The 57,671-nt window shown below is 61.6% G+C and carries 50 protein-coding genes and 2 pseudogenes (1 of these 52 running past the window's edge); 12 read left to right on the top strand and 40 right to left on the bottom strand.

The genetic code is table 11. From position 1 onward, the window contains the following. The 19 genes from FSO04_RS03360 to FSO04_RS03270 form a co-directional block, all read right to left on the bottom strand. Positions 1-1,721, bottom strand: the 5' portion of a protein-coding gene (locus FSO04_RS03360; protein ID WP_154558356.1) for an efflux RND transporter permease subunit. It extends 748 nt beyond the left edge of the window; the window shows 1,721 of its 2,469 coding nt (coding positions 1-1,721); the start codon lies at positions 1,719-1,721; the stop codon falls past the left edge of the window. Positions 1,722-1,742: 21 nt separating this feature from the next. Continuing rightward, the gene (locus FSO04_RS03355) at positions 1,743-2,819 is read right to left on the bottom strand and encodes a WD40/YVTN/BNR-like repeat-containing protein (protein WP_166618141.1); all 1,077 of its coding nucleotides are present in this window, start codon (positions 2,817-2,819) and stop codon (positions 1,743-1,745) included. Positions 2,820-2,917: 98 nt separating this feature from the next. Beyond that, complete coding sequence (locus FSO04_RS03350) at positions 2,918-4,279, bottom strand: DUF1329 domain-containing protein (protein ID WP_154558354.1); 1,362 nt, start codon at positions 4,277-4,279, stop codon at positions 2,918-2,920. 39 nt (positions 4,280-4,318) lie between these two features. After that, on the bottom strand, positions 4,319-5,962 hold the full coding sequence (locus FSO04_RS03345; protein ID WP_154558353.1) for a DUF1302 domain-containing protein: 1,644 nt from the start codon (positions 5,960-5,962) through the stop codon (positions 4,319-4,321). A gap of 379 nt (positions 5,963-6,341) precedes the next feature. Next, positions 6,342-7,568, bottom strand: coding sequence for a cytochrome P450 (locus FSO04_RS03340; RefSeq protein ID WP_154558352.1), 1,227 nt, complete (start codon positions 7,566-7,568; stop codon positions 6,342-6,344). Between the two features lie 147 nt (positions 7,569-7,715). After that, positions 7,716-8,819: an acyl-CoA dehydrogenase family protein gene (locus FSO04_RS03335; RefSeq protein WP_233464728.1), complete on the bottom strand. Its 1,104-nt coding sequence runs from the start codon at positions 8,817-8,819 to the stop codon at positions 7,716-7,718. Positions 8,820-8,858: 39 nt separating this feature from the next. Next, positions 8,859-10,076, bottom strand: a complete 1,218-nt coding sequence (locus tag FSO04_RS03330; RefSeq protein WP_154558350.1) for an acyl-CoA dehydrogenase family protein — start codon at positions 10,074-10,076, stop codon at positions 8,859-8,861. A gap of 53 nt (positions 10,077-10,129) precedes the next feature. Continuing rightward, positions 10,130-10,999 carry a MaoC/PaaZ C-terminal domain-containing protein gene (locus FSO04_RS03325; protein WP_154558349.1) on the bottom strand — a complete coding sequence of 290 codons (870 nt, stop codon included), beginning with the start codon at positions 10,997-10,999 and terminating at the stop codon, positions 10,130-10,132. Between the two features lie 30 nt (positions 11,000-11,029). After that, the gene (locus FSO04_RS03320) at positions 11,030-11,836 is read right to left on the bottom strand and encodes an enoyl-CoA hydratase (RefSeq protein WP_154558348.1); all 807 of its coding nucleotides are present in this window, start codon (positions 11,834-11,836) and stop codon (positions 11,030-11,032) included. A gap of 25 nt (positions 11,837-11,861) precedes the next feature. Beyond that, on the bottom strand, positions 11,862-13,028 hold the full coding sequence (locus tag FSO04_RS03315; protein WP_154558347.1) for an acyl-CoA dehydrogenase family protein: 1,167 nt from the start codon (positions 13,026-13,028) through the stop codon (positions 11,862-11,864). 35 nt (positions 13,029-13,063) lie between these two features. After that, a complete protein-coding gene (locus tag FSO04_RS03310) occupies positions 13,064-14,218 on the bottom strand; it encodes an acyl-CoA dehydrogenase family protein (protein WP_154558346.1) in 1,155 nt (384 codons plus the stop codon). A 30-nt stretch (positions 14,219-14,248) separates the two neighbouring features. Further along, on the bottom strand, positions 14,249-15,448 hold the full coding sequence (locus FSO04_RS03305) for an acyl-CoA dehydrogenase family protein (protein WP_154558345.1): 1,200 nt from the start codon (positions 15,446-15,448) through the stop codon (positions 14,249-14,251). Between the two features lie 71 nt (positions 15,449-15,519). Beyond that, complete coding sequence (locus FSO04_RS03300) at positions 15,520-16,662, bottom strand: CaiB/BaiF CoA transferase family protein (RefSeq protein WP_154558344.1); 1,143 nt, start codon at positions 16,660-16,662, stop codon at positions 15,520-15,522. Between the two features lie 2 nt (positions 16,663-16,664). Next, positions 16,665-17,519 (bottom strand): SDR family oxidoreductase, encoded by an 855-nt coding sequence (locus FSO04_RS03295; RefSeq protein WP_154558343.1) that lies wholly within the window; start codon positions 17,517-17,519, stop codon positions 16,665-16,667. A gap of 76 nt (positions 17,520-17,595) precedes the next feature. Next, entirely contained in the window at positions 17,596-18,438 is an 843-nt protein-coding gene (locus FSO04_RS03290) for an enoyl-CoA hydratase/isomerase family protein (RefSeq protein ID WP_233464727.1), read from the bottom strand. 17 nt (positions 18,439-18,455) lie between these two features. Beyond that, positions 18,456-19,262 (bottom strand): enoyl-CoA hydratase/isomerase family protein, encoded by an 807-nt coding sequence (locus tag FSO04_RS03285; protein ID WP_154558341.1) that lies wholly within the window; start codon positions 19,260-19,262, stop codon positions 18,456-18,458. Between the two features lie 12 nt (positions 19,263-19,274). Further along, positions 19,275-20,075: an enoyl-CoA hydratase/isomerase family protein gene (locus tag FSO04_RS03280; protein WP_154558340.1), complete on the bottom strand. Its 801-nt coding sequence runs from the start codon at positions 20,073-20,075 to the stop codon at positions 19,275-19,277. A gap of 46 nt (positions 20,076-20,121) precedes the next feature. Then, the gene (locus tag FSO04_RS03275) at positions 20,122-21,273 is read right to left on the bottom strand and encodes a thiolase (RefSeq protein ID WP_154558339.1); all 1,152 of its coding nucleotides are present in this window, start codon (positions 21,271-21,273) and stop codon (positions 20,122-20,124) included. Between the two features lie 59 nt (positions 21,274-21,332). Continuing rightward, positions 21,333-21,698, bottom strand: coding sequence for a Zn-ribbon domain-containing OB-fold protein (locus FSO04_RS03270; RefSeq protein ID WP_154558338.1), 366 nt, complete (start codon positions 21,696-21,698; stop codon positions 21,333-21,335). A 393-nt stretch (positions 21,699-22,091) separates the two neighbouring features. Here FSO04_RS03270 and FSO04_RS03265 point away from each other — a divergent pair, with 393 nt between their 5' ends. From FSO04_RS03265 to FSO04_RS03245, 5 genes are read left to right on the top strand one after another with little or no spacing between them, the layout of a single operon-like run. Continuing rightward, a complete protein-coding gene (locus FSO04_RS03265; RefSeq protein WP_168435550.1) occupies positions 22,092-23,255 on the top strand; it encodes an acyl-CoA dehydrogenase family protein in 1,164 nt (387 codons plus the stop codon). Positions 23,256-23,307: 52 nt separating this feature from the next. Further along, complete coding sequence (locus tag FSO04_RS03260; protein ID WP_154558337.1) at positions 23,308-23,784, top strand: MaoC family dehydratase; 477 nt, start codon at positions 23,308-23,310, stop codon at positions 23,782-23,784. 2 nt (positions 23,785-23,786) lie between these two features. After that, positions 23,787-25,040: a CaiB/BaiF CoA transferase family protein gene (locus FSO04_RS03255; RefSeq protein ID WP_154558336.1), complete on the top strand. Its 1,254-nt coding sequence runs from the start codon at positions 23,787-23,789 to the stop codon at positions 25,038-25,040. Between the two features lie 43 nt (positions 25,041-25,083). Then, a complete protein-coding gene (locus FSO04_RS03250; protein WP_154558335.1) occupies positions 25,084-25,848 on the top strand; it encodes an SDR family oxidoreductase in 765 nt (254 codons plus the stop codon). A gap of 42 nt (positions 25,849-25,890) precedes the next feature. Then, on the top strand, positions 25,891-26,667 hold the full coding sequence (locus FSO04_RS03245) for an enoyl-CoA hydratase-related protein (protein WP_154558334.1): 777 nt from the start codon (positions 25,891-25,893) through the stop codon (positions 26,665-26,667). A 17-nt stretch (positions 26,668-26,684) separates the two neighbouring features. On the opposite strand, the gene FSO04_RS03240 is transcribed toward FSO04_RS03245, so the two are convergent. From FSO04_RS03240 to FSO04_RS03230, 3 genes are all read right to left on the bottom strand, one after another. Continuing rightward, positions 26,685-27,845 (bottom strand): acyl-CoA dehydrogenase family protein, encoded by a 1,161-nt coding sequence (locus tag FSO04_RS03240; protein WP_154558333.1) that lies wholly within the window; start codon positions 27,843-27,845, stop codon positions 26,685-26,687. Between the two features lie 85 nt (positions 27,846-27,930). Then, on the bottom strand, positions 27,931-29,142 hold the full coding sequence (locus FSO04_RS03235) for an acyl-CoA dehydrogenase family protein (RefSeq protein ID WP_154558332.1): 1,212 nt from the start codon (positions 29,140-29,142) through the stop codon (positions 27,931-27,933). Between the two features lie 11 nt (positions 29,143-29,153). Next, positions 29,154-31,082: an AMP-binding protein gene (locus FSO04_RS03230; protein WP_154558331.1), complete on the bottom strand. Its 1,929-nt coding sequence runs from the start codon at positions 31,080-31,082 to the stop codon at positions 29,154-29,156. Between the two features lie 357 nt (positions 31,083-31,439). Between FSO04_RS03230 and bktB the strand changes: the two genes are divergently transcribed. Beyond that, positions 31,440-32,621, top strand: coding sequence for a beta-ketothiolase BktB (bktB, locus tag FSO04_RS03225; RefSeq protein ID WP_154558330.1), 1,182 nt, complete (start codon positions 31,440-31,442; stop codon positions 32,619-32,621). A gap of 82 nt (positions 32,622-32,703) precedes the next feature. Here the strand turns inward: bktB and FSO04_RS03220 are convergent, their stop codons facing one another. The 5 genes from FSO04_RS03220 to FSO04_RS03200 all read right to left on the bottom strand — a co-directional run bounded on the left by FSO04_RS03220 (position 32,704) and on the right by FSO04_RS03200 (position 37,328). Then, a complete protein-coding gene (locus tag FSO04_RS03220; protein WP_233464726.1) occupies positions 32,704-33,141 on the bottom strand; it encodes a carboxymuconolactone decarboxylase family protein in 438 nt (145 codons plus the stop codon). Then, positions 33,142-34,143, bottom strand: coding sequence for an NAD(P)H-dependent flavin oxidoreductase (locus FSO04_RS03215; protein WP_154558329.1), 1,002 nt, complete (start codon positions 34,141-34,143; stop codon positions 33,142-33,144). It lies immediately after the preceding gene. A gap of 424 nt (positions 34,144-34,567) precedes the next feature. Then, a complete protein-coding gene (locus FSO04_RS03210) occupies positions 34,568-34,873 on the bottom strand; it encodes a hypothetical protein (RefSeq protein WP_154558328.1) in 306 nt (101 codons plus the stop codon). A gap of 586 nt (positions 34,874-35,459) precedes the next feature. After that, positions 35,460-36,248, bottom strand: coding sequence for an SDR family NAD(P)-dependent oxidoreductase (locus tag FSO04_RS03205; RefSeq protein ID WP_233464725.1), 789 nt, complete (start codon positions 36,246-36,248; stop codon positions 35,460-35,462). A 180-nt stretch (positions 36,249-36,428) separates the two neighbouring features. Then, entirely contained in the window at positions 36,429-37,328 is a 900-nt protein-coding gene (locus tag FSO04_RS03200; RefSeq protein ID WP_154558326.1) for a LysR family transcriptional regulator, read from the bottom strand. 277 nt (positions 37,329-37,605) lie between these two features. Between FSO04_RS03200 and FSO04_RS03195 the strand changes: the two are divergent. After that, positions 37,606-37,848 (top strand): annotated as a pseudogene (locus FSO04_RS03195) (fatty acid desaturase); the annotation flags it as partial. Positions 37,849-37,879: 31 nt separating this feature from the next. Here the strand turns inward: FSO04_RS03195 and FSO04_RS03190 are convergent. The 9 genes and pseudogenes from FSO04_RS03190 to FSO04_RS03155 form a co-directional block, all read right to left on the bottom strand. Then, positions 37,880-38,590 carry an SDR family NAD(P)-dependent oxidoreductase gene (locus FSO04_RS03190; RefSeq protein WP_154558325.1) on the bottom strand — a complete coding sequence of 237 codons (711 nt, stop codon included), beginning with the start codon at positions 38,588-38,590 and terminating at the stop codon, positions 37,880-37,882. A 205-nt stretch (positions 38,591-38,795) separates the two neighbouring features. Continuing rightward, a complete protein-coding gene (locus tag FSO04_RS03185; protein WP_154558324.1) occupies positions 38,796-39,479 on the bottom strand; it encodes a hypothetical protein in 684 nt (227 codons plus the stop codon). Further along, positions 39,476-40,882, bottom strand: a complete 1,407-nt coding sequence (locus FSO04_RS03180) for a selenium-binding protein SBP56-related protein (protein WP_154558323.1) — start codon at positions 40,880-40,882, stop codon at positions 39,476-39,478. The genes FSO04_RS03185 and FSO04_RS03180 overlap by 4 nt, the downstream gene beginning before the upstream one ends. 136 nt (positions 40,883-41,018) lie before the next feature. Then, the gene (locus FSO04_RS03175; protein WP_154558322.1) at positions 41,019-41,897 is read right to left on the bottom strand and encodes an ABC transporter permease; all 879 of its coding nucleotides are present in this window, start codon (positions 41,895-41,897) and stop codon (positions 41,019-41,021) included. Further along, positions 41,894-42,724, bottom strand: a complete 831-nt coding sequence (locus tag FSO04_RS03170; protein WP_154558321.1) for an ABC transporter ATP-binding protein — start codon at positions 42,722-42,724, stop codon at positions 41,894-41,896. The genes FSO04_RS03175 and FSO04_RS03170 overlap by 4 nt, the downstream gene beginning before the upstream one ends. A 70-nt stretch (positions 42,725-42,794) precedes the next feature. Further along, a complete protein-coding gene (locus tag FSO04_RS03165; RefSeq protein WP_154558320.1) occupies positions 42,795-43,847 on the bottom strand; it encodes an ABC transporter substrate-binding protein in 1,053 nt (350 codons plus the stop codon). 49 nt (positions 43,848-43,896) lie between these two features. Then, complete coding sequence (locus tag FSO04_RS03160) at positions 43,897-44,805, bottom strand: TauD/TfdA dioxygenase family protein (RefSeq protein WP_168435549.1); 909 nt, start codon at positions 44,803-44,805, stop codon at positions 43,897-43,899. Between the two features lie 145 nt (positions 44,806-44,950). Beyond that, a pseudogene (locus FSO04_RS47385) lies at positions 44,951-45,079 on the bottom strand (aliphatic sulfonate ABC transporter substrate-binding protein); the annotation flags it as partial. A gap of 249 nt (positions 45,080-45,328) precedes the next feature. After that, the gene (locus tag FSO04_RS03155; protein WP_154558319.1) at positions 45,329-46,243 is read right to left on the bottom strand and encodes a LysR family transcriptional regulator; all 915 of its coding nucleotides are present in this window, start codon (positions 46,241-46,243) and stop codon (positions 45,329-45,331) included. Between the two features lie 128 nt (positions 46,244-46,371). Between FSO04_RS03155 and FSO04_RS03150 the strand changes: the two genes are divergently transcribed. The 4 genes from FSO04_RS03150 to FSO04_RS03135 all read left to right on the top strand — a co-directional run bounded on the left by FSO04_RS03150 (position 46,372) and on the right by FSO04_RS03135 (position 50,496). After that, positions 46,372-47,013: a glutathione S-transferase family protein gene (locus FSO04_RS03150; RefSeq protein ID WP_154558318.1), complete on the top strand. Its 642-nt coding sequence runs from the start codon at positions 46,372-46,374 to the stop codon at positions 47,011-47,013. Between the two features lie 38 nt (positions 47,014-47,051). After that, on the top strand, positions 47,052-49,223 hold the full coding sequence (locus tag FSO04_RS03145; RefSeq protein ID WP_154558317.1) for a 2Fe-2S iron-sulfur cluster-binding protein: 2,172 nt from the start codon (positions 47,052-47,054) through the stop codon (positions 49,221-49,223). Positions 49,224-49,406: 183 nt separating this feature from the next. Next, entirely contained in the window at positions 49,407-49,685 is a 279-nt protein-coding gene (locus FSO04_RS03140) for a DUF1488 family protein (RefSeq protein WP_154558316.1), read from the top strand. Between the two features lie 19 nt (positions 49,686-49,704). Further along, positions 49,705-50,496 carry a phosphate/phosphite/phosphonate ABC transporter substrate-binding protein gene (locus tag FSO04_RS03135; RefSeq protein WP_154558315.1) on the top strand — a complete coding sequence of 264 codons (792 nt, stop codon included), beginning with the start codon at positions 49,705-49,707 and terminating at the stop codon, positions 50,494-50,496. 9 nt (positions 50,497-50,505) lie between these two features. Here FSO04_RS03135 and FSO04_RS03130 read toward each other — a convergent pair whose 3' ends face one another. The 4 genes from FSO04_RS03130 to FSO04_RS03115 form a co-directional block, all read right to left on the bottom strand. Continuing rightward, on the bottom strand, positions 50,506-52,533 hold the full coding sequence (locus FSO04_RS03130; protein WP_154558314.1) for an acetyl/propionyl/methylcrotonyl-CoA carboxylase subunit alpha: 2,028 nt from the start codon (positions 52,531-52,533) through the stop codon (positions 50,506-50,508). Between the two features lie 120 nt (positions 52,534-52,653). Continuing rightward, the gene (locus tag FSO04_RS03125) at positions 52,654-53,439 is read right to left on the bottom strand and encodes an enoyl-CoA hydratase/isomerase family protein (RefSeq protein WP_154558313.1); all 786 of its coding nucleotides are present in this window, start codon (positions 53,437-53,439) and stop codon (positions 52,654-52,656) included. A gap of 28 nt (positions 53,440-53,467) precedes the next feature. Next, complete coding sequence (locus FSO04_RS03120) at positions 53,468-55,075, bottom strand: carboxyl transferase domain-containing protein (protein WP_154558312.1); 1,608 nt, start codon at positions 55,073-55,075, stop codon at positions 53,468-53,470. Positions 55,076-55,096: 21 nt separating this feature from the next. Continuing rightward, complete coding sequence (locus tag FSO04_RS03115) at positions 55,097-56,278, bottom strand: isovaleryl-CoA dehydrogenase (protein ID WP_154558311.1); 1,182 nt, start codon at positions 56,276-56,278, stop codon at positions 55,097-55,099. A 281-nt stretch (positions 56,279-56,559) separates the two neighbouring features. On the opposite strand from FSO04_RS03115, the gene FSO04_RS03110 reads away from it, so the two are divergent. Beyond that, positions 56,560-57,291 (top strand): TetR/AcrR family transcriptional regulator, encoded by a 732-nt coding sequence (locus FSO04_RS03110; protein WP_154558448.1) that lies wholly within the window; start codon positions 56,560-56,562, stop codon positions 57,289-57,291. The last annotated feature ends 380 nt before the right edge of the window (positions 57,292-57,671 follow it).

Below are 57,671 nucleotides of genomic sequence, written 5' to 3'. Positions count from 1 at the left end.
AAAACCTGGAAGAGCGAGCGATTCAGAATCGCCGGTGTGCGATTGATCGTGAACCACTTCGGATAACCTTCATAGGCACCGGACGTCACGAGCCGGGTGAGAGACGCGGCCGAACTCGTGGTCTGCACGCCGCTCACATTTTGCAAGGCGATCTCGAAGCGGTCGACATCCGCCAGCATCTGATAATGATCCGCATCGCAATTGGGCAGTGACGATTTGCCGATCACCACGAACATGTCGCTCGACAGACCATAGTGGGCGTTGATGAAGGCATTGTCCCGGTTGTAGACCGAGTCCGCTCGCAATTCAGGGGCGCCCGCGTCGAGATCGCCGATCTGCAGACGCTGGCTGACCGCAAAGCCTCCCGCGGCCAGCAGCACGGTCACGGCGATCGCCCCCGACGCCCAGCGCCGTTCCGTGAAGCGGTCCAGCCAGTTCCACAGGCTCGCGACGCGCGAGCGGCTGCCGGTTTCCGCGGCCTCTTCGATCAGCGTGCGCCGCGCGGCCGCGGGACTCACGCCCACATACGACAGCAACACCGGCAACAGAAGAAGATTGGTGAAGACCAGCACGCCCACGCCGATGCTGGCTGTCAGCGCAAGATCCTTGATGACCGGGATATCGATGATCGTCAGGACGGCGAAGCCCACCATGTCGGCCATGAGCGCGGTGAGACCCGCGAGAAAGAGCCGCCGGAAGGTGTAGCGCGCCGCCACATACTTATGCGTGCCGCGCCCGACGTCCTGCAGGATGCCGTTCATTTTCTGGGCGCCATGCGACACGCCGATGGCGAATACCAGGAATGGCACCAGCACCGAATAAGGATCGACGACGAGACCCAGCGTCGTGACGATGCCAAGTTGCCAGAGGACCGCGACAAGCGAACACGCGACCACCAGAAACGTGCTGCGCGGGCAGCGCGTATAAAAGAAAATCACGCCGAGCGCGATGGCCGCCGCAATGCCGAAATACGCCATCACCTGCTTCAGGCCGTCGATCAGGTCACCGATCAGTTTGGCAAAACCAACCACGTGGATGCGAATGTTGCCGTGCTGCTGCGTGCGCACCATGTCGTCGAGCAGCTGCGAAAAGTGGGCATAGTTGATCGGCTTGCCCGCCGCGTCGCGCTCGAGCAGCGGCACCACGATCATGGTCGACTTCAGATCGTTGGCGACGAGCGAACCGGTGATGCCCGCGCGCGCGATATTGGTTCGCAACGCGTCGATTGACGCAGCCGAACCGTTGTACGTCGACGGCATGACCGGGCCGCCCGCATAGCCCTTTTCGGTGACGATATTCCAGCGCACCGCCGGCATCCAGATCGACTTGACCCACGGTCGGTCGACGCCGGGCATCAGAAATACCGCGTCGTTGATCTTTCTCAGCGACTCCAGATACGCGGGGTCGTAAATGTCGCCCTGAGTATTCTCGATCACAATCCGCAAACTGTTGCCGAGCCCCTTCAGGTCGCCCTTGTTCGCCAGGTAGTTGCGGATATACGGGTTCGACTGCGGAATCATCTTTTCGAAGCTGGCATTGATCTGCAGCCCGGTCGCCACCTTGATGCCGAAAAAGACCGACAGCACCGCGCACAACAGAATCAGGACAAGCCGATGATTGAAAACCAGCCGCTCCAGCGCGTTGCCGGACTTCGAGTCGAACGCACGGCGCTCCTTGACCACGGGCATGGAACTGATCTGCTCATTGTTCTTACCGGCCATCATGTGCTCCCTTTGCCGCGATCACTTGAGTACCCCGACGTTCTTTACGCCCCCGGCGCCCACTACCACGATGCCGCCGCGAGCGAGGCTCGTACCGTCCCAGAGCGACCACGCCTGCCCCGCCGCATTCGCCGCACTGAAGCTGGCGCCGCCGTCCGTGCTGATCAGCACACGCCCATCCTGGCTGAACAACGCAAGCCGCCCGTCGGCAAGACGCGCGCCGCCCAGCAGACTGGCTTCGCCGGGAATGCCGACCTTGATCCAGGTCTGCCCGCCGTCCACGCTGCGCATCGCATTGCCACGCAGGCCATAGAGAATCAGATTGTCAGGCGTGCCGACGATGCCAAAAAAGCTGCCCTTGTACGGCACCGAGACCTTGACGAACTGTTGCGAGGTCTCGTCGAGGCGCATGACCAGTCCCTGTTCACCGACCACATACAGCGCGTTGCCGATTCTGCGTATCGCATGCAGGTTCAGTGCGTCCTGTTCGTTTTCGGTGTGGTCGAACCACGGTGTCCAACTGGCCCCGCCATCGTCGGTCCTGAAGATGATATTGAATGAACCGATGATGAAGCCCGTGCGCTCGTTATCGAACCAGGCCGACAGAAACGGCCGCCCCGGACCGTCGTTGACGAAGCGCCGCGCTTCCTCGAGTCCGGCCGCAACCTTCGGGTCCGACTGGTCCCGCTTCTGGTAATAGGCCAGCATCAAGGCGGCCGCCGACCGGCCGTCGAGTTGCTTCGTCCATGTCGCGCCGCCGTCCGCGGTGTGCAAAACGATGCCGTCCTGACCGGTCGCCCAACCCGCGCGCGGCGAAACGAAATACACCGAGACCAGATCCGAGCTCACCGGCGCGGAAACCTGGCGCCAGGTCCCGCCATTGTCGTCGGACAGGACGATCAGTCCGCGTAAGCCGACCGCGACCAGCCGGTCGCCGGCACGGGCCACGGCGAGCAGCGGTGCGGTCTGCGCATGTGGGTTGGCGGTGGCCGGCGTATCGATCGGATCGGCGAACGCGGCAAGCGCCGGCTGCGAAACGGTCAACGCGAGGGTCAGCGCAAGCGCCGACACCGCCACGTTCATAGAGGTACTCAGCATCATGTCTCCTTGTGCTCGCCTGATACTCGCTGGCCGCACCGGGCGAAACCCGCTGCGGCCCTGCCTTTCGAGGCTATGCTGCCGGCCCGCGCAAGGTATCAGCGGATGCCAGTCGACTGCATTCGTTCAGGCGTGAAAAACCCGTTGGGAAAGTCCACGTTGAAGAAAATGCCGGAGGTGTCCGCAGGATGACTGCCCAGCAGATACACCCCGCTATTGAAGTCGAAGAACCAGTTGCCGAGTGAATACGGAACCTGGGCGTCGTAGGCCGGTACCGTATCGGCAAAGCCGCCTCGATATAGTTTGCCGGCCTGATCATAGGCATCCATCATGCCACCGCCCAGATCCTCGTCCGTATAGAGGATCTTTTTGCTGTACAGGTGCCGCGCACCGGGTTTGAGCGTCAGTTCAAGCACACGCACGCGGTGCAGTTCCCAGCGAATCAGGTTGGCATTGGGGAAATGCGGTGTCAGCATGTCCTTGTCCGAGGTCGCGTACTGCCACTTGTATCCGTTGTACGGAATGTACATTTCCTTGGTGCCGAGCATCTTGACCTTCCAGCGATCGAGCTTGCCGTACATCAGTTGGATATCGTCCATCGTGATCACGCCCGAGTAGCCTGGGTTAGGCGTATCGTAAGCGAGATCAGGGGCGACGCGCGTGCGGCGCTGGCCCGGCGAATACGACCAGCCCGGCCAGTCACGCGAACTCGCGGTGTAGTCCCAGAACAGCGATGTCTCGCCCTTCAGGCGCGCGGGCGCGGCGTAATCGTTCATCACCTGGTACCAGACGCCATCCGATTTCTTGAACCCGTCCCGGCCGAGCGTGGGATCGTAGTACGGAAAATAGATGCTGCTTTTAAACGAGCCCGTCAGCACCGGGTTGCCCGAACTGTCCATCAGCCAGGTATTGACGAAGTTCTTTTGCCTGGTTCCGACGAAACGCATGATGTAATTCCAGAGCGCTTCCTCGCCTGTCTTCGCAATCGGGAAAGGAATACAGCCAAAGGCGCCTTCGATATCCTGCCCGCCGTTGGTCAACTTGGCCTGCACCGCATTGATCTTGCAATTTTCACCGTACCAGTCCGGAAACGATGCACTGCGATGGGTCGGATAGACCATCATCTTGTAATCGGGAAAGCGCTTGAACAGTTCCTTGGACGACTCGCTCAGCTTGTCCGAGTATTCCTGCCAGTTCTGCGCGGTGATCGTCAGAATCGGCTTTTCGCCGGCAAACGGATCAAACCACTTGCCGCTATTAAGCTTAGATTCCGCAGGCGCCTTGGTCACTCCTCCGGTGTATGCCGGAATCTGTCCGTCCGCGCTGGCCGCGGCGTCCGCGCCGAACACTGTGAGCGTCGTGCCCAGCTTGGCGGCTTCTTCGGCCGATACGGATGCGTGCACTGTGGAACCATAGGTGGCGGCGATCAATACAGCCGTCACTAACCTTGGGATGTTCATTTGCGAATGTCCTCTGAAGTACCAGATAGTCGGCTTTGGTTAAAGCGTGGTCTGATAGGTGATCCCGATCCAGCCCTTGTCGGAATATGGCGCGCCGTTGACATTGGTCGCTGTTTTCTTCCAGTTGGTATAACCCGTGTAGGTGAGATTCACGATGTGCTTGTTGTAGATCGTGAATTGCAGGCCTACCTGGTAGATGTTGCTGCCCTGGTTACCGCCATCGACAGTCGGTGTATTGCCGTGGATGTTCCATTGTACGAACATCGGCAGGTCGAGATCGACGCCGGGAAACACCTGGTTCCAGTGCGGCGTGAACGACACACCAAAGGTGTAGTAATTTTTCGTCGCGCAACCCAGCGCGACCGCATCGGCTGCTTTCGTGCAAGCGGCGGAGTAACCCGGCGCATTGAAGTTCTGCGCGCCCGAAGTCACCCTGAGCAGGTGGGCCACCGCGATTTCCATGGCGAGCGGCGCCTCGTTCCAGAGCGGTGTCTTACCGAGGTATGTGGTTGTGTTGAGCAGTGCGTGCAACGTGTCACCACGCGCGCCTTCGAGCGTGCCCGGTGTGGCGCTGCCGGCCGAAGCCAACGGCGTATTGCGGCGATACGACACCTCTGCGCCGACCGCCGTGCCGCCAATCGTGCTGTTCACGCCGAGGCCCAGCAATTGAACCTTGTTCGCGTAGATATCCTCGGTCGTGAAATTGTTCGGATTAAACTGGGCGAACCACGGTGTCTTGTAGCTGAAGCGGCGATAGGTCAGCTCGACCGTGCTCGAGAATTTTTCAAGGCGATACTTGGTTTCAACCCCGAAGTCCCCAATCTTGCCTTGCGGGCCCCTGACGTTGTAGATTGGGAAGTTCGGCCCCGCATACGCGGCGATCGGCGGCCCGTAGTCGATGGAATCTGAACCGCCGAAATAGGTGCCGCCTTCAGGATAGCGGTCGTGCGCCCATTCGAACGAGTAGTAGCCGCTCAATTGCATCCGCTCGGTCAACTGGGCCGACATGGCGACCTGCCCGGTCGGCAGCGACAGTTCCTTCAGCGATGCCCCGGGGCTTTGCGTCGCGGCAATCAGATTTTGCGGAGCCTGCGATACCGCAACCGAGTTGACGCCGCCCACGCTGCCGATCAGCGACTGCCCCCAGATTTGCGCGAGGCGCCCTACCTTGATGTCAATCGGAACGGGGCCCGCATTGACGGTGGTGAATCCGAACGCGTCGCGCACCTCCGCCGACGGTCCGATGTAGTACTTCTTGATGTAGCTGGTGTAGTTATTCCCCGGGTAGTTCGCAACACTTTCGAGACCCGGCCCGCTCTTGTCCTTGCTCGAATAGGCCGCGTCGTACCAGCCCGCAACACTGAACCGGAAGCCGGTCGTCCCCTTGTACTTGAAGTCGAATTCGCTCGTCACGTCGAGCCGCGCGAGTATGGTCTGGTAGCGCCTGAAGGTGTTGTCGCCTTCGTCGTAGCTCGGGTTGTTACCGATCGCCGAGTTGATGCCCTGAAGCCGTAACCCATAGTTCGCACGAACCGTCGTATCCAGATCCATCTCAATGTCCGGATTAGGCGTCGTAAACGTGAACGCCTGCGCTCCGTTCGCAAAACTGCCGCAAACACCAACCAGCAACATCACTTCAAAACGACGCCGGCAAACGGCCCCGCCTTTGGAAATCCGATTCATTTTGTCTCCTCCGCGAGGACATTCACACGACTTCTATTCGTTGTATTTTTCGCGTCGACTTGCTTCCCACATTTCAAGTTCATCTAATACTTGAATGCTGTTCAAAATGATAAACACCGCGTAGTGGGGTGTCAATAGTGTTTTCCAGTAGAAATCGGGACCCTTGCACACCGCTGGACTGAGGTATTGAGCAGCCGCCTGAGACGTTAGGAATCCGTCTAAAGTCACCCATGCGGGATCGATTCGCGCGGCTGGCGAATGGGGATAACGGCTGCGCCGGGCCCGTCACAATAGGACAAACAGACCTGTTGTGGCTGCCCACCTCGGGATGTCTGACGAAATGCGACCAGGGAGGCCGTCGATCGTCATCACATGGGGTTCATTTCACGTCCCAGACCAGCGGCAAGTGGTAGAGCGTGCCGTTGACGCCGCCATGCACACCGGCTTTGGCGCCGGGCCTGAGCGAAAAATCGGGGATGCGTTTGAGCCACTCCTGGAGGAACACCTTGATCTCGACGCGGGCGAGGAATGAGCCCGGACAACGATGCGCCCCATTGCCAAAGGTGGAATGAATCGGTGTCGGACGGTTGAAGTCGACTTCGAGCGGATTCTGGAACTTGCGCTCGTCCAGACCGTGCAGGGTTGTCGGTATGACGATCATGTCGCCGGCCTTCATCTGCACGCCCTGGTATTCGAAGTCATGCGCGACCTGACGTCCCTGGTTGACCACCGGAAAGCGGCGCAACAACTCATCGACCGCTTTTTGCGTCAGGTCCGGGTGGTCGATCAGATGTTTGCGATGCGCGGGGCTTCCCGCGAGGAAGTTCGCGATGAAGCCCATCGCAGAGGCGACCGTATCGAGGCCGCCGATCAGGACGAGCCCGCACAGCCCCTTAAGCTCCTGATCGCTCAGATCACGACCGTCAATCTTCGATTGAACGATCCGGCTGATCAGATCGTCGCCCGGATTCGCCCGGCGCTCGGCGATTTTTACGCCGAGATATTCGAAGATCGCGCCGAGCGCTTCAAGCTTCTGCCCGGAGGAAGCAGGCCGCACCATCTTGTCCGCCAGGCCCAGCAAATAGTCGCGATCTTCCGAGGGCAGCGCCACCATGTCCATGAAAATGCCGATGGGCAGATGTTGCGCGAACTCGGAGACGAACTCGCACTCGCCCCGCGAATAAAAGCCTTCGATCAGCTCGATTGTCATTTCGCGCGCCTTTTCCTCGAGCTTGCTGATCGCTTGCGGCATGAAGGCAGGCGCAATCAGCGCGCGGTAGCCGGTGTGTTCGGGCGGGTCGAAAAAGATTGGCGGCAGCGGCGCGTGGTCGACCAACGGCACCGTCAATTGGCGCGACGAAAATTGCTCGTATTCCTTGAAGATGCGGTAGATGTCGTCACCGCGCGTCGCGATCCAGTGGCCGCCGTTACGCGGCGTCCAGAAGATGTCAGGCACGGCGGGGTCGTGCAGTTTCTTGAGCGCGAGATGATAGTCGTCGGCGGCGCCGGGCGGATTGTATATGTCGAAGTCGACCACCAGTTGCGTCGGCACGTGCGCGGGAATAGGCGCCACTTCAGGCGTCGCGCGTTGATTGCTCTCTGACATTCGATGTCTCCTTCGTGATTCCGGACCAGCTGGCTGGCTCACACAATCGCCACGCCGACAATTTTCTGAATGACGTTCACATATGTATCATACATTTTCTGATACTGGAACAACATAAAAAACGGGACAAAAGCGCACGCCGCCGCGTTACAGGTGCGTCCCGTAGCGCTCGAGATGGTGCTCGGCATCACCCCATGTCATATCAATGCAGGTCAGCCGCTTGAAGTACCAGCCGACTGGAAGTTCTTCGGTCATGCCCATTCCGCCGTGCAACTGCACCGCCTGCTGGCCGACGAACCGCCCACACCGGCCGATCAGGTTCTTGGCGGCGGACAGCGCCCGGCGCCGCTCGTCGGCATCCGCTCCGGCCAGCCGCGATGCTGCGAAGTACACCACCGAGCGGGCCTGCTCGACCGCCGTCAGGATGTCGGCCGCGCGATGCTGAAGCGCCTGGAACTCGCCGATGGGTCTGCCGAACTGGGTGCGCGTGCGCAGGTAGTCGTAGGTCATCTCGGCGAGCTTCGCCATGGTTCCAACCGCTTCCGCGCATAGCGCGAACAGCCCGTGGTCGACGGTCCATTCCAGCAGGCCATAGCCGTTGCCGATCACGCCCAGCACCGCTTCGGACTCGATCGATACGCCCGAGAAGTGCACTTCGGCGACCCGCTGCCCGTCCAGCGCCGGGAAACCTCTGAGCGTGACGCCCGGTGTCTTCGGGTCGATCGCGAACAGCGTGATGCCGGTGGTGTCGTCCTGCGCCCCGGAAGTCCGCGCCGACACCAGCAGCAGATCGGCGCTATCGCCGTGCAAGACCACGCCTTTGCGACCATCGATGACAAAACCCTCGCTCGAAGACCTGGCGGCCGTTGTTACGTTCGACAGATCGAATCGCGCGCCAGGCTCAAGCGTGGCCAACGCCGTTTTCACACGGCCAGCCGCAAGCTCGGGCAGCCAGCGCTCTTTTTGTGCATCGGTGCCGGCGTGGCTGATCAGCCGCGCGCCAAGCACCGCGGTCGAGAGATAGGGCTCCAGTACCAAACCCCGACCCAACGCCTCCATCACGATCATTGTCTCTGCCACGCCCGCGTTCATCCCGCCGTATTCGTCCGGAACGTTGAGCGCGAAGAGACCCATATCGGCCAACGTGTTCCAATGCTGTTCGGACCAGCCGCGCGGCGTCGCCGATAGCTTGCGCCGCGCCTCGAATGAATATTCCTTCTCCACGAAGCGGCCCACCAGGTCGGCCAGCATCTGCTGCTCTTCAACGAGCGTGAAATCCATGACGTGTCCTCAGATGCCAAGCGCGAGTTTGGCGATGATATTTTTCTGAATCTCAGTGGAACCGCCGTAGATCGAGATCTTGCGCCAGTCCAGATAGTGCGGCGCCAGCGCGTTGAGCAGTTCGCCATGCGCCGTGGCATCCGCGCCTTCGCTCCAATCCGGCTCGAGCGCCTGCGGTACAAACGGCACCGCGTAGGGCCCCGCGCACGCCATGATCAGCTCGGTGAGTTCCTGCTGGATTTCCGAACCGCGGATTTTCAGCACCGAGGCCTCGGGTCCCAGCGGACGGCCGGCCGACTCGGCGGAAATCGCCCGCAACAACGACCATTCGTGCGCGATCAGATCGATCTCGACCTTCGCGATCCGGTCGCGGAAACGGATATCGTCGATCAGCGGCTTGCCGTGCTTCCGTTCAGTCCGCGCGATTTCCTTCAGCCGGAGCATGAAGCGTTTGCAGTTGCCGAGCCCCGCAATATTGGTGCGCTCATGGCCGAGCAGATATTTGGCGATCGCCCAGCCACGATGCTCTTCTCCGACAAGATTGCCATCCGGCACTTCGACGTTTTCGAAGAACACCTCGTTGACGTCATGGCCGCCATCGAGCGTTCTGATCGGCCGCACGGTAATGCCGGGCGTCTTCATGTCGATCAGTAGAAACGAAATGCCTTCCTGCGGGCGGCCATCGCTGTGGGTGCGTACGAGACAGAAAATCCAGTTCGCCCACTGTGCAAACGAAGTCCAGATCTTCTGTCCATTGACGATATAGAACGGCTTGCCGTCGCGTGGAACGCACTCGGCGCGCGTCTTCAACGAAGCGAGATCGGAGCCCGCGCCCGGCTCCGAATAGCCCTGACACCACCAGTCCTCCATCGACACGATGCGTGGCAGAAAATAGTCGCGCTGCGCGGGCGTGCCGAATTTTTGCAGCACGGGCCCGACCATCGACAGACCGAACGGCATCTGACGCGGCGCACCTGCGGTAAAGCACTCTTCATCGAAGATATTGCGCTGCGTAGCGTTCCAGCCCGCGCCGCCGTATTCGACCGGCCACGCCGGCGCGCCCCAGCCATTGGCCGCGAGGATGCGCTGCCAGCGCACGTAGTCGTCGCGCGGCACGTGGCGGAAATTCAGCACGCGGTCGCGAATCTCCGTGGGTAGCCGGGCCGTCACAAACTCCCGCACCGATGCGCGAAAGACCTTATCGTCGTCACTTTCTCGCAAATCCATCAACCCTCTCCTTTGACGATGGGCGCGCCCTGGACCGCCAATCGGCCCCGCTCTCAGCCGATTTCGACAACGCCGTTGTTCAACACGACCACATCGCGTGCGTCGACGCGTGCCCGCACATGCACGCGTGTGCCGCTCTCGCGCCAGAACTGAAATCTGATGACCTCGCCGGGATAAACCGGCGAAGTCATCCGTAGCGCAAGCCGTCTGAGCCGCGCCGCGTCGTTTCCGGCCAGGGTGCGAATCGCGGCGTAGCCTGCCATGCCGTACGTCGCGAGGCCGTGCAGGATCGGTTGCCTGAAGCCGGCCTTCGTAGCGACTTCGGGGTCGGCATGCAGCGGATTCGAGTCGCCGGAAAGACGGTAGATCAGCGCCGCCTGCGCCGGGGTCCCGAACTCGAATTCGTGGTCGGGTGCGCGCTCGGGAACGGGCGGCAAGGCTTCGGGCGGCGCATCGCTCTCGCCGGATTCCGCGCTGAAGCCGCCGTCGCCTCGCAGGAACGAGACCTGCCGAACTTCCGCGAGCCGCTCGTCGCTCTCCGCTTCGAACAGATCGCGCCTGAGTTCGACGATTGCGCCCTTGCCTGCGCCCTTATCGGAAACAAGGCTCACACGCGTCTTGCTGACGATGGTGGCGGCGGTCGGCATCGGACGGAGGAAGCGGACGTCCTGTTCGCCGTGCACCACCTTCAGATAGTCGACACCTGCGCGCGGGTCGCGCATCCACGATTTGGGCCATGCAAACGCCGCGGCACAGGTCGGCATCGCCTGCAGGTCTTTCTCGTAGACGTAGCGAAGTTGCGCCGCGTCGAGAGGATCGCCACCGATGCCAAGACCCAGCGCGTATAACATGACATCGCGTTCGGTGTAAGTGTGGGTGACGTCTTCGATTGGCCAGTTCTTGATGACTTCATACTTCAGCATGACTTTGCCCCATGGCGTATCGATCGCATATCAATCGTCGTTGAAATTCGGCTTGCGCTTCTCAAGGAAACTCGCGATGCCTTCCTTGTAGTCGTCGCACTGATTGGCAATCGGCATATCCAGTCCGGCAGCCATGATCGCTTCATGGGGCGTCTGAAACGGCACCTCCCAGAGTTGCGCCTTCATGACGCGCATCGAGCGCGGCGAGCAGTTCTCCGCGAGATCTGCCGCGTAGGCATAGGTCTCTTCCGCTAGCGTGCCAGACGGGAATGCACGGTTCACGAGCCCCATCCGCTCAGCCTCGGTTCCCTTGATCTTGCGCGCCGACAGCAGCAGGTCGAGCGCCCTTGCGTGCCCGACGTGGTGCGAAAGTATCCACGCCATGCCATATTCGGCAGTCAACCCGCGACGTGCGAAAGCGGTGGTGATCGTGGCATCTTCGGCCGCGAAACGGATGTCGCAGAAGAGCGCGTGAATCAGGCCGATACCGACCGTCGCCCCATTGAGCATTGCGATCACGGGCTTCGGGATCGCCGGATAATACGAACAGCGCGTTTGCCAGTCGGCGCGCTTGCGCATATCGAATGGACGCGGCAGCTTGGTCATCAACGCATTGGGATCGCCGCCAAAGCTATGAATGTCGCCGCCGGCGCAGAATGCCTTGCCCGCACCGGTGAAGACAATGACGCGTACGCCGCGATCGGCGCCCGCGGCCTGCATGGCGTCGTACACCTCGGTAGCCACCGTGTCGTTCCAGGTGTTCATCTGTTCGGGACGGTTCAGGGTGATCGTGGCGATCCGGTTCTTCACGTCGTACAGAATGGTCTCGTAGCCCATGGCTATCTCCCTCGATTGGCGACGCTCAGAACGAACGTGGCATGTCCAGCACGTGTTCCGCAACGTAAGACAAAATCAGATTGGTCGAGATGGGCGCCACCTGATAAAGACGGGTTTCGCGGAATTTGCGCTCCACGTCGTATTCGCAGGCGAAGCCGAATCCTCCATGCGTCTGGAGGCACGCGTTGGCTGCCTTCCATGAAGCGGTAGCGGCGAGGTGCTTGGCCATGTTCGCTTCGGCGCCGCACGCCTCGTGGTTGTCGAACATCTCGCACGCCTTGTAGCGCATCAGATCCGCGGCCCGCACGTCGATGTACGCTTCGGCGATGGGGAACTGGACACCCTGATTCATGCCGATGGGCCGGTCGAACACCTGGCGCTCCGACGCGTACTTCGATGCGCGATCGACGAACCAGTAGCCGTCGCCGATGCACTCGGCAGCAATCAAGGCGCGCTCCGCGTTCAGACCGTCAAGGATGTACCTGAAACCCTTGCCTTCTTCGCCAATCAGGTTCTCTTCGGGAATCTCGAGATTGTCGAAAAACAATTCGTTGGTTTCGTGATTGACCATGTTCGGAATCGGCCGTACGGTCAGACCGTTGCCGATCGCCTGATGCAGATCGACCAGAAAGCACGACAGGCCTTCGGATTTCTTTTTCACATCGGCGAGCGGCGTGGTGCGCGCCAGCAGGATCATCATGTCCGAATGCTGCACGCGGGAGATCCACACTTTTTGGCCGTTGACCACATAGCGGCCGTCTTTCTTCACCGCCATGGTTTTCATTTTGGTGGTGTCCGTGCCGGTGGTCGGTTCGGTCACGGCCATCGACTGCAAACGCAGTTCTCCGCTGGCGATCTTCGGCAGGTACGCGCGCTTTTGCGCCTCGGAGCCGTTGCGCAGCAAGGTGTTCATGTTGTACATCTGCCCGTGGCAAAACCCGGAGTTGCCGCCGTTACGGTTGATCTCTTCCATGATCACGGACGCTTCCGCGAGGCCAAGCCCCGAGCCGCCGTATTCCTGCGGAATCAGCGCAGCCATCCAGCCCGCGCGCGTCAACGCATCGACGAACGCCTCCGGATAGACCCGCTCGTGGTCGACACGGCGCCAGTATTCGTCAGGAAATTGTTTCGACAGTTCGCGCAATGCATCGCGCAGGTCCCGGTACGGATCGGAGGTGGTGGATCTGCTCATTTAAAGGATTCCTGTCACACGACGACGCGGCGGACTTACAGCGCCGCGTCGATCAGTCCGCCTGCGCTGGCGAGCTGGGTCAAATGATGTTCGGCGGCGCCGAACAGAATGTCGATTACGCTCAGGCGGCGCAGGTAGTGGCCGACCTTGCATTCCTCGGTCATACCGATGCCACCGTGAAGTTGCACACCCTGCTGCCCGACAAAGCGGCCGGCACGGCCAATCTGCACCTTGGCCGCTGCCATGCTGCGCGCGCGCTCCGCGACATCGGACTCCTCGCTCATCATGGTGGCAAACAACGCCATGCTCCGTGCCTGTTCGACCATGACCAGCATGTCCACCGCGCGATGCTGCAAAGCCTGGAACGAGCCGATCGCGACGCCGAACTGCTTGCGCACCTTCAGGTATGCAACCGTTTCCTCGTGCGCGGCCGCCATCGAACCGACCGCTTCGGCACACAGCGCGGCGATCGCCTGCGCGACGACGGTCTCGATCAGTGGCAGCGCCTCCCCGGCCACGCCGATCACATCGTCGTGAGTGACGCGCACGCCCGACAGATCGATATCCGCCGCGCGCAACCGGTCCTGCGTCAGATATTCGCGGCACGTCAGACCCGGCGCTTTCGCGTCGACCAGAAACAGCGCGATGCCGTCGCGGTCGCGGCGCGCACCCGACACCCGTGCCGACACGATCAGCCGGTCCGCGCTGCCGCCGTGAACGACGACACGCTTGGCGCCGTCGAGTACCCAACCCGCGTTTTCGCGTCGCGCAGTGGTAGCGACGTCCTCCACGTCGTAGCGCGACTGCGGCTCGGCATGCGCAAACGCCATCAGCAGCGAACCGTCGGCGATGGACGGCAGGATGGCCGCGCGTTGCGCAACGCTGCCACCCAGACGAATACAGCCGCCACCGAGCACCACCGTCGCCAGATAGGGCTCGACAACCAGCCCGCGGCCAAATGCCTCCATCACGATCATCGTTTCGACCGGACCGCAACCGCTGCCGCCGAAGTCCTCATCGAAGGTGAGGCCCAGCAAGCCCATGTCCGCGTAACGACTCCATTGCGCGCGGCTGAAGCCGTCCGGTTCCGCGAGATAACGCGCGCGCTGCTCAAAGCCATACTCGTCGTTCACAAGCCGGTCGACGCTGTCCTTGAGCATGCGTTGCTCGTCAGTCAGATCAAAGTCCATGGTCGGTGCGTCTCCTCGTTCGATTGGCGCTCACAGTCCGAGAACGGACTTGGCGAGGATGTTCTTCTGAATCTCGTTCGATCCGCCCACAATCGAAACGTGACGCGCAAAATAGTGATTCGGCGCGATGGTCAGCGCCCAGTCCGGCTGGCGAAGCGGATCGCTCAAACCGCGCAGAAAGTCGAGGTCGAGCGGCAGCGCGTCGGGGCCGGCCACTTCCAGGAGCAGTTCAGCCGAGAGCTGCTGCAGTTCGGAGCCCTTGATTTTCAGGATCGACGTCTTGGGATCCGGCACGTGACTGTCACGCGCGGCACTTTCGGCGATCACCCGCATCTGGGTGATTTCCAGCGCCTTCAGTTCAACTTCGACCGCCGCGACGCGTTCGCGAAACTGCAGGTTGTCCCACAGCACACCGTCGCCACTCGGCACACGTTTAGCAAGATCTTTGGCGTGCCGGATCCGCATCTTCGACACGCCTACCCGCGCAATCCCGCTGCGCTCGTTACCGAGCAGATACTTGGCATAATCCCAGCCCCTGTTTTCTTCACCGATCCGGTTTGCCACGGGTACGCGCACGTTGTCGAAGAACACCTCATTGGTTTCGTGAAAGCCGTCGATGGTGATGATCGGGCGCACCGTCAAGCCGGGCGTCTTCATATCGATCAGCAGGTAGGTAATGCCCTGCTGTTTCTTGCCGCTCGCGTCGGTACGCACGAGGCAGAACATCCAGTCCGCGTGATGAGCGGTCGAGGTCCACAGTTTCTGGCCGTTGATCACATAGTGGTCGCCCTCGCGAACCGCTTGCGTGCGCAACGCCGCCAGGTCCGACCCCGCTCCCGGTTCCGAAAAACCCTGGCAGAACCAGTATTCGAGGCTCGCGATGCGCGGCAGGAAATCGCGCTTCTGCTCGTCGCTGCCGAATGCGATCAGCACCGGGCCGATCATGTTCACGTTGAACGAGAGCGGCTCGGGAGCCGGCGCCATATGCAGCTCTTCCTTGAAGATGTACTGCTGCACCGCGCTCCAGCCCGTTCCACCCCACGCCTTGTCCCACGCGGGGGTCGCCCAGCCGCGCTCGTACAGAATGCGCTGCCAGCAGCGCAGGTCAGCGGCGGCATAACGTTGACCCAGCGCTGCCTTGCGGCGGATGTCTTGCGGCAATGCTTCCTTGAAAAAGGTTCTCACCTCATCGCGGAATGCCAGCTCTTCATCGGTGTATCGCAGATCCATGAGTGTCTCGTCTCAATTCGCTGCCGCAACGCGCGCGGCCGTCCATGCTTTTTGTCCCGCTCATTGGCTTCTCAGGCCAACGTTCCCGCTTTTCTCAGGTCATTGATTTTGTGGGCGTCGAGCCAGACAGACAGCGCGGCGTCCAGCGTTGCCGGATCAGGTGCTTCGGGCGGCGTCGGCGTCCCGGGCACGGTGGCCGAAAAACGCGGCGCGGGCGCGGGCTGCACGATCCCGTCAACTTCGATAAAGGTTCCGCGCGCTTTCAGATGCGGATGGTCAGGCGCTTCGCTCCACGACAGCACTGGTGCGAAGCACGCATCGGAATGTTCCAGCAAGGTGGTCCACTGTGCGCGATCGCGGGTCCTGAACTTGAGCGCGAACAGGGCGCGCGCGGCCGGCCAGTTACTCTGGTCGAGCTGGGCGCCAAGCGTATCCGGAGAAACATCGAGCAAGCGCAGCAGTTCCAGATAGAACTTGTTCTCGATCGGGCCCACCGTGATCCACTTGCCGTCGGCGCATTCGTAGACATCGTAGAAATGCGAACCCGAATCGGTGATATTGGCGCCGCGCTGGTCACGCCAGATGCCCGCGGCCTGCATGCCGAAAAAGGTCGTGGCCAGATTCGCCGTGCCGTCGACGATCGCCGCATCCACCACCTGGCCCGCACCGCCATTGCGAGCGTGCAGGATGGCGGCAAGCAGGCCCATCGCCAGATACAGCGAGCCGCCCGCGTAGTCGCCGATCAGGTTCAAGGGTATCGAGGGCGCCTGGCCGGATCGGCCGATAGCATTCAGCACGCCCGTGATCGCGATGTAGTTCAAATCGTGGCCGGCATACTGCGCAAGCGGCCCCGCCTGCCCCCAACCCGTCATGCGTCCATAGACCAGCTTCGGATTGCGCGCCAGACACGCTTGCGGACCGAGTCCCAGGCGCTCGGTCACGCCAGGGCGGAAGCCTTCGATCAAGGCGTCGGCGCCTTCAACCAGCGTCAGCACCAGTTCGATCGCGGCCGGGTCCTTCAGGTCGAGCGCAATCGTCTTGCGGTTGCGCAGCAGCAGGTTGTAGCGCACAGGACGCTCGATGCCGAGCTTGACCGGTTGCCGCCGGTCGATGCGCAACACCGTCGCACCGAGGTCCGCGAGCAGCATTGCGCACATCGGGCCCGGCCCGATGCCGGCCAGCTCGACGATCTTGACGCCAGCGAGCGGCCCCATGCTCAGCTTTTCCTCGCGTGGGCACGCATGGCGTCCCACTGTTCGTCGCTCCAGTCCTGCATCGCGCGGAACGTGGGACCGCCTACGCCCTGCATCCAGCGGCCGCCGTCGATCACGATCATGTCGCCCGTGATATAGCCGGAGCCATCCGAGGCCAGGTACGCGTACAGATCGGCAAGCTCGGCATGCTCGCCGAAGCGCCGCAACGGCACGCTGCGATCCTGCGGCTCGACCTGCGAGCCGGGCGGATAGAGTTGTTCCCACGCGCCTTCGGTTGGAAAGAGACCGGGCGCCACGGCGTTCAGACGAATCCCCTTTGGCCCCCATTCGACCGCGAGACTGCGCGTCATGGCGAGCACGCCGGCCTTGGCCGCCGCCGACGGTGCCGTGAAAGCCGAACCGGTCATGGTGGGTGTCGAGACCGTGCTGATCACGTTGCCTTTGCGTCCGGCCGCGATCCAGCGTTTCCCCGCTGCGATCGTGCAGTAGAAGCTGCCATGCAGCACGATGCCGAGCACCGCATCGACCGCGCGCGCCGACAGCGTTTCGGTCCGCGCGATGAAGTTGGCGGCAGCGTTGTTGAGCAGCAGGTCGAGCGGGCCGGCGCTCCAGATCGTGTCCATCATCGCCTCGACCGACTCGGCGCTGCGCACGTCGGCGGTGATCGTGGTGACGCGCGCACCACTCATCGCGGCGCGAAATTCTTCGGCCGTGGCGTCGAGCACTTCCTTGCGGCGCCCACAAATCACCAGCTCGGCGCCGAGTTCCAGATAGCGCCGGCCAATGCTTTTGCCGAGGCCCGTGCCGCCGCCGGTGATCAGAATCTTTTTGTTCCTGAGTAGATCGGGTGTGAACATGGTCGGTGTACGTCCGTAAAATCCAGGGTCAGAAAACAACGCGCGACAAGACGAAGCGGCACAAGCGCCGTGACGCTCAGGTGCCGGTAAACACGGGTTTGCGTTTCTCCATGAATGCCGCCACGGCTTCAGTGTGGTCGCTGGTTTGCCGTGTCAATGGATTCAGATCGACTTCCAGCCGCCACGCGTCTTCAATCGAATTCCCTGCGTTGACCAGGCTCGCCTTGAGCAGCGCCAGCGTAACGGGCGGATAGCTCGCAAAGCGCGCAGCCTGCCGGATCGCCGCATCGAGCGCGCCGCCCGGTTCCGTGGTCTGATTGACAAGGCCGATGCGCTGCGCCGTGGCCGCGTCGAACACGTCCGCTTTCAACATCAATTCGCGCGCCTTGCCGCCGCCGACCTTCTGCGGCAGCGTCCACAAGAGGCCGGTGTCGGGCAGCAAGCCCACCTTGGTGAACGCACAGCAGTATTTCGCCGCACTGCTGCTTACCGCGAGATCGCACGCGGCAGCCAGTGATAGACCGGCGCCGAAGCACGTGCCCTCGACCGCCGCGACAACCGGCTTGGTACCGGTGTAGATCAAGCGGAACAGACGCACGCCGACGGCAATGCGCTCGCGTAGTTCAAGCAGCGTTGGCGTGGCAGCCTGCATTTCGGACAGGTCGCCGCCCGCGCAGAAATGACCCTCTGAGCCGGTCAGTACGATCGCGCGCGTGGCCGCGTCCTCGTGAAAAAGGCGCTGGAACACATCGATCAGCGCAACGCGCATCGCCATCGAAAAAGCATTGCGGCGTTGCGGATAGTTCATCGTGACAACCGCCACGTCGCCCTCGTGGCGCACCTGCACGAGATCATTCAGTTCGTCCGTGCCCGGTACGCCATCCACGCCGATCGGTGCTTCATTTCGCTCGACACTCATCGGAGACTCTCCAATGTTCATTGGCCGGTAAACACCGGCGTGCTCTTGTCGAAAAACGCCTGACATGCAGCCTGATGATCTTTGGACTGCCGCAATAGCGGCTGATAGTCGATCTCGGCACGCAACGCCGCGTCCATGGTGGCGGCGCCGTCGGTCAGCGCCGCCTTGAGCAGCGCGACGCCAAGCGGCGGATGAGCGGCGAGGCCGCGGGCCACTTCGATCGCCGCTGCGCGTGCGGCGCCCGGTTCGACGACCTCGTTCGCGAGACCGATCTCACCAGCCCTCACGCCATCGATTTCCGTCGCGAGCGAGAGCATTTCGCGCGCATGCGCCATGCCGATTTTTTCTGGAAGCGTCCACAGAATACCGGTGTCGGGAATCAGCCCGACCCGCAGAAACGCCGCGCAGAAGCGCGCATTCGACGCCGCCACCACGTAATCGGTTGCCACCGCCAGCGACAGCCCCGCGCCGAACGCCACACCTTCGACAGCGGCCACAACCGGTTTCGCGCCCGCCAGCATGTCGCGCACGACGACACACGATTCAGCCAGAATTTCGCGGCTTTGCAGAATGGTCCGCTGCGTCATTTCGGAGATATCGGCGCCGGCGCAGAAGTGCTCGCCCGCACCGGTAAGCACAATGGCGCGCGATTCGGGATCGGCCGTCAGCAGGCGATGCATCGTGTCGCGCAGTAACTGACGCATCTGCCGCCCCATCGCATTGCGGCGGCCGGGATTGTTCAACGTGACGATGGCCACGAGGCCGTCCCGGGTCACCTCGATCGATGCGGGCGCGTCGCTCTTGTCCGTATGCTTTTCGCTCATGGTGTGCTCCCCCTAGTCGGCCACGAATACCGGTTTGCGCTTTTCCATGAAGGCGCTGACCGCCTCCCGGTGCTCACGGCTGCGGCGCAGGATGGGCTGCAAATCGACTTCGGTTTCGATCGCCTGGTCGAGTGTGCGGATACCGGTTGCCAGCGCCGCTTTGAGATGCGCCGTGGCCACCGCCGGAAGCGCCGCGTACTGGTTGGCGATTTCCAGCGCCGCAGCAAGTGCCTGCCCCGGCTCGACGAGCCGATTGGCAAAACCGATCTGCAGGGCTTCCGTACCGTCGAATTCGCGGGCGCTCAGCATCAGCTCACGCGCCCGTCCACCGCCGACACGTTGCGCGAGGGACCAGTAAAGCCCCGTATCCGGCATCAATCCAACCTTGACGAACGCGCTCGCATAACGTGCCGCCGATGAGCTGACCACCATGTCGCACGCAGCGGCGAGCGAAAGGCCTGCGCCAAACGCAAAACCCTCGACGGCAGCGACGATGGCCTTCGGCCCCGACACCATCAGCTCGAAGATTGCGAGCGGCAACTGGTTGCGCTCGCGGTATTCGAGCACTTTGCGCGGCTTCATCTCCGAGATGTCGCCGCCCGCGCAAAACGTATTGCCGGCGCCCGTCAGCACGATCGCCCGGCAACCGTCCTCATGGTGCATCAGGTGATGCAGGCGCTCATACAGCGTCTCGCGCATCTTCAGTGAAAACGCGTTGCGCCGTTCTGGGTAGTTCAGGGTGACGATTGCTATCGCCCCGTCATTCCGGACCTGCACGATCTGTGTCGCGTCTTCGGTGGTCTGTTCGTTCATCTGCGTGTCTCCTTTCGACCCGGCATCGCCGCCCGGATGGCGCCTGTCACAGCGTTTCTTCGGTACCGAGAATCACGGTAGCCTGACTCGACAATACGCCGCCGTTGCCGTGCGCGACAGCAAGCCGCGCGCCGGGCACCTGGCGCTCTCCGGCACGCCCCGTCAACTGGCGCATCGCTTCTTCCATGAGAAACAAACCGTACATGCCGGGATGCACGCACGACAAGCCACCGCCATTCGTATTGACCGCCAGCCGCCCACCAGGCGCGATCGCACCGTCGGCAACGAATCGGCCGCCCTCGCCCTTCGGACAAAAGCCAAGATCTTCGAGAAACAGAATGGTGTTGATGGTGAACGCGTCGTACAGCATCGCGACGTCGATATCGCCGGCGCCGACGCCGGCCATCTCATACGCGCGTCGTCCGGATTCCCTCGCCGCCGTCACGGTCAGATCGGGCATGCTCGCGATCTCGCGATGCGACGTGGCCGACGCCGCGCCGAGCAGATAGACCGGCTTGTCGGTCAGGTCGCGCGCCCGTTCGGCACGCACCATCACGATCGCGGCGGCGCCGTCGGTCACGAGACAACAATCGCGCACGGAAAGCGGATCGGATACGAGGCGCGCCCCCAGCACGTCGTCGATAGACAAAGGTGTACGCACGAAGGCTTCAGGGTTGAGCTGGGCCCATCGACGCGCCGCCACCGCCACTTCGGCGAGATCCCTGCGGGTCGTGCCGTACTGGTGCATATGGCGGGCCGCGGCCAGCGCATACGACGACACCGGGTTCATCGGCTTATATGGACTCTCCCACGGCGACGGACGCGACGACTGCACCAGTTTGCCCGCCCCGCTACGCTGATTGCTGCCATAAGCGATCAATGCGACATCGATCTGGCCCGTCACCAGCGCCATGGCCGCCGTATGCGCATAGATCTCGAATGCCGAGCCGCCGCTGCGGTTGTTATCGGTGAACTTCGGGTGGATGCCGAGGTATTCGGCGAATGTCAGGCCCGACAACATGTCGTCAGGCATGCAAACGAACAGGCCGTCGACATCGCCCGGCGACAAGCCGATCTGCGCCAGCGCATCGACCGATGCCCGCGCTGCGAGATCCAGCGAGGACATTCCAGGCGCTTCGCCGATTCCGTATGTCGCGCCGGCCACCAGTGCGGTGCGGCCACGTAAGTTGAATTCCATGCGATCTGTCTCTCGTCGGTGCAGCACGCGCATTTCCTCGCGCTGCCGGTTGGCTTGCCTCAGGCAGGCTCGAACACGAGCAGTGCCGCGTCGTTCCTGAATACGATCCGCGCCTGAACGGGCATGCCGATACGCACCGCGTCCGGTTCGACCCCTTCGACACAGCTGAGCATCCGGACCCCTTCGTCGAGATCGATCAACGCGACGTTGTAACTCGGCGTAGGTGCCTTCTGCCTCACTACCGTCGTGGAGTAAACCGTGCCCCGCCCACAGGCTTCGACCCATTCGAGATCGCGTGCGCCGGTGACCGGCTCGGCTACCCGTGGATAAAACACGTGCCGGCCACTGCTGCGGCTGCGCTGGATCATCAAGCGGCCTTCGGCCAGAAACTTCTGATAGTCGACTTCAGGACAAACAGACTCCATTTCCCGCTCCTCCAATGCATTCCGCCACGGGCCTTGATGCCAAACCGAGCCGTAACTTCTGTTTTTGATCGGAATCAATCAAATAACTGAACAACGTTCCACATTCTAAACACGCAGCAACTACCATGTCAATCTCGCCGAACGGCCTCGGTGCGCCGCCCGACAAGGCTCTCACTACATCGGAACAACGCCCGTTCCGCACTACGGGCAAACCCCTGTCCGCTCGACATCACGCTTGACGAGCACCATGCCATCGTTTACGTTATCGAACATTGTTCAGTATTTTGAAGAACACGAGATACCGGATTTACCTCGATCGTGCGTTCCATTCATACGTGTTTCAGAACGCCGTTTACGTATCGGGGCTCGCACCATTCGCAAGAGACTTACAACGTGACCTATCAACTAACAGACGACCAGATCCAGATTCGTGACCTGATACGGCGCGTCGCAACGGAACGGGTGGCGCCGCGGGCGGACGAAATCGACCGCACCGCGGAGTATCCGGACGACATGTACGCGTTGCTCAAGGAACTGGGTCTTTTCACGCTGCCCTTTCCCGAGGCCTACGGCGGGGCGGGCAGCGTGATGTCGGCCTGCATCGCCGTCGAGGAATTCGGGCGGGTTTGCTACAACACGGGGTATCTGCTCGTCGTGCAATGGACCCCGTTCGGCGCGATTCTGGAGGGCGGCACCGAAGAGCAGAAGGCACGCCTGCTGCCTGGGCTTGCGTCGGGCGAACTACGGGGCGCGCTTTCCATCACGGAATCGCAGAGCGGTTCTGACGTCTCCGGCATCCGCACCACCGCACGCCGCCAGAAAGACGGCTATGTGCTGAACGGCTCGAAGATCTGGTGCACCAATTCGCACATCGCCGACTTCATGCTGGTGGCGGCGAAAACGCTGGATGAAGAAGGCAAGCCGCTCGGCATCAACCTGTTCATCGTCGATCGCAAGACACCCGGTCTCACGATCGGGCGCGAGGAAGACAAGATGGGCGCGCGCGGTGTGCCCTCCTGTCCGCTGTTCTTCGACGACGCGTTTATCAGCGCCGACAACCGGCTCGGCCCTGAAGGCGGGCAAGGTTTCAAGGTGGCGATGGAAGCGCTCAACACCAGCCGGCCGATCGTGGCGGCACGCGCCGTGGGCATTGCACAGGGTGCGATCGATCACACCCTTCGCTTCATTCAGGATCGCGTCGCCTTCGGGCAAACCATCAGCAACTTCCAAGGTGTGCGCTGGATGGTGGCCGACATGGTCACGCAGACCGAAGCCGCGCGCCACCTCGTCTACCGCACCGCATCAATGGTGGATGCGGGCCTGACCGGGCGCGAGCTGGCGCCGCTGGCGGCGATGGCGAAGATGTTCGCCTCCGACGTCGCCATGAAGGTCGCCACCGACGCCGTGCAACTGTTCGGCGCCGCCGGCATCTCGAACGAATACCCGATCAACCGCTATTTCCGCGATGCCAAGGTGGTTCAGATCATTGAGGGGACCAACCAGATCCAGCGAAACATCGTCGCGGACAGCGTCCTCGGACGGGTCACGAAAAGCTGAGCAACACGCCCTGCCCCTAACGGCGCGCGACAACAAGAGGAAGGACAGACAAATGGCAGAAATCGAAACAGTTGGGCTGGGGATTCATTGGGAAGATCTGCCCGTTGGCCGCAGATTCCAAACCGTCGGCCGTACGGTGACCGAAGCGGATGTCGTCAACTTTGTTTCGGTAACGGGCATGCTTGAAGTGCTGTTCACCAACACCGAATTTCTGAAAGAGACCTCCGCGATCAAGGGCCGGGTCGCACCGGGTGCACTGGTGTTTACGTTCATCGAAGGACTGCTGACCCAGGCGACGATGCAAGGTGTCGGCTTTGCATTCCTGAACATGGAACTCGACATCAAGGGCCCGACCTTCGTTGGGGACACGATTCATGCCGAGTGCGAAGTGATCGAATGCCGAGCCAGCAATGGGCGACCTGGGCTCGGACTCGTACGCACCCGCAACCGGGTATTCAAGCAGGACGGCTCGGAAGTCATGGTCTATACGCCGCTGCGGCTGGTAAAGGGTAAAACCTACGAGGCCTGACCATGCACACCCCACAGCAACCCCTGGATCTTCCGACCGGCCCGCTGACCGGTGTGCGCGTGATCGACCTGACCATCAATGTGCTTGGGCCCGTCGCCACGCAGCTCCTCGGCGACATGGGCGCGGACGTCATCAAGATCGAACCGCCGGAAGGCGACCAGAACCGCAAGAACGGTCCTGGCCGCAACCCGGACATGGCGGTGTTCTACACGATCATGAACCGCAACAAGCGGAGCGTATCGCTTAACCTGAAGCTGGCCGAATGTCGCGAAGCGGTGCTGCGGCTCGCCGAGACCGCGGATGTCTTCGTTCACAGCATGCGGCCGAGCGCGGCGAAGCGTCTGGGGATCGACTACGAAAGCATCAAGGCACGCAATCCGCGCATCATTTACGCATCGGGCCCGGGCTACCGCCCCGATGGCCCCTACAAGGACCGCCCCGCGTTCGATGACGTCATCCAGGGCGAAACCGGCATTGCCGCGATGAATCGCGATGCGTACGGCTCGCCGCGCTATTTTCCCACCGTGATCGTCGACAAGTTCTGCGGCTACGTGCTGGCCTCATCGGTGAGCATGGCGCTGTACCACCGCGAGCGCACCGGTCTCGGCCAGTGCGTGCAGGTGCCGATGTTCGAAACGATGCTGCAGTTCAATCTGTTCGAACATTTGTGGGAGGGCGCGCTCGGCTCGGCTGACGGCAAGGGCCTCGGTTATACCCGAATGTTCTCGCCCCACCGCCGCCCCTATGCGACGAAAGACGGCCACATCTGCCTGCTGGCGGTCAACAACGAGCAATGGCGGCGCGTGCTGTGCGCGATTGACGCAGCGCACCTGCTCAATGACCCGCGCTTTTGCGATATGGCGGATCGCATGCGCAACATCAACGAGTTGTACCGCGCAGTCAGCGACGCGATCCTGACTCGCACCACAGCCGAGTGGAACGCCATCTTCGCAGCCGCCGATGTGCCGCACGGCCCGGTACGCGAGCTGAACGACCTGATGCAGGACGACTACATCAAGGAGACGGGGTTCTTCCAGCACTTCGAGCACCCAACCGAAGGCGACATGGTCATGACCTCGATCCCTGTGCACTTCTCCGAGTCGCCGGGCAATGTCCGCTACCTGCCGCCGAACCTGGGCGAGCACAGCATTGAAGTCCTCCTCGAGGCCGGCTACACCGCTAGCGAGGCGGCCAGCCTGAGTGGCCGCACGCTGGTCGATACGACGGATGCGCCTGAAACTATCACCAAGGCTTGACGGGCGCCGAAGCGCTCCGCTAAATCATGCGAGGAATCCGAAAATGAAAGGTCTCAAGAACAAGGTCGTGGTCGTCACGGGTGGCGCGGGCGGTATCGGCACTGCCATCTGCAAACGCTTCGGTGAAGAAAGCGCCATCGTCGCGCTGTTCGACCTGAATATCGAAAACGCGGATCGTGTCGTGGCTGAAATCGAAGCCGCCGGCGGCAAGGCTCGCGCGTACCGCGTCGACATCACCGATCACGCTGGCGTGAATGCGGCGGTCGCCCAAGTCGAGGAAGAACTCGGTCCGATCGAAATGCTCGTGAATAACGCGGGCTGGGACATGGGCGCCTTTTTCCTCCAGACCGAGAAGCCGTTCTGGGACAAGGTGGTCGCCATCAACCTGTACGGCCCGCTGAATATGCACCACGCCGTGCTCAAGCGGATGGCCGAGCGCGGCCGCGGCAAGGTCGTGAATATTTCATCCGATGCCGGGCGCGTCGGGTCGTCGATGGAAGCGGTCTATTCGTTCTGCAAGGGCGGCATCATCGCCTTTTCGAAGACCATGGCGCGCGAAATGGCGCGGCAGCAGATTCCCATCAACGTCGTGTGTCCCGGCCCCACCGCCACCGCGCTGCTCGACAACCTCGCGCAGGGCGAGAAAGGTGACCGGATCAAGGCGGCGCTCGTCAAGGCAGTGCCATTCGGCCGCATGGGCGAGCCCGGCGATATCGCCGGAACAGTCGCATTCCTCGCCAGCGACGATGCCGCGTTCATCACCGGCCAGGTGATCAGCATCTCCGGTGGACTGACGATGGCCGGCTGAACGCCACGCTCCGCTTATTCAACCCGCAACCGGACCAGGAAAATGGAATTTCAGGACATTCTCTATCACGAAGCCGACGGCGTCGCGACGATCACCATCAATCGCCCGAAGGTCTACAACGCGTTTAACGCCAATACCTGCGAAGAACTGATCAAGGCATTCGGCAAGGCTGGATGGAACAAGGAGATTGGCGTCGTGGTCCTGACCGGCGCCGGCGAAAAGGCATTCTGCACCGGCGGCGACCAGTCCGGCGACGGGTATGGTGGGCGCGGCACGGTTGGGCTGCCCATCGAAGAACTGCAAAGCATCATTCGCGACATTCCCAAGCCGGTCATCGCACGCGTGAACGGCTATGCGATCGGTGGCGGCAACGTGCTCGTCACGATCTGCGACCTCGCCATCGCATCGGAAACCGCGATTTTCGGTCAGGTCGGCCCCAAGGTGGGATCCGTCGATCCCGGTTTCGGTACAGCATACCTGGCGCGGATCATCGGCGAAAAGCGGGCCCGCGAGATCTGGTATCTGTGCCGCAAGTACAGCGCGAAAGAAGCGCTCGAATGGGGTTTGATCAACGCCGCGGTGCCGCCGGACCAGCTAGATGCCGAAACGAAAAAATGGTGTGACGAGATTCTGCAGATGAGCCCGACCGCCATCGCACTTGCCAAGCGTTCGTTCAACATCGATAGCGAAAATATCCGCGGCATCGGCGCGTTCGCGATGCAGGCGCTGGCGCTCTACTACGACACCGACGAATCGAAGGAAGGCGGCAACGCGTTCCGTGAGAAACGCAAACCGGAGTTTCGCAAGTATGTGAAGTGACGATTGCGCGACGTACGTTACGCAGCCAGAGCGCGGGCGTCAGCCTGAATCTGGCGTGCGTAGCGATTCAGGTGATACTCCATGTTGCCGAACAATGCGTCGACGATCAGCGTGCGCCGGTAGTGATGGCCGACCTTGTACTCGTCGGTAATGCCGTAACCGCCGTGCAGCTGAATACCTTGCTGCGTGACGAATTTCCCGCTCCTGATGGTTTGCGCCTTGCAACCCGACACTTCCACGCTGCGCGTGCCGTTATCGTCGCTCAGCGCTTTGAGTGCCCGATGCAGCGTTGCCCTCGCCTGCATGGCATCGATCGCCATGTCGGCAATCCGGTGCTGCAGCGCCTGAAAGCTGCCGATCGGCACGCCAAACTGCTTACGTGTCTTCAGATATTCGGCTGTGAGTTCAACCGTGTCGTCGATGTCGCCGACCAGCTCCGCGCAACTCGCGACAATCGCCTCGTCCACCGCGGCCAGCAAGCCCTTCAGCGCCTCGCCGGGTGTGCCGATCACCGCTTTCGCCTCGACGGTCACGCTGGCGAGGACCAGGTCGGCGGCAGGTGTGCCGTCAAGCAGGCGGTACGGCTCAAGTGTCACGCCGGCCGCATGAGGATCGACGACGAACAGCCCTAGCCCAGCCGCATCGCGCACTCCCCCGGCCACCCGCGCAACGACGATCAGACGATCAGCCATCGTTGCACCGACCACCAGCGTCTTGTGGCCGTCCAGTCTCCATGCGCCGTCCTGAGCCTGCTTTGCTGTCATCGACACGTGCGACACGACGCCTCGCGCTTCCCGCTCACTGTGTGCAACGGCAATCAGCGTTTCGCCCGAGATGATCTCTGCCAGCAGCTCGTCGCGCTGTTTGCCGCTCGCGCAACGGGTAACGAGCGCCGCTGGGAACACACCACACATCACGTAAGGTTCCAGTACCAGCCCCCGCCCCAACTGCTCCGCGATGAGCGCGCTCTCCACCGGCGTAAAGCCCAGGCCGCCGAATGCTTCGGGTACCGCGACGCCGAGCCAGCCCATCTCGCCGAACGCGCGCCACATGTCGCGCGAAAAGCCGCCGCCATGAGCCGCCAGCTTGCGGCGGTGTTCGAAGGTGTAGTCTTTCTGCACGAAGCGCTGGGCGCTGTCCTGCAACATCTGCTGTTCGTCGCTCAGATCAAAGTTCATGCTGCGTCCTTTCCTGCTCGCCAGAGGCCGGAGCAGTGATGTCGTATGAAGTGAAGTGCCTTGCGTTATGGCGTCCACTCAACCGTCACAGGCCAAACAACGCCTTGGCAATAATGTTCCGCTGGATTTCGGCCGTACCGCCGTAGATCGTGCAGGCGCGCCGGTAAAACACCTCGGCGGCAAGACCTGGCGCGTAGTCCGGTCCCACGAAGCTTTGCTCCCGCAGCGCGTGCTCTTCGTTCGGATCGGCGTAGAACACCGCGCCGTAATCGCCGATCACCTCAAGCAGCATCTCGGTCAGCTTCTGATGCAACTCGGAACCACGCACCTTGAGCATCGAACCGATGGCCATACCACCGCTGCGCTCGTCGAGCCCTTGATGCAGAATCTTCTGCACCGCCATGTCGATGGCAAGCACTTCGAGTTCGTATTGCGCGAGCCTGACTGCGAACGTCGGATCTTCGATCAAGGGAATGCCGCCCGTACGCTCACGCATCGCATAGTGACGAATCTTGCGCAAATAGCGCTTCAGCGCCGGCGCTTCGGCGCCGAGGAAAGCGCGCTCGTTGAACAGCAGGAATTTCGTATAACCCCAGCCCTTGTTTTCTTCACCGATCAGATTCTCCACCGGGACGCGCACGTTGTCGTAAAACACTTCGGCGAGGTGGTTGCAACCGTCCAGCGTTGCAATGGGCCGAACCGTCACGCCTGGCGAGCTCATGTCGAGCAGCAGAAAGGAAATGCCCTTCTGCGGTTTGGCTTGCGAATCGGTGCGGACCAGAACGAAGTTCCACTGGCCATAGCTGCCGAAGCTGGTCCAGATTTTCTGGCCGTTGACGACGTAGTGATCGCCATCACGAACGGCCGTCGTGCGCAACGATGCAAGATCCGAACCCGATCCGGGCTCGGAAAAGCCCTGGGTCCAGAAGACCTCGCCACGCTGGATCGGCGGCAGGAAACGCTGCTTCTGCTCTGCATTCCCGAATTCGCAGATCACCGGCCCGACCAACGACACGCCGGCCTGATTCTGCGCGGGCGCACCGGCCAGATAACACTCCTCCTCGAAGATATAGCGCTGCGCCGCGCTCCACCCCGTGCCGCCCACCTCCACCGGCCAATGCGGCACCGACCAGCCTCGCGTTTCGTGCAGGATGCGAGTCCAGCGCAACGCATCGTCGTCGCCCGCGAGAAATCCCTGTTGGCCGCGCCAGGCGAGATCGCGAGGTAAATGCGTATGCAGAAAATCCTGCACCTCGGTGCGGAAGGTTTTGTCCGCGGGCTCGACATGAAAATCCATCGTGTGGGTTCCTAGGGTTCGGTTCGACGGATCTCGCCTGCAGCGCTCGCGGAGCCGGCGTTTCGACCCACCAGCGTGCGGGGCGTCGGCACCGGCTCATACAGTTCGGCCACCACGTCACCGCGTCGCGCGAGGACGTTGGCCTGACTGATCGCGCCTTTTGCGCTCAATTCACCGTTATCAAGCGTGGGCGGCTCGCTCTCGAGCGCGACCCGCAAAATTCGGCTCGAACTACCGCCGGGCTGTGTCGCCAACGCGTCGAGCCCGCGCTGAAAGTGCGCACGCACCCCCGTGCTGCGGACGATCCGGTGCGCGTCCGGCGCAGGCTCGTGCAGGTCGTCGCACAACGCCCTGCACGCCTCCAGGTCCGGAAACACGAGCGCAGTGAGAAAGTCGCGATCATGGCCGGCAATCACAACGTCCCGTGCATAAGGGGAAAAAAGGTTCAACGCAAGCAGACGCAGTTCAGCCACGTTCACCCAGGTGCCGGTGGAAAGTTTGAAGTTCTCCGCGAGCCGTCCATCGAAGCGCAAACCCTTCTCCGGATGCTGCGGATCGATGAACGTGCCGGCATCTCCCGAGCAGAAATAACCCTCTTCATCAAATGACGCGGCGGTCCGTTCGGGATCCTTCCAGTAACCAGGCGTTACGCAATCGCCCGCATAGCGTATCTCCAGCTTCGCCCCAACCGGAACCACCTTGACCTTGACACCGGGCACCGGAAGCCCGGCAATCGCTTCCCGGCGTGGATCCCACGCCGCCGACATCGGCGTGGGGCCGGCTTCGGTGCCGCCAAGGCCGGACATGATCAGCACGCGCTGACCGATCGTCCTGACCGCGAGCTCGTCGAATGCGGCCCAGATGTATTCGGGCAAGCTGGCGCCGCCATAGTAGATCAACGCCAGCTTGCTGAAGAAGTTGCGCCGCAGTGCATCATCGGCACGCAGATGCGGGATCAGCGCTGCCAGGCCTTGCGGCGTATTGAGGTAGATGACCGGCGCGATTTCCCGCAATGCCTCGACGGTCGGACCGATCTGCTCCGGCGTAGGCTTACCGGGATCCATGTAGTACGTCCCGCCGCCGTAGAGCACCATGCCGAAGTTATGCGTGCCGCCGAAAGTGTGATGCCAGGGAAGCCAATCCACCAGCACAGGAGGCGCGCTCTGAAGAAAGGCGAAGGTCTGTGCGACCTGCTGCCGGTTGCTGCACAACATTCGTTGCGAATAAATCACGCCCTTCGGCGCGCCGGTCGTACCGGACGTGAACATGATCTTGCCTACCGTATCGGGACCGACACTTTCAAACGCCTGATCGACGGCAGCGGTAACGGGTGTCGCAAGCCAGTCAGAAAAGAGCGAAGCCGCGCGCCCTTCTGGAAGCGTGCGGCTCACGAGGCATTCGACCTCGCCGAACACCTCCCGCAGGGCCCGGCCGTAGAGCGCCCCGTCGTCTGCAAACACCAGGCCTGGTGTACACACCGCGGCGAGATGCTTGAGCTTGGAGAAGTCCTCGGACAGCAGCGAATACGCTGACGTAACCGGCACATAGGGCACACCGACATGGAGCGCCGCGAGTGCAAGCAGCGCATGTTCGAAACTGCGGTCCGAAAGGATCATCAGCGGCTTGCTGGGCGACAGGCCTCGTGCGAGCAGAGCCTCGCCGAGCGAACGTGCGCCGTCTAGCGCCTTGCGGTAGGTCAGATGCTCCCAGCCGGCGCCATCGGCTGAGCGCCGTGCAAGCAGCGGCCGCTCGGGCGCGACACTGGCCCAATGCACCAGCCGCTCAGTCAAGCGCGCCGGATAGGGCTCCAGCGCCTCCTCCAGTTCATAGACCACGCTCCCGTCAGAACGGTATTCGACAGTCGCCTTCGTACCGCCCAGGCGAATGGGGCGATACGGCACATCCATTAAAGGGTCATGTGAAAGCGGACCTGCATTCATCTCCATCGTCCTGTCGTTAGTTCGCCATGCTCGCGTGACTACTCATTTGAGGCCTTCTCCAATTCCGTCACAGCCTGCTGCGCGAACCTATATATGAACATTGGTCAAATTTAAGAACAAGAATATCGCTAAATTGCGTGTGCGTCCATCCAGACTCGCCCGATATAGGGCGCTGCCGGAACACGGCTTAGCGTGCCCGCCCGATTGATGAGTCTGCTCAGCCCAGTCTCGCAAGCTTCTTAAGCTCAGACACAAACCGACCCTGGACATCTCGTCAAATTTGAGCTATTTTATGAACGTCGTTCATATTTGTAAACGATTCGGGGATGTCATCATCCTGATGTGCTGGAGAGCAAAATGGAAAGGGAAGTCGTAATTGCAAGCAGTGTTCGTACTGCGATCGGCGATTTCGGAGGCGCGCTCGCCTCCGTGGCGCCGACTCAACTGGGCGCGACCGTCGTCCGCGAAGTGCTCGCTCGCGCGTGCGTCGAAGGCGACGCGGTTGGGCACGTCGTGTTCGGCAATGTGATTCATACCGAGCCGAAAGATATGTACCTCGCGCGCGTAGCGGCACTCGAAGGTGGAATCGGCGTCGAAACGCCGGCATTGACGGTAAACCGCCTGTGCGGCTCGGGTCTGCAGGCCATCATTTCAGCCGCGCAGGCGATCTGGCTCGGTGACACCGATATCGCAATCGGCGGCGGAGCGGAAAACATGACGCGCGCGGCCTACCTCGCGACCGGCGCGCGATGGGGCGCGCGCATGGGCGACATCCGCCTGATCGACATGATGGTCGGCGCGCTGACCGATCCGTTTAGCGCGTGCCACATGGGCGTAACCGCGGAGAACATTGCAGCGAAATACGGTGTCACTCGTGACGCTCAGGACGCACTGGCCGTGGAATCGCACCGTCGAGCCGGACATGCCGTCGAAGCGGGGTATTTCGCGGAGCAGATTGTTCCCGTCGCGGTACACACAAAAAAAGGCGCGACAATGTTCGAACTCGACGAGCATGTTCGCCCCACCACAACGCTCGATGAGCTGGCGAAACTGCGCCCGGCATTCCAGAAGGAGGGCACCGTGACGGCGGGCAACGCGTCTGGTCTGAACGACGGCGCTGCCGCCGTGCTGCTGATGGAGAGAAGCACGGCTGAGGCACGCGGGATCCGCCCACTCGCCAGATTGGTGGCCTACGCTCACGCAGGTGTCGATCCTCGATACATGGGCATCGGTCCTGTGCCGGCGACTCAAAAAGTCCTTCAACGCGCCGGACTGACCGTAGCGGACCTCGACGTCATCGAAGCCAACGAAGCGTTCGCGGCACAAGCCTGCGCCGTGGCAAAAGAACTGCAACTCGACCCGGCAAAGGTCAACCCGAACGGCTCCGGCATTTCGTTGGGACACCCAATCGGCGCGACAGGTGCGATGATCACAGTAAAAGCACTCCATGAACTGAAGCGAATTGACGGCCGCTATGCGCTCGTGACAATGTGTATCGGCGGTGGCCAGGGTATCGCGGCCATCTTCGAACGCATTTAAATGCAATAGGGGCGCCGGCAGAGAAACCATCGAAGGACGTGATGTGATACGCCGCCGAACAGGCGGCGCCTACACTGGCCCACTACTCCTGAATGGTTGCGACCCGGTCGCCCAGTACTTCCTTGCAAGCCTTAAGCGCGACACTCACCGCAGGAAAGCCTACATACGGAATCGCATGCAGGACGACTTCCTCCAATTCCTTCTCTGTCAACCCGTTCGCAAGCCCGATACGGACATGATTGCTGAACTCCCAGGGCGTACGTAGCGCGATCAGCATGCCCAGCGTGACAAGGCTTCTGGAGCGGCGATCGAGGCCCGGACGCGACCACGCATCACCGAACGCATTTTCGAGGGCAAGCGACGCCGCATCGGCACAGAACCCGCCGGATGCCGCGGCGGCATCCATCGCGCCCAGAAACTCCTCACCCAACATTTCCCGCACTACCTGACGTCCTTTTTCACGACTTTCTGACACGGTCCACTCCTTGTTCGTCATCGACTGTTGTAGCTCAATCTGCATTCAGGCTGCGCACGCCGCTTCGCTATCAGTCTTGCCCATCATGGTGGCAAGACGTCGGTGAATCAGTTCGCGTGCCTCCACAATCATGCGAGTCACCAGTTCTTCGCAAGTCGGGATATCGTGAATCAGACCAATGGCGAGTCCTGCCGGAAACGTTCCGTCGTCGGTGTCGCCCGTTTCGTAAATGCGTTTTCCGCGCTCGCCGCTTACGAGCGGCTTGAGGTCGGCAAATGTGGTGCCGTCCTGGCGCTCCAGCTCGAGCACCTGCTCCGCCACTGCATTACGGAAAATACGCGAGGTGTTGTTGAGAGACCGGAAAATCAACGCGGTCATCCGCTCATCATGCTGCAGTAGTTGACGTTTGACGTTATCGTGAATCGGCGCCTCGCGCGTTGCCATGAAGCGCGTGCCCATATTGATGCCATCCGCGCCAAGTGCGAGTGCCGCAACCATCCCGCGCGCATCCGCTATGCCGCCCGATGCGAGCATAGGAATGTGTAGCCGCGCTGCTGCTGCCGGCAATAAGACGAGGTTCGGCACGTCGTCTTCGCCAGGATGACCCGCACATTCGAAACCATCGATGCTGACCGCGTCGCAGCCGATCGCCTCCGCTTTCAATGCGTGGCGCACTGACGTGCACTTGTGAATCACCTTGATACCGGCGGCTTTGAAGGCAGGCAGATACGGTTCGGGATTACGTCCGGCCGTCTCGACGATCTTGACCCCGCTCTCCACAATGACCTGCACGTACTCGTCATACGGAACGGGCTTGATCGTTGGCAGAATAGTCAGGTTCACGGCGAACGGCATTGCGGTCATCGACCTCACACGATCTATCTCGACGCTTAGCGCTTCGGGTGTCGGCTGCGTCAATGCGGTGATGGTGCCGAGGGCACCTGCGTTTGATACCGCCGATGCCAGCTCGGCGCGTCCCACCCACATCATGCCGCCCTGCACAATCGGATAGCGAATGCCCAATAGCTCCGTAATGCGTGTTTTCATGCCCTGGTTTCCGTGAAGCAATGGAGTTCTGGCGCTGCAACTGCCATCGTGCAGACGCAACCGCCTTGAAGATGCGCACCATCAACGCCCCTCTCACTGTTCTTATTTTGGAACGATGTACAATTATATACACTTTTCGAAATCCCACCAACACCTCATGAGATGGGAGCGGCGGTGGCATGTCGCCGCCACTGGGCATTTGCTCTTTGGAGCGCGATTCGAGCCCGGCAACGCATGGTGAAACACGAATCCAGGGAGACGTAGTGAATCCGCGAGACAACATCGGCGACAAGGCGGTCGTCGTTCGGTCATCGCTGGCAGAGTCAGAAGAGGTGGTGGGGATCTCGAAGCTGGCGCGAGCGCGCCAATACTCAACACCTGAATGCAGATGCCGACCCAACCGGCCGGCATCGTTCAACACTGCTTAATTGAGAAGCGCGACGAAAAATACGATTGCGCCGAGCAGTGCACCCAGAAAGCAATAGCCCTCGCTTTGTCCGTCTTCGGCACGCTGCCCACGGCGCGCAAGGCAACTCACCACGCCGAAGAACGATGCACCGCCGAGCACAACAAAAATCATGACGATGTCGAAGATCGCGGAACGACCGAGTTCCTCCATCCGCCAGTCACGCAGCACCAGATAGACGGCTGCGACAACGACCGACAGCAGCAGAAGCGGAAACATCACGCGCCGCTCGTCGCGGGAGAGTTTTTGAGTCAGACGGGTCATGAGCGGTTTCCCTCAAACATCTCAGTTGGGGTCATCGCGGCGCCATTGCGCGGCGTGCTTTCTGAGCGAAGCAAGTTGACTTTGCGAAGCAACGAGGTCAAGCGCGACGGCGCGCTGGGTGGAGCGGTGGAATCCGGTTCGCCAACGTCTTCGCACGACAACCCGGCGTCGACGGGCGGGGCTCCAGAACTGAGCGAGTAGTCGGCGAGAACGCCGCACAAATCGGAATACAGGAGATACATCGTTTGTCTCCAATCAGGCGATGCCAGGTGGATGCTCGTGAGGCATCTCTTGACGTTCATCGTAGGCGAGCGCGTTCCGTTATGCAACTATCCGTTCAATTATTTGGATCGGTGTTTTCACTAGTTTTCATGACGTCGCCGTGCGGACGACGGCTCATTGGCTGCATCACGGTCAGATCGACAGAGCGCCGTTTATTCTGCGACCGCACATAAAAAATCCCCGATGCCGTACTGTCGGCACCGGGGACAAACAGACATCATGCACAGGCTTCACTCGCTGCTCACAACACGATTAACGCCGCCCGATCTGGGGCGAGCGCGAGTCACCCGCTACATCGGCATCCTCAGGAAATCTGGAAGCCTCCGTCGATGGCAAGCAACTGCCCAGTCACATAATCGGCGGCGGGCGACGCGAAGAACAGCACAGCACTTGCGATATCAGCGGCAACGCCCATGCGCCCCAAAGGCATGCGCCCCGGCTGCGTGATCGGCCCATGTGCCTGATGAACTTTCGTCGATGCAGCGGCGCCTTCGGTAGCGACGCCACCTGGAAGCACGGCGTTGACGCGAATACGGTCCGCGGCGAATTCGAGGGCAGCGACTTTCGTCAGATTGTTCACGCCGGCCTTTGACGCGCCGTAATCGCCATTGTCGAAAATCACCGGTTGCAGGGATGCCACGGACGAGATATTGATGATCGACCCACCCGTTCCGGCGGCCTGCATCCGCTTGACTGCCTCACGCATACACAGGAACGTTCCACGCAGATTGACGCGCAACACGCGGTCCCATTTCTCCGCCGACGTATCGACGAAGCTCGTCTTCGGATAGATTCCCGCGTTATTCACCAGCACATCAAGCCGGCCGAGTCTGGCGTGCACGGCCTCGAACATCGCAATGATCGAGGCTTCGTCGCCAATATCGACTTTCACCGCGATCGATTTGCCCGCCGCCGTTTCAATCTGTGCGACTGTTTGCTGAGCCCCCTCCTCGTTCAGATCGGCCGCGACAACGATCGCACCGGCCGATGCCAGCAATAGCGCCGTTTCCCGCCCGATACCGGAACCTGCACCGGTCACGAGAGCAACCCGGCCGCCGAGGTTAAACAGGCTCTCCACTTTCAATGAACTCACTGCTCCTCCGATTACTCGCCACGCGAGCACTTGTTTTGTGAACGTCATTCACAAAAGTAAACAGTGCTGGGGATGTTGTCAAGACAGAGGAAGTCCCGGGGGCGTGCGCAGTACACGATGCCAAGCTCTGCTGTCAGAGCAGAATCTCAGCGAGAGTTCACACGGACCTGACGGACCCGCTCACTTTTGCACGGTGAGCGACAGATCGCGAATGATATCGAGCATCGCGCGGTGATACGGTTTATGCGGACGATCGGTCCAGATCAGGGAGACTTCCGTATCGAGCGATGGTGATAAATCTTCGATATCGATAAACACCACGCCTTCAACCGGGAGATGTCTTGCCGAATCCAGCATCAATCCGACGCCGAGTTCGTTTGCGACGAGATTGAGCATCGTATAAGGGTGACGGGCTTGCTGGGTGACCTTCGAAGACACGCCGGCATCGCGCCGGGCAGCCTCGAACGCCGCGAACACGGGTTGCGAAATCTGCTGCGGAAACATGATGAGCGGATACGTCGTGAGATCTGCCATGCTGATGCGGGTTCGCCGAGCGAGCGGCCAATTTTCCGGAACTGCGGCCACCATGCTCATACGTTCGATGACGATGCTCTCCAGTTCATGCACATCGGCAACACTCGTGACAACTACGCCCAGATCAATGCTGCCGTTCTTCACACTGGCCACAGTAAGCGCACTGCCACGCTCAATCAGGCGCACGTCGACACCGGGCCATTGTTTGCGGAGTGCATGCAGGGCAAGAGGCATGATGTGCATCGCGCACATCGGCACGAACGCAATACTGAGGCTGGCCAGTTCGTCCGCCGCCTGACGCACGCGGCGCTCCGCCAGATCCGCCTGGGCGAGCAGCGGCTTCGCCTCCGCCATGAGCGCCTCGCCGGCAGCGGTCAGTGACACCCCACGCGGCGTGCGCTCGAGCAATTTAATGCCCAGCGATTCCTCCAGACGCATGATGGACTGACTCAGCGGCGGCTGAGCCATGCCAAGCCGTGCTGCCGCGCGGCCAAAATGCCGGGTCTCCGCAACCGCGACGAAATGCCGGAGGTGACGCAATTCCATGGCGTGATATCGAGTCGATATGAGGATGGCGGAAGAATATCGTTTTTGCGCTTCCCCGGCGAGTTGCATATTCGCCATCAATGGGTACGCCTCCCCCCAGCGGCCCTACAACTGACTCGGAACGCTCGAAAATACTTGATCTGAGCGGGTCTGACGCTTCAAAGCGTCGCGACAGGCATCCGTAGCGACCTGCGGGTAAATTGCGGGTAAGAATTAATATTTTCACCCAGCAATGACCCATCAAGTCCCAACCAGAAAGGCGCTGTGCGATCCTAAGTTGCTCCTGAACAACAACTATCATCTGGTTCACCACGACTTGCCGCATGTTCCCTGGTTTGCACTCCGGAAGGTCTATGAAACGTCCCGGCAGCAGTACATAGAACGTTCGGGAGGCTTTCTCGTGCACGGTTATAGCGAATGGTTGAGGCTTTACGCATTCGCTCTGGTTGCGACTCCGGTGCACACCAACGATATCTTCACCCCGACTTCGATGCCGAAACCATTGGTTGTGGTCAATTAAGGGGCGCAACCAGCAGCGCCCCCGTGCTGCTTTAGTGCCCGGCGCTCTGACCGCCATCGACGTGCAGAATTTCGCCCGTCACGAACGGCGCCGCATCCAGATACAGGATCGCGTTGACGATGTCGCTCATCTCACCCATATGGCCCATCGGATGGAGTGCGCCGAGTGCCCCGTGGGTTTCGGGGGCGTGCATCGGCGACTTGATGATGCCGGGCGAAACCGCGTTCGCACGGATGCCGCGCTTCGCATATTCGATTGCGAGTGACTTTGTAGCTGCGTTCAGACCGCCCTTCGTCAGCGATGCCAACACCGACGGCACACCGTCGATGGCGTGGTCGGCCAGGGTCGTCGTGATGCTGACCACATGGCCGCTGTTGTTCTTCTCCATTTCAGCGATCGCCAACTGCGTGATGTAGAAGAAACCGTTCAGATTCACGCCCGTCACCGCAGCGTAGTCTTCAGACGTATAGCTGGTAAATGGCTTGGCGATGAAGACACCGGCGTTGTTGATCAGCGTGTCGATGCGGCCGAAGCGTGCCACGCCCTCGGCAATCACGCGACGCGCCGTCGCCGGATCAGCGATGTCACCCGCCACCGTCACGATGTTGGGATCTTCGGACGGCTTGATGCTGCGTGCCGTTGCGACGATGCGGTAGTCAAGCTTGCGGAATGCTTTGACGGTCTCGGCACCAATGCCTTGCGATGCGCCAGTAACAACTACGACCTTTTGCGACGTGCTCATGGAATACCTCGAATATTGGATTGGGCTTTCTTGCCCACCGGGCCGGTGGCTCCGATAGGTGCCTAATCTAGGGGTATTCACGCACTGAGAAAACACCCGCTATGGACAAACTATTTTGCGCGAGCGGAACAAATGGGGTCGAGGGGGACGTCCTGTGCGAACGAATCGGGCGACCCCGCCGTGGGTCGACGCGAGCCCGCCCTTATCAGCCCTCGCCGCCAGGCAGCGCGGCATTGAACGCCAACGAGAGCGTGCCCACCAGAATGAGGCTCGATGCCCAGACAGCGTCCAGGTTGAACCAGCTCCGTGACACGAACTTCAGCCCCAGGTAGCGGTAGACCAACCAGGCCAGCAGTCCGCCGACCGCGATCATGGCGATCGCATGGACGCCGGAGACAAGCAGCGCCATGCCCAGATTGGCGTCGATCAGAGTCCGCGCGGCCTGATGCCCTCGGTCCATGTCGTAGGACCGGCACAGGCCGAGGTAGATCGGTACCAGCATCAGTCCAGCGCCATGCGCGATGGCAACGGCGAAGGACCAGAGCGCAAGCCGCGACGGCGGGATACGCGCGAGTACACGCGGATGGCGCCGCCAGATCAGAAGGCACACCCCAAAGCCGATGACCAGCACACTCGCGCCGATCTGGATCTCGCGCTGCCAGGCGAGCAGGATCGCAAGCATGGCGAAGGGCACGATCACCACGAACATGGCCAACAGGTGCCCCGCCGCGAGATACAGGAGCGCGGAGAACAGCGCCCGTGCACGTTTGTCCATCAGCCCGCTCGAAACGGCGAGCGGCCATCCCATCGCCGGGTTGAGCCCGTGATAAAGGCCGCTCGCCGCGACGGCTAACCAAAGGGCGATCTGCGGCCAGCCACCCCCAATCAAGTTCCCACCGACGGGTAGCAAAACGAATCGGTCGAGCAGTCGCCGCCTTCGAGCCGGATCTGGTGTGCCCGGTATCCGTCGGGAAACGCGACCCAGTAGTCGTCGGCCAGTGCAAGGCCGCCGCCAGGTTCAGCCCGGGCCATGACCTGGGCCGCCGGCACACCGTCCGGATAGAACTGGTTGTCCCACGTCGAGTAGAGCGAGTTGGTCCAGTAGACACGTTTCCCGTCACGACTGATCTCGACCATCTGCGGACCACCCGCAAAGGTTTTGCCATTCGGATGTGGCGTGCGCCGTACGATCCCTCCGATGTGGACCGATCCCGTGAGCTTCGGCTTACGGGGTTCCGTCACGTCGTACTGGCGCATTTCGCCGGTTCCCCAACAGGCGACGTACAGGAATTTGTCGTCGATAGAGAGATCGATATCGGTGACGAGCGGCGGCACCGCGCCGAATCCCTGAAGCAAGGGCGGAAGCAGTTCCGCGGCCGCGGGCTCGGGCGGAATCGTCGCGGTCTTCTCGATGTGAAACTTTCCGCCCTCCCGCCACCAGGTCCAGATCGATCCTTCAAGGTTCGTCGTATCCACCACCACGCCGATGAAGCCGTATTCGCGGCCAGGATCGTGCGCGGGCCGCACTTCGAGCGCCATCTGGTGGTTGGCGCCGAGGTCGATCGTCTGCACGTTGCGCCGCGCCCGCAAATCCCAGAAGTGGATGTGGTGCCCGTACTTGTTCGAGAGAAGATCTTCGGGGACGATCCCATTCTCGAATTGCGGCGGCAACGCCCACTCGCTCGACACCATGTAGTCGCGCGGCAGGTTCCACCAGAAATCGTAGTGTTTTTGCTGGGGCCCACGGTCGATTTCCCAGCGGCCGAGAACCTCGAAAGTCTCGCAGTCCATGATGAAGATCCCCGGGGGGCCATCTGTGCCATCCTTCCCAGCGCCGCCGAGCGTACTGACGTAGATTCCTTCCGGTCCGCAATGAACGGTGTGGGGACGCGAGTAGCCCGTCTTGCGGAAGATTTCCTCCGGTTCGATGATCTTGTGGATTTTCGCCTGGGTCGGATGGGGCTTGGTGTCCACGATGTAGATGCGCGAGGAGCGCATCCCCGGAATGATCAGATAACGCCGTTCGAGGAAGGCGTGGCCGGTCAGCGGTGACAGTGACGACGAGCAGGCATTCCATCCAAAGTGGTGAAATTCGTCCCCCTTGTTCGGCACCGGCACCGTGTGAACCACCTGGCTGTAGGTCGGCGATCCGGGCTTCACATCGATGACGGCGAGTGCATCGGGCTGCGAGAAATCGGGGCTGAGCAGCAGCGTATAAGCGAAATCTTCCGCTGGCGCATCCATTGCGAGTTTCGGCGATGCGTGGAACGTAGGATCTGGGCGCATTCCCATGACGAGGTCCTCCTGTCGATCTGGTTCGGGGCCGGTAGCGGCGGGAGCGACCGGTTGTTTCCCCCACGTCAGCGCGCTTCGCATTTCGTCATACTTAAGCGCGTTGCCACACTCTCATTGTCGCGACATCGGGCCGTTAGTGCTGCACGCCCCAACGCCGAACGGTCACGCGTTCGAGCGTATCGAACACCAGATGCTCGATCAGCAGGCCAATCACGATGACCGCAGCCAGCCCGGCGAAAACGCGATCCGTATACAACTCGTTGCGATTCTGAAAGATATACCACCCAAGCCCACCGCTGCCGGAACTCGCACCGAATACGAGTTCGGCGGCGATCAGCGTGCGCCACGCAAAGGCCCAGCCCACGCGCAAGCCGGCAAGAATCGACGGCAAGGCGGCCGGCACCAGGATCAGCAGCACATGGCGTATGCCGGTGAGGCCGTAGTTACGCCCCGTCATACGCAGCGTCGCCGGCACCGATTGAAAACCGGAGTACGTGTTGAGCGCAAGCGGCCACAGCACCGCGTGTACCAGCACGAACAGCAGGCTGCCGGTGCCGAGACCGAACCACAGCAAAGCGAGCGGCAACAGCGCGATGGAAGGCAAGGGGTTGAACATCGCGGTCAGCATCGAGAGTAAATCGCGGCCGATACGCGTCGATGCCGCAAGTGAGGTCAGAACAAAGGCGAGTGCGGCGCCAAGCAGATAGCCGCGCAGCAGCACGGACATCGACACCGCCGTTTTCTGCAGCAGTTCGCCCGACCAGACACCTTGTACGAAGGCGCTGAACGTCGCGCCGAAAGTCGGCAGCAGCAGATCGTTGTCGACCGCGCGCGCTGCGATTTCCCATATCGCGATCAACACCAGCGCAATCAGCGTCTTGCGCAACCAGCCTTGCGCAAAGAGGCGCTTGCCGAGAGGCAGCGGCGCTTCGAGAACAAGTTCACCGAGCGGTTCGAGCGGGCGCTCATACTCCTCACGAACCGGCGGCAGCAGGACGGTGGGCGTGCTCATTGAACGGCCTCCGTTTGTTCGAACAACAGGTGATGGATACGCGCAACGCTGTGCTGAAAGTCGCTGCGCCCGAAACTATCCTGCGAATACTGGTGGCTGTTAAGCTCGGCGCGCACGCGGCCTGGATGCGGCGACAGCAACAGAATCCGGTTGCCGACCACGAGCGCCTCTTCGATTGAATGCGTGACGAACAGTAGCGTGAAGTTCACCTCTTCCCACAGGCGCAGCAGTTCCTCCTGCATCTTGCGGCGGGTCAGCGCGTCGAGCGCGGCAAACGGTTCGTCCATCAGCAGCACGCGCGGTTGCATCGCCAGCGCGCGGGCAATCGCGACGCGCTGCTTCATCCCGCCCGACAACGTATGCGGATAGGCATTGGCAAACGAAACAAGCCCCACCTTGTCGAGATAATGCAGCGCGCGTTCTTTGGCTTCTGTGCGTGAAAGCTTCTTCGCCACCCGCAGCGGGAAAGCCACGTTCTGCAGAACCGTCTTCCACGGCGGCAACTGGTCGAACTCCTGAAACACCACAATACGATCAGCGCCGGGACCGCGCACGGCAACGCCTTCGAGCGAGATGCTGCCCGACGTCGGCTGGATGAAGCCGGCCACGGCTTTGAGCAGCGTCGACTTGCCGCAACCCGAGGGGCCAAGCAGGACGAAGCGGTCGCCCCCGTACACGTCGAAACTCACGTCGTGGGTCGCGCGAACGATCCGTTCACGCGTGCGGTATTCGAGGTTGACGTGTTCGACCGCGAGCAGTTTTTCGCTGGTCGCCGGAGCGGCCTGCTCAGCATCGTTCGGAAACAGCGAGGTAGGATTGGCCACCATCAGATCGCTCCCTGTGAGCCGACCGCACGCGCCGAGGAATAGCCGGCGAAGCTCGATAAGAAAATCACGCTCAACTTCCCGACGCGGTTGCCGGATCGTCGAAGAAATAATCCTTCCATGACTTGGGCTCGTTTTTGATGACGCCGACGCGATACATGAACTGCGCGAGTCCGAAGGTGTTCTGCGGTGCGACCTTGAACTGCACCTGGGGATCCTTGATGACCTTCAGCAGCAGATTGCGGTCGATTTTCGACTGATTCGTACGGATGTAGATATCGGCTGCGGCGTCAGGGTTCGCGGAGATAAAGCGTGCGGCATCCGCCAGCGCATCGACGAATGCGCGATAGGTCTTCGGATTGGTGTCGCGGAATTTTTCTGTTGCGTACAGCACGGTTGCCGAGCTCGGGCCACCCAGCACGTCGTACGAATTCAGCACGATGTGCGCCTTCGGATTGCCGGCGAGTTCCTGCTCCTGAAACGGCGGATTGCCGAAGTGTCCGGTGATTTCCGTGCCGCCAGCGATGATCGCCGCTGCCGCGTCCGGATGCGGCAGCGCCTGCGTGAACTTGTCGAGGCGGTTGTAATCCTTGTCGCCCCAGCGTTTCGCCGCCGCGTATTGCAGCACGCGCGATTGCACCGACACATTGACCGCCGGCAGCGCGATACGGTCCTTCTCGGTGAAGTCGGCGATCGTCTTGACATTGGGATTGTTGCTGACGAGGTAGTACGGCAGATTACCGAGCGACGCCACGCCCTTCACGTTCTGCTTGCCATGCGTGCGGTCCCAGATCGTCAGCAAAGGGCCGACGCCCGCACCGGCGATATCCACCGCGCCGGAGAGCAGCGCATCGTTGACCGCGGCACCGCCCGAGAGCTTCACCCAGTCGACCTTGATATCGAGGCCCTGCTTACGCCCTTCTTTCTCGACAAATTGCTGGTCGCGAGCCACGTTCAGCAGCAGGTAGACGATACCGAACTGTTCGGCGATGCGGATCTGCCCTTCGGCGTGCGCGGGTACGGCTGCGCCGAAGCCGGCGACACCCATCGATAAGGTAAGCAGCGTTGCGGTCAAACGACGGGGAAAAGACGACCGCAGAGCGGTCGGGCGAAACCTGGCAAGCATCGGAACTCCGGTCAGCATGTGATAGTGGTTATGGCGAGCGGCGTTGCCGTCAGAACGGCACGTCGCCTTCAATCGTCGTGCGATACAGTTTGCGGCGCAGATGATCTGGCGTGCCGGCCGCAAGATGCATCAACGAGCGGTTGTCCCAGAACACCATGTCATGTTCGGCCCATTGATGCCGGTACAGATGCTCGGGGCGCACGCTATGCGCGAAAATTTCTTCGAGTAATGAATTGCTCTCGTCTTCCGGCAAGCCGATCACACGGGTCGTGAAATGCTCGCTGACGAAGAGCGCACGGCGCCCGGTCTCAGGATGCGTGCGCACAATCGGCTGCACCACCGGTTTCACCTGTGCGATCTGCTCCGCCGACAGATTCGGCCGCCATGGGCTGCGCTTCTGCAATTCCGCGTATTTCGCGAGATAGGTGTGCTCGGCCGCACGCCCTTCCACCGCGCTGCGCAAGTGCGCTGGCAACGTGTCCCACGCGAGATGCATGTTGGCGAACAGCGTGTCGCCGCCTTCCGAAGGCAGTTCCTGCGCATGGAGCAGCGACCCGAGGCTCGGCTTCTCCTTGTACGACAGATCGGAGTGCCAGTAATGACCGGCGTCGCCGAGACCGATCGGTTGACCGTTCTCGACGATGTTCGAGACGACCAGCACCTCCGGATAACCCGGCAACTGGAATTGATGCAGCACGTGAATCTGCAACGGGCCGAAGCGTCGGCTGAAGGCAATCTGCTGATCCGGCGTGATGCGTTGATCGCGAAACACGAGCACGTGATGGTCCAGATGCGCACGGTGAATGCTTGCGAAATCCTCCTGGCCCAGCGGCTCGCTGAGATCGAGACCCAGAACTTCAGCGCCGACGGGACCGTCGAAAGCGCGAATTTCGATGTGCCGGGCTTGATTGATATGGCCAGTGGCGCTGGCGGCGGTGGGTGTTAAGGCAGTCGTCACAGGAAACTCTTCGTCGAATCTGTTCGAAGGACGCCGGCTAAGGCGAAGTCAGACGAATTTACCGGTGCATGCGCGCGGCGACAACGAAGCAAATCCGATACGGTTATCTGCTGGAGTGATAAACCCGATGCTTTAACGCGCTGCGGGCCGCGTCCAAGCCCCAGATCGGCGCGAGCAGCTTCGCCGCATCGTCGGGATGGCTGCGAACCCACGCCCCCGCCGACGTCAACTGCGCGACCAGGATGCTGATCACATCGGGGTGAGCCGTGGCGAAGAATTGGCGGCGGTCTGCGCGTGAGCGGCACTCACGACGAGCAGCGAAGACAGCGCCGCGCGAGCGAGCAAACGAAAGATAGAAAAGGTCAAGGCTCGAAATTCCGGTCTGGTCAATACGATCAAACCGCGATCGTAACAACGCCGAATCGCATGGATAAGCGAGCGTTTTAACTATGCTTAGCAGGCTAAAGCATAACGACGAAAAACTGCGTTGAGAGTCAGTGCGCGTTCCATGCTCTGTCCGGCGTTAGCCGTCCACAGGCGGCTCAAGCCTTCTCCTGATCACGTCGATCAACGCACGTACCTTTGCCGTCGGATAACGGGTAGGCGGAAACACCGCGTAGATGCCCTTGGGCTTGCCGGCCCAATCAGGCAACAGGCGGACCAACCGCCCCGCCGCCACGTCTTCCGCAATCGAAAAATCAGTCAGCAATCCGAAGCCACCGCCCGCCAATGTCGCCGCACGGGCTGAATCGGCCGTATTCACCAGCAGAACATTCTCGCACCGCACGCTTTGTCTCGCGCCTTTCGCCCGCTGCAGCTCGAGCGTCAGCGGATGCGGCAAGACAGATAGCGCGACATGAGGCATGGCAGCGAGCGCAACCGGCGTCTTCGGCTTACCCCACGTATCGATGAATTCCGGACTCGCGACGATCCATTTGACGTAACCACCGAGCTTCACGGCACGGTAGCCCGAGTCGGCAAGTTGCCCCAGACGGATGGCCACGTCGATGCCTTCCGCGATCAGATCCACATAGTGGTCGTTGCAGACCAGTTCGATGTCGAGTTCCGGATACTCACGGCGCATCTCCACTAGCGCGGGCGTCACCACCAACGCCCCGTAGTCGATCGGCGCATTCACGCGCAACGTGCCGCGTAACGGCGCAGATTCCCCCGATACGGCCGATAGCGCTTCCTCCGCCGCCTGCAAGATCTTGCAACTTGCCTCGTAGAAAGCACGCCCGCTTTCGGTCACGCTGAGCCGCCGCGTCGTTCGGACCAGCAGACCCGCGCCGATTTCGCGCTCGAGCCGCTGCAGATGCGTGCTGACCATGGTTTTCGTGAGGCCGAGACGCGCGGCCGCCGCGGTAAACGAGCCCGCTTCCACCACCGCAACAAAAATCGCAAGGCGGTTCAGATTGACATCTTTTAGATCTGCCATTCGCCGATTGTCCATCTTTGATTGATTATGTTTTCTAGCTTAGCAGTCTTCTGCGCGGTGCCGCGAGCCGGTACGCTTACCCCATTCCAGTCGACGGTTGTCGGCTTTCCCCGCTCCAGGAGCTTTCAATGTCAGCCGCCAAACCCGCCCAGCCGATCCGCCTTCACACCACGCTCCTCTCCGGGCACGGGCACCGCGTGAAGTTGTTCCTGACATTACTCGATCTGCCTTTTGAAGTGATCGAACTGAACATGGCTGCCGGCGACAATCGTCGCCCGGAATACCTGAAGCTCAACCCGTTCGGCCAGGTGCCGACAATCGAAGATGGCGAGACGGTGCTGTTCGATTCGAACGCAATCCTCGTCTATCTGGCGAAACGCTATGGCGACCCGTCATGGCTGCCGGAAGACGCGCTTGGCGCCGCCGCCGTGCAACGCTGGCTCTCGCTCGCCGCCGGACAGATCGCTTACGGACCGTGCGCAGCGCGGCTGGTGACGGTATTCGGTGCGCCGCTCAATCTCGACACCGCCCAGAAGATCGCCCACAAGCTGTTCGACGTGCTCGACGCGGAGCTTGCCGGCAAGAATTTCGCCGCGGGAGACCACGTGAGCATTGCCGACATCGCCGCGCATACGTATATCGCCCATGCGCCGGAAGGCGGCGTCTCGCTCGAACCGTACCCGAACATCCGGGCGTGGCTCCGCCGTGTCGAAGCGCTGCCACGCTTCATCGCGATGCCTGCAACGAAGGCCGGACTGCTCGCCGCGTAACCAGAGAAATGCGTAAGCCCTGACGGGCAGAGGCCGCTATGTCCCAGCATTCTTCCGGCGCGCCGCGCGGCTGGGACGCCGCCGAGTCGCCGTTTCACGCCGCCGAACTCCTGGTACAGCAACATGTGGGAGTAAACGAAGAGGCGGAGTCGATTGGCCGTCGAGGCATCCGTCGGTATATGCCGGACCAGCATCGGCAGTTTTACGCCGAACAGCCATTCATGGTGTTCGGCGGGCTCGACGCAAACGGCCAGCCGTGGGCAACGTTGCGCGCGGCCGAACCGGGCTTTGTATCGTCCCCGGATCCGCGCACGTTGCGGATCGAGGGCGGCGTTTTACCGGGAGATCCGCTGGCTGGGTACTGGCAGCCCGGCATGATGATCGGTGGCCTGGGGCTGCAAGCGCAGACCCGGCGGCGCAATCGCGTCAACGGCGTCGTGTCGTCGGTAGATGGCGATACGGTCACGCTCGAGGTCATGCAAAGCTTTGGCAACTGCGCAAAATATATTCAAAGCCGTACGCCGACCTTCGTTGCGCGCGGCGCAACCGGCACGCGGACACCCGTTGAAACGTCGACCCAACTCAGCGCAGCGGACCGCGCATTGCTGGCCAACGCGGATACTTTTTTTATCACCAGCGCGAACGTCAGCGAGGATGCGGGCCCGGCTCGCGGCGCCGATGTTTCGCATCGCGGCGGCATGCCGGGCTTCGTGCGTATTGACGACGCGACCACCCTGACAACGCCCGATTTCAGCGGCAACCGCTTGTTCAACACACTGGGGAATCTGCTTCATGATCCGCGCGCCGGCTTGTTGTTCGTAGACTTTGCGAGCGGTGACATGCTGTACGTCGCGGCCCTCGCCGAGATCGTCTGGGACGGTCCGGAACTGGTTGAGTTTCCATTGGCCGAGCGGCTGGTGCGCTTTCGTATTACCGAAGTGCGGCGCAGCCGCCAGGCGTTACCGTTTCATTGGTCGGAAGTCGGCTATGCGCCGCAGTTCGTGGCGCCGGCTTCACTGGCCGCTTCGGTGCCCGCTCCACTGCCTGCTTCGTTGCCCGATCCCCTGTCGGCCTCACCGCTCGATTTCCTGCCTGCTTCAACGCTCGAATCGCCGTGGAAGAAGCTCAGGATCGCAGCCGTGCACGAAGAAACGCCCATGATCCGCTCGTTCTATTTTGAATCGACGGACGGCTCACCGTTGCCGGCGTACGAGCCCGGGCAATACTTGCCGATCCGCGTGCCGATCGACGGCTTGGACAAACCGCTGACGCGCACCTATACGCTGTCCGACGGGAGCAACCTGCGGCAGTACCGGATCACCGTGAAACGCGACGGGGTCGGCTCAGCCTGGCTGCATGACCGCTTCGCCGCCGGCATGCAGATCGAAGCGATGGCACCGCGTGGCGCATTCACCTACGATTCAGCCAGCCTGCGCCCCGCCGTGTTCATTTCGGCGGGTATCGGCATCACGCCGATGATCACGATGCTGCATCACGCCATTGCCGCGCGCGAGCCGCTTAGTCCGCCCAGGCCGCTGCATTTCTTCCATGGCGCGCGACGCGACGTCGATCGGCCGTTCAGTGCGCACCTGCAGGACCTCGCGTCGCGCCATCAGGCGGTCTCGATGCACCTGTTCGACAGCGCCACCGATCCAGCCACCCACGCGCCTTCCGGCACCTTGCCCGGTCGCGTGAGCGTAGCGGAAATCAAGCGCGCACTGCCCTTCGACGACTACGACTTCTATCTGTGTGGCCCCGAGTCGTTCATGCGTGAACTGTATGAAGGATTGCGCGCGCTCAACGTCGCCGATAACAGAATCCGCTTTGAGGCGTTTGGACCGGCAACCGTCAAACGCACGCCTGCAATCCCAGCGGCGGTGGCGGAAAACGCCCAAAGCTCGCGCCCCGCAAACGTGCCGGCAAACGATGGAGCAGGCATACCCGTAACGTTCGCGCGATCGCAGCGCACCGTTCAATGGCTGCCGAAGAACGGCACGCTTCTCGACCTCGCCGAGGCGTGCGGGATCGCCGCGCCGTCGAGCTGCCGGTCCGGGATGTGCGGCACATGCACCACACGCGTGCTAAACGGGCGAGTCGCTTACGAAGAACCCACGGACGCCCCCATCGACGCAGGCCATGCCCTCATCTGCATGGGGCGGCCGGTCGCCGACGACGTCGCCGCGACGGACGGACTGTCGCTGGAACTCTGAATGACGGGCCCGCCGTCCTGAGGCAAAATCGGACTACGCATGCGGCCACGCAGGTGCCTACTGTTTCCGATCGGTAAGATCAAGCGGGTGCCCGGCATTTTTACAGCAAATGCCGGTTTTCCCACATACCGAAAGCTTACGGCCAGTCATCCTGATGACTCGGGCGTGCGGCGGGAGGTTGTAATGTCGGTATATGTCGATGAAGGATTCAGGCCCTGTGTCACGGAATGCGCAACCGTCGCCTTCCGCGTCTGTTATGACGATCGGGTGCAGGTCTTCGAGGTCAGCGCCGAGGCGTTGATGACCTATTGTGGGGCCGCGAGTAAGCGGCGCACGGATTTGCTTGTCGCGTTCGAAGACGCCCAACTGGAAATATTGAAGGTGGTGGAGTGCAAATGGCCGTTCAAACAGACCGAGCCCGTGCGCCTGGGGCTTGACGAATTTCGAATGGTCAGACATTAGGTATGCCAGAATCGCGTCCATGACCTGGATCGCCGCCCTGCCGATGTACAACGTGACGCCCGCGCTTGCCACTGTGTGGCGCGAGTGGTTAGACGACGTCTTGCGCATGGTGAACCCGGACTGCCGCATCGTCGAGCCTGACGAAGAACTGCATGACTTCTGGCGGCGCCCCAACGTACTGCTCTCGCAAACCTGCGGCTATCCATTGGTGCATGGCTTGAACGAGCAGGTTCAGGTGATCGCTACGCCGCAATTCGATGCGCCGGGCTGCGCAGGCGCGGACTATTCGAGTGTACTGGTCACGCGAGCGGAGTCGCAGTTCGATTCGCTCGCGGCTTGCCGTGGCGCGCGTGCCGCCTACAATCAGGACGATTCGAATAGCGGCATGAATGTGTTTCGCCACGCGGTGGCGCCGCTTGCGCGCGACGGTGCGTTTTTCAGCGCGGTCCTGCGCACCGGCTCGCATCTTGGATCGTTGCGGGCGGTGGTCGACAATCGCGCGGACGTCGCCGCAATCGACTGCGTGACGTTCGCGTTTGTTCGCGATGAATTGCCGGAACTGGCGCAAAAGGTTCGGCAAATCGGCTTGACGGCAGCATCGCCGGGTTTGCCTTTGATTGCCTCCAACAATGTGCCGTCCGCGACGATCGAGACGCTGCGCGAGGCACTCAACGAAGCGCACCGTGCCCAGCCAGAACGTGCCAAACGCCTGCGTTTGAAGGGTTTTTCCGCGTTGCCGCTCACCGACTACGAACGGATCGAGCAACTCGAAAACGAAGCGCGCGCCGCGGGCTACGCGCGCCTCGCTTAAGCACGGCCGTTAGCCCACATCCAGCACCAGAAGCTGCGCCCCGTCGGCAACCTGATCGCCAACCGCATACAGGAATTCCTTTACCGTGCCTGCCGCCGGTGCGCCGATGGTGTGCTCCATCTTCATCGCCTCCATCACGATCAGCGGCGTGCCCTTCTCCACCACCGTGCCCGGTTCGACCAGCAACGCGATCACCTTGCCCGGCATCGGTGCGGTCAAACGGCCTTCACCGCCTTCAGCATCCGCGGCATGCGCGAGCAGGTTCTGCCACTCGAACGCCAGCGCCTCGCCGAGGCAGAACACGTGGAACGTGTCGCCGTCGATGAAAACACGCCCGGTGACCCGCGCATCGCCGATCGTCGCGCGGTATTCGTGCTGGCCGGTGCCTTCCGACCAGGTGAAGCCTTCGCTCACACCGTCGTGTTCGAGCGTTTGCGTGGCGCCGTCGCGGGCGAACGTGGCCGTGAAAACGCTTTCGTTTTCGACGTCACGCCAGCCGAGCGTCTGCGTATAGCCACTGTTCAGACGCCAGTGCGATAGTGCATCCCACGGCGACGCGCCGTGCGCCGTGCCGCCTTCACGCGTCAACAATGCGGCGCAAGCGAGCGCCAGGGCTTCCTTGAAGGGCTTTTTTACGGGCGCGAACAAGGCATCGTGATGACGCTCGATCAAACCCGTATCGAGATCGCCAGTCGCAAACGGTTCGCTCGTGACAATGCGTTGCAGGAACTCGACGTTGGTATGCGGGCCGACCACTTCGCAGGCACGCAGCGCACGATTCATCCGCGCGAGCGCCTCTTCACGCGTCGCGCCGTGGACGATCAGCTTGGCAATCATCGGATCGTAGAACGGCGTGATGGCGTCGCCTTCGCGCACGCCGCTGTCGATGCGCACCGGCGCCTTGCGACCCGGTTCGCCTAGGCCGGCCGCGCCGATGGTGAATTCGACGCCTTCGGGCATGCGCAAATGCTTGAGCGTACCCGTCGACGGCAGGAAGCCACGGGCCGGATGCTCGGCGTAAATACGCGCTTCGATCGCATGGCCGTCGATTTTCAGTTGCTCTTGCGAAAGCGGCAGCGGTTCGTCGGCGGCGACGCGCAGTTGCCATTCCACCAGATCCTGGCCCGTCACCATTTCCGTGACCGGATGCTCGACCTGCAGGCGCGTGTTCATCTCCATGAAGTAGAAGTCGCCCGTGCTGGTCATGATGAACTCGACCGTGCCCGCGCCCACGTAATTCACCGCACGCGCGGCGGCCACGGCCGCTTCGCCCATCTCGCGTTTGACTTCCGCGGACAAGCCCGGCGCCGGCGCTTCTTCCAGCACCTTCTGGTGACGGCGTTGCACCGAGCAATCGCGGTCGAACAGATACACCGCGCCGCCGTGACGGTCCGCGAATACCTGTACTTCCACGTGACGCGGCCGCGTCAGATACTTTTCGATCAGCACGCGGTCGTTGCCGAAACTGCTGGCCGCTTCGCGTTTGCACGACGCCAGTGCCGCCGCGAAATCTTCAGTGCGCTCGACCACGCGCATGCCTTTGCCGCCGCCACCCGCGCTCGCCTTCAGCAAGACCGGATAACCGATCGCATCGGCTTCGCGATGCAGCAACTCAGGATCCTGATCGTCGCCGTGATAACCCGGCACGAGCGGCACGGCCGCCGCATGCATCAGCGCCTTCGCGGCTGCCTTCGAGCCCATTGCGGCGATCGCTTCGACCGGCGGTCCGATGAATACGATGCCGGCCGCTTCGCAGGCATGCGCGAAGTCTTCGTTTTCCGACAGGAAGCCGTAGCCCGGATGCACCGCCTGTGCGCCGGTTGCACGCGCGGCTTCGATGATGCGCTCGACCCGCAGATAGCTTTCCGCCGCGGTCGAACCACCGATATGCACCGCTTCGTCACAGGCGGCCACGTGTTTCGCGTTGGCGTCCGCATCGGAATACACGGCCACGCTCGCGATACCGAGCCGTTTGCAGGTCGCGGCGACGCGGCAGGCAATCTCGCCTCGGTTGGCAATCAGGATCTTGTTGAACATGAGGTGTCTCGGTGAAGTGTCCCGTTCGGGGCTGTGTTGTTCTGGCGAAGGCCGGACAGCGCCCTGGAGTGGAGGCTTGCCCGCGCTTCAGGTGCGCTTCAGTTACGTTTCAACGGCATGTCAATCGCGCCAGGACGGCGTGCGCTTTTCGAGGAACGACGCGACGCCTTCACGGCCTTCCGCACCGGCTCGCGTGCGGGCGATGCGCGCCGCCGTGTCTTCGATCATGGCCTCGTTCAACTCATGGCCAGCGATGTCCTGCACGAGCTGCTTGCAGGCACGCACCGCTTGCGGACCGTTTGCGCAAAGCGTCTCGGCGATCTGCTGCACGGTAGCGTCGAGTTGTTCCGCACTGACTGCTTCGCTAACCAGGCCGAGGCGAAACGCCGTCGCACAATCGAACTGCTCGGCGGTCGTGAAGTAGCGGCGCGACGCCTGCTCCCCCAACGCACGGATCACGTACGGCGCGATGGTCGCCGGGATCAGGCCGAGACGCGCTTCGGACAGGCAAAAACGCGCGCTCTCTACCGCAACGACGATATCGCACGCCGAGATCAGACCCATGCCGCCCGCGTAGGCGTCGCCGTTCACCCGTGCAACCACCGGTTTGCTGCAGCGATAGATCGACGACAGCATGTTCGCCAGCAGCATCGCGTCGGCACGGTTCTCGTCGTCCGAGTAGCCGGCCATCTTCTTCATCCAGTTCAGGTCGGCGCCTGCGCAGAATGCCTTGCCGTTCGCGGCGAGCACTACTGCGCGCACGTCGTCGCGCACGTTCAAGGCCGTGAAAACCGAGGTGATTTCGGCGATCATCGTTTCGTTGAACGCATTGCGCACGTCCGGCCGATTCAGCGTGACCGTGGCGATCTGCCCGGCGAAAGCGACCTTCAGCGTTTCGTATTGCATCGTTGCAGCTCCTGCGCTTTGCGCTCTGTCACATTCTGAACACGCCGAAACGCGTGTCTTCGATCGGTGCGTTCATCGTCGCCGAGAGGCCGAGGCCAAGCACATCGCGCGTTTGCGCCGGATCGATCACGCCGTCGTCCCACAGACGAGCGCTGGCGTAGTACGGATGGCCCTGGTGTTCGTATTGATCGCGGATCGGTTGCTTGAACGCCTCTTCTTCTTCCGCGCTCCACGCACCGCCCTTGCCTTCGATGCCGTCGCGCTTGACCGTGGCCAGCACCGAGGCCGCCTGCTCGCCGCCCATCACCGAGATGCGCGCGTTCGGCCACATCCACAGGAAGCGTGGTGAATACGCGCGGCCGCACATGCCATAGTTACCTGCCCCGAACGAACCGCCGATGATCACCGTGAACTTCGGCACCTTCGCCGTAGCCACGGCCGTCACCATCTTCGCGCCGTTACGCGCGATGCCTTCGTTTTCGTACTTGCGGCCCACCATGAAGCCCGTGATGTTCTGCAGGAACACCAGCGGAATCTTGCGCTGGCAGCACAGTTCGATGAAGTGCGCGCCCTTGAGCGCCGACTCCGAAAACAGAATGCCGTTGTTCGCGATGATGCCGACTGGGTGCCCCCAGATATGCGCGAAGCCACACACGAGCGTGGTGCCGTAGCGGGCCTTGAATTCGTCGAAAGCGGAATCGTCGACAATGCGCGCGATCACCTCGCGGATATCGAACGGCTTGCGCGTATCGACGGGAATCACGCCGTACATGCTCTTCACGTCGTAGCGCGGCGGCTTCGGCTCCTGCAATGCCACCGGCACCTGCTTCGTGCGATTCAGATTACCGACGATGCTGCGCGCAATGCCCAAGGCATGTGCGTCGTTCTGCGCGAGATGATCGACCACGCCCGACAGACGCGTATGCACATCGCCGCCACCGAGGTCTTCCGCGCTCACCACTTCACCGGTTGCGGCTTTGACGAGCGGCGGGCCGCCCAGAAAAATCGTCCCCTGATTCTTGACGATGATCGACTCATCGCTCATGGCCGGCACATAGGCGCCGCCTGCCGTGCACGAACCCATCACGACGGCGATCTGCGGAATGCCTGCCGCGGACAGATTCGCTTGATTAAAGAAGATGCGGCCGAAGTGATCGCGATCGGGGAACACGTCGTCCTGATTCGGCAGATTCGCCCCGCCCGAGTCGACCAGGTAGACACACGGCAAATGATTTTCAGCAGCGATTTCCTGCGCCCGCACGTGCTTTTTCACGGTGACGGGATAGTACGTGCCGCCCTTGACCGTCGCGTCATTGCAGACGATCACGCACTCCTGCCCCGCGATGCGGCCAATGCCCGTGATGACGCCAGCGCCCGGCGCATCGTTGTGATACATGCCGTAGGCCGCGAGTTGCGAGAACTCGAGAAACGGCGTGCCCGGATCGAGCAGTTTCTCGATGCGCTCACGTGGCAGCAGTTTGCCGCGGCCCGTGTGTTTGTCGCGCGCCGCTTGCCCGCCGCCCAGCGCGAGTTTCTCGACCTTCGCGCGAAGATCGGCGACCAGCGCTTCGAGCGCCGCCGCATTGGTGCGGAAGTCGTCCGAGCGCGGATTCAGTTTTGATTCGATGATCGGCATTGCGTGGCTTCTCCTCTTGGCTCAAGCCGTTTCGGCGAACAGTTCGCGGCCGATCAGCATGCGGCGGATTTCGCTCGTGCCCGCGCCGATTTCATAGAGCTTCGCATCGCGCCACAGACGGCCGACCGGATACTCGTTGATATAGCCATTGCCGCCGAGAATCTGGATCGCCTCGCCGGCCATCCAAGTCGCTTTTTCAGCGGTGTAGAGAATCACGCCCGCACAGTCCTTACGCACCTGGCGCACGTGTTCCTTGCCGAGCGTATCGAGTTGACGGCCCACAGCGTAGAGATACGCGCGGCACGCTTGCAGCGTGGTGTACAGATCGGCGACCTTGCCTTGAATCAACTGGAATTCGCCGATCGGCTGACCGAACTGCTTGCGGTCGTGGATATACGGCACGACCGCGTCCATGACTGCGACCATGATGCCGGTCGGGCCACCGGCGAGCACGGCGCGTTCGTAATCGAGGCCGCTCATCAGCACCTTCACGCCGCCGTTCAACTGGCCGAGGATATTTTCTTCCGGCACTTCGACGTCCTGGAACACCAGTTCGCCGGTATGCGAACCGCGCATGCCGAGCTTGTCGAGTTTTTGCGCGACCGAGAAACCCTTCATGCCCTTCTCGACGATAAACGCGGTAATGCCCCGCGAATTCGCTTCGGGATCGGTTTTGGCATAGACGACCAGCGTGTCGCAATCCGGGCCATTGGTGATCCACATTTTCGTGCCGTTCAGCACATAGTGGTCGCCCTTCTTGTCCGCGCGCAGCTTCATGCTGACGACGTCCGAACCCGCGTTCGGTTCGCTCATGGCGAGTGCGCCGATGTGTTCGCCGGAGACCAGCTTGGGCAGATATTTTTCCTTCTGCGCTGCCGTGCCGTTGCGATGAATCTGGTTGACGCACAGATTCGAGTGCGCCCCGTATGAGAGACCGACCGATGCCGACGCGCGCGAGATTTCTTCCATCGCGACCATGTGCGCCGTGTAGCCCATATTCGCGCCGCCGTACTCCTCCGAGACCGTCATGCCGAGCACGCCCAGGTCGCCGAATTTGCGCCACAGGTCCATGGGGAACTGATCCGTGCGATCGATTTCCGCGGCGCGCGGGGCGATTTCTTTGGCGGCGAATCCGGCGATGCTGTCGCGCAGCATTTCGATTTCTTCGCCGAGCGGGAATTGCAAACCGGGCAGGTTGCTCATTGCAGTGTCTCCAGAGTTCGTTGGCGGACCGGCTTAGCCTGGGTAGGCGCCGGCCCGTCTGAGTGCGGCTCAGCTGGCGGCGGCGGCCTTATGGGCCGCCTTTACCACCCCGCTCGAGGCGCGAAACGTTCAAGGCGCATTTCACGCCAGATTTACGTAAGCGTCAAGTGGTATTTTTGAGTATCACTCAGAAACCGGTTGGCAGGCGTCTGGAGCCGCTATACAGTGATGGGATGGGTGTGACCGAGGCGATTGGCCTCACAAAACTGAACTGGACTCATATGACGGTTGCCATGAAGGCTGAGTTACCTGCCTCGCGCCGCCAGCCGGCCGGGCGCAAGTCTCAGCAGCGCGTGAGGGAGATCTTGCAGGCGGGGCGCGACGTGTTCTCCGAGAAGGGGTACGAGCGCGCGACGACGGCGGAGATTGCGCAGCGCCTGGGGATTTCCGAGGCGACGGTGTTCAGTTATTTTCGCGGCAAGCGCGAGTTATGCGCGCGGGTGATTGGCGACTGGTACGACGAGATCATTGAAGCGATCGAGTCGGGGCTGCCGCGGGATGGCAGCGTGCGGCAGCAGTTTGCTTTTATTGTGCGGACGCATTTGCGGTTGATGCTGGTCAATGGCACGGACCTGTGTGCTTTGGTGTTGTCCGAGGGCCGGGCTCGGCATCATGAGTTGAGTGAGGCGCTGACGGAATTGCAGCGGCGGTATACGGCGCCGTTGATGCGGGTGTTGGCGCAGGGCCAGGAGACTGGGCAGATTCGGGCTGACATGCCGTTGAGGTTGTTGCGGTCGATGGTGTTTGGGCCGATGGAACATGTGCTGTGGGACGCTACGCTGGCCAATCGGCATATCGATATTGACGCTACCGCGGGTCAGTTAATCGATGTTTTATGGGCAGCTTTGATGCCGCCGGATTTGGAGGTCAGTGCTTTGCAGCAGTTCAGGGCGGAGGTTGTTGAGGCTAATCGGCGGTTTGATGAGGCGGCTCGGGCGCCTCGTGGTGGATAGTGGTTTTGGTTTTTTGGGGTTTTTTGTCTGCGCGACGCTTGCTGTCAGTGTTCTTAGGGCTTTGGCCTTTCCTTGTTCTGGCTTTCGTGCCTTTCCTTGTTCTGGCTTTCGTGCCTTTCCTTGTTCTGGCTTTCGTGCCTTTCCTTGTTCTGGCTTTCGTGCCTTTCCTTGTTCTGGCTTTCGTGCCTTTCCTTGCATTGTTAGTGGTCTATTAGCGTTGCCCCTGTGCGGGGCGGCACCTACTTCTCTTTGCCGGCTGCAAAGAGAAGTAGGCAAGAGAACGCAGCTCAAACCGCTACTGCTAAGCGGGGCCTGTGGTCTGCAACGGGTAGTGGTGCATCTGGAATCCGTGTTCTCGCACATTCGGCGCCAGTGACAAG

Source organism: Paraburkholderia madseniana (assembly GCF_009690905.1).
GTDB classification, from domain to species: Bacteria; Pseudomonadota; Gammaproteobacteria; order Burkholderiales; family Burkholderiaceae; genus Paraburkholderia; species Paraburkholderia madseniana.
This window is presented reverse-complemented; position numbering and strand designations above follow the sequence as displayed.

Bases quoted from the DNA above. Each gene is read 5' to 3' on its own strand.
- FSO04_RS03115 (WP_154558311.1), bottom strand. From the start codon at position 56,278: ATGAGCAACCTGCCCGGTTTGCAATTCCCGCTCGGCGAAGAAATCGAA.
- FSO04_RS03280 (WP_154558340.1), bottom strand. From the start codon at position 20,075: ATGAACGAACAGACCACCGAAGACGCGACACAGATCGTGCAGGTCCGG.
- FSO04_RS03235 (WP_154558332.1), bottom strand. From the start codon at position 29,142: ATGGATTTTCATGTCGAGCCCGCGGACAAAACCTTCCGCACCGAGGTG.
- FSO04_RS03300 (WP_154558344.1), bottom strand. From the start codon at position 16,662: ATGGGGCCGCTCGCTGGCGTCAAGATCGTCGAGCTGGCCGGCATCGGG.
- FSO04_RS03315 (WP_154558347.1), bottom strand. From the start codon at position 13,028: ATGAGCAGATCCACCACCTCCGATCCGTACCGGGACCTGCGCGATGCA.
- FSO04_RS03130 (WP_154558314.1), bottom strand. From the start codon at position 52,533: ATGTTCAACAAGATCCTGATTGCCAACCGAGGCGAGATTGCCTGCCGC.
- FSO04_RS03275 (WP_154558339.1), bottom strand. From the start codon at position 21,273: ATGGAATTCAACTTACGTGGCCGCACCGCACTGGTGGCCGGCGCGACA.
- FSO04_RS03125 (WP_154558313.1), bottom strand. From the start codon at position 53,439: ATGCAATACGAAACGCTGAAGGTCGCTTTCGCCGGGCAGATCGCCACG.
- FSO04_RS03350 (WP_154558354.1), bottom strand. From the start codon at position 4,279: ATGAACATCCCAAGGTTAGTGACGGCTGTATTGATCGCCGCCACCTAT.
- FSO04_RS03355 (WP_166618141.1), bottom strand. From the start codon at position 2,819: ATGCTGAGTACCTCTATGAACGTGGCGGTGTCGGCGCTTGCGCTGACC.
- FSO04_RS03290 (WP_233464727.1), bottom strand. From the start codon at position 18,438: ATGAGTGTCGAGCGAAATGAAGCACCGATCGGCGTGGATGGCGTACCG.
- FSO04_RS03255 (WP_154558336.1), top strand. From the start codon at position 23,787: ATGCACACCCCACAGCAACCCCTGGATCTTCCGACCGGCCCGCTGACC.
- FSO04_RS03150 (WP_154558318.1), top strand. From the start codon at position 46,372: ATGTCAGCCGCCAAACCCGCCCAGCCGATCCGCCTTCACACCACGCTC.
- FSO04_RS03145 (WP_154558317.1), top strand. From the start codon at position 47,052: ATGTCCCAGCATTCTTCCGGCGCGCCGCGCGGCTGGGACGCCGCCGAG.
- FSO04_RS03210 (WP_154558328.1), bottom strand. From the start codon at position 34,873: ATGACCCGTCTGACTCAAAAACTCTCCCGCGACGAGCGGCGCGTGATG.
- FSO04_RS03110 (WP_154558448.1), top strand. From the start codon at position 56,560: ATGACGGTTGCCATGAAGGCTGAGTTACCTGCCTCGCGCCGCCAGCCG.
- FSO04_RS03285 (WP_154558341.1), bottom strand. From the start codon at position 19,262: ATGAGCGAAAAGCATACGGACAAGAGCGACGCGCCCGCATCGATCGAG.
- FSO04_RS03245 (WP_154558334.1), top strand. From the start codon at position 25,891: ATGGAATTTCAGGACATTCTCTATCACGAAGCCGACGGCGTCGCGACG.
- FSO04_RS03325 (WP_154558349.1), bottom strand. From the start codon at position 10,999: ATGCTGAAGTATGAAGTCATCAAGAACTGGCCAATCGAAGACGTCACC.
- FSO04_RS03155 (WP_154558319.1), bottom strand. From the start codon at position 46,243: ATGGCAGATCTAAAAGATGTCAATCTGAACCGCCTTGCGATTTTTGTT.
- FSO04_RS03190 (WP_154558325.1), bottom strand. From the start codon at position 38,590: ATGAGCACGTCGCAAAAGGTCGTAGTTGTTACTGGCGCATCGCAAGGC.
- FSO04_RS03340 (WP_154558352.1), bottom strand. From the start codon at position 7,568: ATGTCAGAGAGCAATCAACGCGCGACGCCTGAAGTGGCGCCTATTCCC.
- FSO04_RS03320 (WP_154558348.1), bottom strand. From the start codon at position 11,836: ATGGGCTACGAGACCATTCTGTACGACGTGAAGAACCGGATCGCCACG.
- FSO04_RS03165 (WP_154558320.1), bottom strand. From the start codon at position 43,847: ATGCTTGCCAGGTTTCGCCCGACCGCTCTGCGGTCGTCTTTTCCCCGT.
- FSO04_RS03180 (WP_154558323.1), bottom strand. From the start codon at position 40,882: ATGGGAATGCGCCCAGATCCTACGTTCCACGCATCGCCGAAACTCGCA.
- FSO04_RS03220 (WP_233464726.1), bottom strand. From the start codon at position 33,141: ATGCAGATTGAGCTACAACAGTCGATGACGAACAAGGAGTGGACCGTG.
- FSO04_RS03270 (WP_154558338.1), bottom strand. From the start codon at position 21,698: ATGGAGTCTGTTTGTCCTGAAGTCGACTATCAGAAGTTTCTGGCCGAA.
- FSO04_RS03200 (WP_154558326.1), bottom strand. From the start codon at position 37,328: ATGGAATTGCGTCACCTCCGGCATTTCGTCGCGGTTGCGGAGACCCGG.
- FSO04_RS03135 (WP_154558315.1), top strand. From the start codon at position 49,705: ATGACCTGGATCGCCGCCCTGCCGATGTACAACGTGACGCCCGCGCTT.
- FSO04_RS03170 (WP_154558321.1), bottom strand. From the start codon at position 42,724: ATGGTGGCCAATCCTACCTCGCTGTTTCCGAACGATGCTGAGCAGGCC.
- FSO04_RS03240 (WP_154558333.1), bottom strand. From the start codon at position 27,845: ATGAACTTTGATCTGAGCGACGAACAGCAGATGTTGCAGGACAGCGCC.
- FSO04_RS03260 (WP_154558337.1), top strand. From the start codon at position 23,308: ATGGCAGAAATCGAAACAGTTGGGCTGGGGATTCATTGGGAAGATCTG.
- FSO04_RS03310 (WP_154558346.1), bottom strand. From the start codon at position 14,218: ATGGACTTTGATCTGACTGACGAGCAACGCATGCTCAAGGACAGCGTC.
- FSO04_RS03250 (WP_154558335.1), top strand. From the start codon at position 25,084: ATGAAAGGTCTCAAGAACAAGGTCGTGGTCGTCACGGGTGGCGCGGGC.
- FSO04_RS03120 (WP_154558312.1), bottom strand. From the start codon at position 55,075: ATGCCGATCATCGAATCAAAACTGAATCCGCGCTCGGACGACTTCCGC.
- bktB (WP_154558330.1), top strand. From the start codon at position 31,440: ATGGAAAGGGAAGTCGTAATTGCAAGCAGTGTTCGTACTGCGATCGGC.
- FSO04_RS03345 (WP_154558353.1), bottom strand. From the start codon at position 5,962: ATGAATCGGATTTCCAAAGGCGGGGCCGTTTGCCGGCGTCGTTTTGAA.
- FSO04_RS03230 (WP_154558331.1), bottom strand. From the start codon at position 31,082: ATGAATGCAGGTCCGCTTTCACATGACCCTTTAATGGATGTGCCGTAT.
- FSO04_RS03140 (WP_154558316.1), top strand. From the start codon at position 49,407: ATGTCGGTATATGTCGATGAAGGATTCAGGCCCTGTGTCACGGAATGC.
- FSO04_RS03175 (WP_154558322.1), bottom strand. From the start codon at position 41,897: ATGAGCACGCCCACCGTCCTGCTGCCGCCGGTTCGTGAGGAGTATGAG.
- FSO04_RS03330 (WP_154558350.1), bottom strand. From the start codon at position 10,076: ATGGATTTGCGAGAAAGTGACGACGATAAGGTCTTTCGCGCATCGGTG.
- FSO04_RS03305 (WP_154558345.1), bottom strand. From the start codon at position 15,448: ATGGATCTGCGATACACCGATGAAGAGCTGGCATTCCGCGATGAGGTG.
- FSO04_RS03215 (WP_154558329.1), bottom strand. From the start codon at position 34,143: ATGAAAACACGCATTACGGAGCTATTGGGCATTCGCTATCCGATTGTG.
- FSO04_RS03335 (WP_233464728.1), bottom strand. From the start codon at position 8,819: ATGCTGGCCGACCTGGTGGGCCGCTTCGTGGAGAAGGAATATTCATTC.
- FSO04_RS03295 (WP_154558343.1), bottom strand. From the start codon at position 17,519: ATGTTCACACCCGATCTACTCAGGAACAAAAAGATTCTGATCACCGGC.